Source organism: Pseudonocardia kongjuensis (assembly GCF_039526905.1).
Classification (GTDB): Bacteria; Actinomycetota; Actinomycetes; order Mycobacteriales; family Pseudonocardiaceae; genus Pseudonocardia; species Pseudonocardia kongjuensis.
The window spans coordinates 30432-84634 of the sequence record NZ_BAAAJK010000020.1; the positions used below are offsets into that span (position 1 = coordinate 30432).

53 protein-coding genes and 2 pseudogenes are annotated in these 54203 nt (G+C 73.2%); 31 read left to right on the plus strand and 24 right to left on the minus strand.

Going from position 1 to position 54203, the window contains the following annotated elements; genetic code table 11:
• Nucleotides 1-149: 149 nt before the first annotated feature.
• The 13 genes and pseudogenes from ABD160_RS19295 to ABD160_RS19355 all read left to right on the plus strand — a co-directional run bounded on the left by ABD160_RS19295 (nt 150) and on the right by ABD160_RS19355 (nt 13068).
• Nucleotides 150-812, plus strand: coding sequence for an L-threonylcarbamoyladenylate synthase (locus tag ABD160_RS19295; protein ID WP_344024411.1), 663 nt, complete (start codon nt 150-152; stop codon nt 810-812).
• A gap of 68 nt (nt 813-880) precedes the next feature.
• Nucleotides 881-2164, plus strand: coding sequence for a serine hydroxymethyltransferase (locus ABD160_RS19300; protein ID WP_344024413.1), 1284 nt, complete (start codon nt 881-883; stop codon nt 2162-2164).
• 37 nt (nt 2165-2201) lie between these two features.
• Nucleotides 2202-3368: pseudogene (locus tag ABD160_RS19305) on the plus strand (glycosyltransferase family 4 protein); the annotation flags it as partial.
• A 1335-nt stretch (nt 3369-4703) separates the two neighbouring features.
• Nucleotides 4704-5162, plus strand: coding sequence for a Cg1360 family ATP-synthase-associated protein (locus ABD160_RS19310; RefSeq protein ID WP_344024415.1), 459 nt, complete (start codon nt 4704-4706; stop codon nt 5160-5162).
• Between the two features lie 337 nt (nt 5163-5499).
• Nucleotides 5500-6273 carry a F0F1 ATP synthase subunit A gene (gene atpB / locus ABD160_RS19315; protein WP_344024417.1) on the plus strand — a complete coding sequence of 258 codons (774 nt, stop codon included), beginning with the start codon at nt 5500-5502 and terminating at the stop codon, nt 6271-6273.
• Nucleotides 6274-6379: 106 nt separating this feature from the next.
• A complete protein-coding gene (locus tag ABD160_RS19320) occupies nt 6380-6628 on the plus strand; it encodes an ATP synthase subunit c family protein (protein WP_085910746.1) in 249 nt (82 codons plus the stop codon).
• Between the two features lie 58 nt (nt 6629-6686).
• Nucleotides 6687-7235: a F0F1 ATP synthase subunit B gene (locus ABD160_RS19325; RefSeq protein ID WP_344024422.1), complete on the plus strand. Its 549-nt coding sequence runs from the start codon at nt 6687-6689 to the stop codon at nt 7233-7235.
• A complete protein-coding gene (locus tag ABD160_RS19330; protein WP_344024424.1) occupies nt 7235-8065 on the plus strand; it encodes a F0F1 ATP synthase subunit delta in 831 nt (276 codons plus the stop codon). Before ABD160_RS19325 ends, ABD160_RS19330 begins: the two co-directional genes overlap by 1 nt.
• A 74-nt stretch (nt 8066-8139) precedes the next feature.
• Nucleotides 8140-9777 carry a F0F1 ATP synthase subunit alpha gene (gene atpA / locus ABD160_RS19335; RefSeq protein ID WP_344024426.1) on the plus strand — a complete coding sequence of 546 codons (1638 nt, stop codon included), beginning with the start codon at nt 8140-8142 and terminating at the stop codon, nt 9775-9777.
• A gap of 12 nt (nt 9778-9789) precedes the next feature.
• Entirely contained in the window at nt 9790-10782 is a 993-nt protein-coding gene (locus tag ABD160_RS19340) for a F0F1 ATP synthase subunit gamma (RefSeq protein WP_344024428.1), read from the plus strand.
• Nucleotides 10782-12218 carry a F0F1 ATP synthase subunit beta gene (gene atpD, locus ABD160_RS19345; RefSeq protein ID WP_344024430.1) on the plus strand — a complete coding sequence of 479 codons (1437 nt, stop codon included), beginning with the start codon at nt 10782-10784 and terminating at the stop codon, nt 12216-12218. Before ABD160_RS19340 ends, atpD begins: the two co-directional genes overlap by 1 nt.
• A gap of 13 nt (nt 12219-12231) precedes the next feature.
• On the plus strand, nt 12232-12600 hold the full coding sequence (locus ABD160_RS19350) for a F0F1 ATP synthase subunit epsilon (protein WP_344024516.1): 369 nt from the start codon (nt 12232-12234) through the stop codon (nt 12598-12600).
• A gap of 21 nt (nt 12601-12621) precedes the next feature.
• A complete protein-coding gene (locus tag ABD160_RS19355) occupies nt 12622-13068 on the plus strand; it encodes a DUF2550 domain-containing protein (RefSeq protein WP_344024433.1) in 447 nt (148 codons plus the stop codon).
• Nucleotides 13069-13086: 18 nt separating this feature from the next.
• Here ABD160_RS19355 and ABD160_RS19360 read toward each other — a convergent pair whose 3' ends face one another.
• A complete protein-coding gene (locus ABD160_RS19360) occupies nt 13087-13674 on the minus strand; it encodes a cob(I)yrinic acid a,c-diamide adenosyltransferase (RefSeq protein WP_344024436.1) in 588 nt (195 codons plus the stop codon).
• A 157-nt stretch (nt 13675-13831) separates the two neighbouring features.
• On the opposite strand from ABD160_RS19360, the gene murA reads away from it, so the two are divergent.
• Nucleotides 13832-15100, plus strand: coding sequence for a UDP-N-acetylglucosamine 1-carboxyvinyltransferase (murA, locus tag ABD160_RS19365; RefSeq protein ID WP_344024438.1), 1269 nt, complete (start codon nt 13832-13834; stop codon nt 15098-15100).
• A gap of 3 nt (nt 15101-15103) precedes the next feature.
• Here murA and ABD160_RS19370 read toward each other — a convergent pair whose 3' ends face one another.
• The 3 genes from ABD160_RS19370 to ABD160_RS19380 form a co-directional block, all read right to left on the minus strand.
• The gene (locus tag ABD160_RS19370; RefSeq protein ID WP_344024440.1) at nt 15104-16120 is read right to left on the minus strand and encodes a hypothetical protein; all 1017 of its coding nucleotides are present in this window, start codon (nt 16118-16120) and stop codon (nt 15104-15106) included.
• Between the two features lie 73 nt (nt 16121-16193).
• Nucleotides 16194-16538 carry a hypothetical protein gene (locus tag ABD160_RS19375; RefSeq protein ID WP_344024442.1) on the minus strand — a complete coding sequence of 115 codons (345 nt, stop codon included), beginning with the start codon at nt 16536-16538 and terminating at the stop codon, nt 16194-16196.
• 72 nt (nt 16539-16610) lie between these two features.
• Nucleotides 16611-17132: a DUF3558 family protein gene (locus ABD160_RS19380; RefSeq protein WP_344024444.1), complete on the minus strand. Its 522-nt coding sequence runs from the start codon at nt 17130-17132 to the stop codon at nt 16611-16613.
• A 208-nt stretch (nt 17133-17340) separates the two neighbouring features.
• Between ABD160_RS19380 and ABD160_RS19385 the strand changes: the two genes are divergently transcribed.
• Nucleotides 17341-18180 (plus strand): DUF1206 domain-containing protein, encoded by an 840-nt coding sequence (locus ABD160_RS19385; protein WP_344024446.1) that lies wholly within the window; start codon nt 17341-17343, stop codon nt 18178-18180.
• Here ABD160_RS19385 and ABD160_RS19390 read toward each other — a convergent pair.
• From ABD160_RS19390 to ABD160_RS19405, 4 genes are all read right to left on the minus strand, one after another.
• Nucleotides 18173-18511 (minus strand): hypothetical protein, encoded by a 339-nt coding sequence (locus ABD160_RS19390; protein ID WP_344024448.1) that lies wholly within the window; start codon nt 18509-18511, stop codon nt 18173-18175. The two genes, ABD160_RS19385 and ABD160_RS19390, sit on opposite strands and share 8 nt — an antisense overlap.
• A gap of 70 nt (nt 18512-18581) precedes the next feature.
• On the minus strand, nt 18582-19124 hold the full coding sequence (locus tag ABD160_RS19395; RefSeq protein ID WP_344024450.1) for a DUF3558 family protein: 543 nt from the start codon (nt 19122-19124) through the stop codon (nt 18582-18584).
• A gap of 151 nt (nt 19125-19275) precedes the next feature.
• The gene (locus ABD160_RS19400; protein ID WP_344024452.1) at nt 19276-19614 is read right to left on the minus strand and encodes a hypothetical protein; all 339 of its coding nucleotides are present in this window, start codon (nt 19612-19614) and stop codon (nt 19276-19278) included.
• A 79-nt stretch (nt 19615-19693) separates the two neighbouring features.
• On the minus strand, nt 19694-20239 hold the full coding sequence (locus ABD160_RS19405; protein ID WP_344024454.1) for a DUF3558 family protein: 546 nt from the start codon (nt 20237-20239) through the stop codon (nt 19694-19696).
• A 167-nt stretch (nt 20240-20406) separates the two neighbouring features.
• Between ABD160_RS19405 and ABD160_RS19410 the strand changes: the two genes are divergently transcribed.
• The 3 genes from ABD160_RS19410 to ABD160_RS19420 are packed head-to-tail and all read left to right on the plus strand — an operon-like array spanning nt 20407 to nt 24351.
• On the plus strand, nt 20407-21639 hold the full coding sequence (locus ABD160_RS19410) for an acyl-CoA dehydrogenase family protein (RefSeq protein WP_344024456.1): 1233 nt from the start codon (nt 20407-20409) through the stop codon (nt 21637-21639).
• Entirely contained in the window at nt 21636-22745 is a 1110-nt protein-coding gene (locus ABD160_RS19415) for an acyl-CoA dehydrogenase family protein (RefSeq protein WP_344024458.1), read from the plus strand. Before ABD160_RS19410 ends, ABD160_RS19415 begins: the two co-directional genes overlap by 4 nt.
• A 43-nt stretch (nt 22746-22788) precedes the next feature.
• Nucleotides 22789-24351 carry a long-chain-fatty-acid--CoA ligase gene (locus tag ABD160_RS19420; protein ID WP_344024460.1) on the plus strand — a complete coding sequence of 521 codons (1563 nt, stop codon included), beginning with the start codon at nt 22789-22791 and terminating at the stop codon, nt 24349-24351.
• Here the strand turns inward: ABD160_RS19420 and ABD160_RS19425 are convergent.
• On the minus strand, nt 24348-24680 hold the full coding sequence (locus tag ABD160_RS19425; RefSeq protein WP_344024462.1) for a hypothetical protein: 333 nt from the start codon (nt 24678-24680) through the stop codon (nt 24348-24350). The genes ABD160_RS19420 and ABD160_RS19425 overlap by 4 nt on opposite strands.
• A 206-nt stretch (nt 24681-24886) precedes the next feature.
• Here ABD160_RS19425 and ABD160_RS19430 point away from each other — a divergent pair, with 206 nt between their 5' ends.
• On the plus strand, nt 24887-26911 hold the full coding sequence (locus ABD160_RS19430; protein WP_344024464.1) for a protein meaA: 2025 nt from the start codon (nt 24887-24889) through the stop codon (nt 26909-26911).
• 13 nt (nt 26912-26924) lie between these two features.
• On the opposite strand, the gene ABD160_RS19435 is transcribed toward ABD160_RS19430, so the two are convergent.
• From ABD160_RS19435 to ABD160_RS19445, 3 genes are read right to left on the minus strand one after another with little or no spacing between them, the layout of a single operon-like run.
• Nucleotides 26925-28037 (minus strand): methyl-accepting chemotaxis protein, encoded by a 1113-nt coding sequence (locus ABD160_RS19435; RefSeq protein ID WP_344024466.1) that lies wholly within the window; start codon nt 28035-28037, stop codon nt 26925-26927.
• A 36-nt stretch (nt 28038-28073) separates the two neighbouring features.
• Nucleotides 28074-28967 carry a transporter substrate-binding domain-containing protein gene (locus tag ABD160_RS19440; RefSeq protein ID WP_344024468.1) on the minus strand — a complete coding sequence of 298 codons (894 nt, stop codon included), beginning with the start codon at nt 28965-28967 and terminating at the stop codon, nt 28074-28076.
• A 57-nt stretch (nt 28968-29024) separates the two neighbouring features.
• Nucleotides 29025-29798: an enoyl-CoA hydratase-related protein gene (locus ABD160_RS19445; protein ID WP_344024470.1), complete on the minus strand. Its 774-nt coding sequence runs from the start codon at nt 29796-29798 to the stop codon at nt 29025-29027.
• A gap of 125 nt (nt 29799-29923) precedes the next feature.
• Here ABD160_RS19445 and ABD160_RS19450 point away from each other — a divergent pair, with 125 nt between their 5' ends.
• The 3 genes from ABD160_RS19450 to ABD160_RS19460 all read left to right on the plus strand — a co-directional run bounded on the left by ABD160_RS19450 (nt 29924) and on the right by ABD160_RS19460 (nt 33056).
• On the plus strand, nt 29924-30646 hold the full coding sequence (locus ABD160_RS19450; protein WP_344024472.1) for a TetR/AcrR family transcriptional regulator: 723 nt from the start codon (nt 29924-29926) through the stop codon (nt 30644-30646).
• A 38-nt stretch (nt 30647-30684) separates the two neighbouring features.
• Complete coding sequence (locus tag ABD160_RS19455; RefSeq protein ID WP_344024474.1) at nt 30685-31929, plus strand: cytochrome P450 family protein; 1245 nt, start codon at nt 30685-30687, stop codon at nt 31927-31929.
• Between the two features lie 116 nt (nt 31930-32045).
• On the plus strand, nt 32046-33056 hold the full coding sequence (locus tag ABD160_RS19460; RefSeq protein WP_344024476.1) for a class I fructose-bisphosphate aldolase: 1011 nt from the start codon (nt 32046-32048) through the stop codon (nt 33054-33056).
• 89 nt (nt 33057-33145) lie between these two features.
• On the opposite strand, the gene ABD160_RS19465 is transcribed toward ABD160_RS19460, so the two are convergent.
• Nucleotides 33146-34030 carry a LysR family transcriptional regulator gene (locus tag ABD160_RS19465; protein WP_344024478.1) on the minus strand — a complete coding sequence of 295 codons (885 nt, stop codon included), beginning with the start codon at nt 34028-34030 and terminating at the stop codon, nt 33146-33148.
• 256 nt (nt 34031-34286) lie between these two features.
• Here ABD160_RS19465 and ABD160_RS19470 point away from each other — a divergent pair, with 256 nt between their 5' ends.
• Nucleotides 34287-35108, plus strand: coding sequence for a hypothetical protein (locus ABD160_RS19470; RefSeq protein WP_344024480.1), 822 nt, complete (start codon nt 34287-34289; stop codon nt 35106-35108).
• Nucleotides 35109-35177: 69 nt separating this feature from the next.
• Here ABD160_RS19470 and ABD160_RS19475 read toward each other — a convergent pair whose 3' ends face one another.
• Genes ABD160_RS19475 through ABD160_RS19495 form a run of 5 tightly spaced genes read right to left on the minus strand, consistent with a single transcriptional unit; the run spans nt 35178 to nt 40131 of the window.
• A complete protein-coding gene (locus ABD160_RS19475; protein WP_344024482.1) occupies nt 35178-36341 on the minus strand; it encodes an AAA family ATPase in 1164 nt (387 codons plus the stop codon).
• A complete protein-coding gene (locus tag ABD160_RS19480; protein ID WP_344024484.1) occupies nt 36328-36774 on the minus strand; it encodes a ribulose bisphosphate carboxylase small subunit in 447 nt (148 codons plus the stop codon). The genes ABD160_RS19475 and ABD160_RS19480 overlap by 14 nt, the downstream gene beginning before the upstream one ends.
• A gap of 13 nt (nt 36775-36787) precedes the next feature.
• The gene (locus ABD160_RS19485) at nt 36788-38218 is read right to left on the minus strand and encodes a form I ribulose bisphosphate carboxylase large subunit (protein ID WP_344024486.1); all 1431 of its coding nucleotides are present in this window, start codon (nt 38216-38218) and stop codon (nt 36788-36790) included.
• Nucleotides 38219-38242: 24 nt separating this feature from the next.
• Nucleotides 38243-39472 (minus strand): GAF domain-containing sensor histidine kinase, encoded by a 1230-nt coding sequence (locus ABD160_RS19490; protein ID WP_344024488.1) that lies wholly within the window; start codon nt 39470-39472, stop codon nt 38243-38245.
• The gene (locus ABD160_RS19495) at nt 39469-40131 is read right to left on the minus strand and encodes a response regulator (RefSeq protein WP_344024490.1); all 663 of its coding nucleotides are present in this window, start codon (nt 40129-40131) and stop codon (nt 39469-39471) included. Before ABD160_RS19495 ends, ABD160_RS19490 begins: the two co-directional genes overlap by 4 nt.
• A gap of 109 nt (nt 40132-40240) precedes the next feature.
• Between ABD160_RS19495 and ABD160_RS19500 the strand changes: the two genes are divergently transcribed.
• Both ABD160_RS19500 and ABD160_RS19505 read left to right on the plus strand, forming a co-directional pair.
• Nucleotides 40241-41185 carry a phosphoribulokinase gene (locus ABD160_RS19500; RefSeq protein WP_344024492.1) on the plus strand — a complete coding sequence of 315 codons (945 nt, stop codon included), beginning with the start codon at nt 40241-40243 and terminating at the stop codon, nt 41183-41185.
• Nucleotides 41182-41940, plus strand: a complete 759-nt coding sequence (locus tag ABD160_RS19505) for an HAD-IA family hydrolase (protein ID WP_344024494.1) — start codon at nt 41182-41184, stop codon at nt 41938-41940. The genes ABD160_RS19500 and ABD160_RS19505 overlap by 4 nt, the downstream gene beginning before the upstream one ends.
• Here the strand turns inward: ABD160_RS19505 and ABD160_RS19510 are convergent.
• Nucleotides 41898-42398: an NUDIX domain-containing protein gene (locus ABD160_RS19510; RefSeq protein ID WP_425563636.1), complete on the minus strand. Its 501-nt coding sequence runs from the start codon at nt 42396-42398 to the stop codon at nt 41898-41900. The genes ABD160_RS19505 and ABD160_RS19510 overlap by 43 nt on opposite strands.
• Nucleotides 42399-42485: 87 nt before the next feature.
• On the opposite strand from ABD160_RS19510, the gene nucS reads away from it, so the two are divergent.
• On the plus strand, nt 42486-43145 hold the full coding sequence (gene nucS / locus ABD160_RS19515) for an endonuclease NucS (protein ID WP_344024496.1): 660 nt from the start codon (nt 42486-42488) through the stop codon (nt 43143-43145).
• Nucleotides 43146-43164: 19 nt separating this feature from the next.
• Here nucS and ABD160_RS19520 read toward each other — a convergent pair whose 3' ends face one another.
• A complete protein-coding gene (locus tag ABD160_RS19520; RefSeq protein ID WP_344024498.1) occupies nt 43165-43962 on the minus strand; it encodes a helix-turn-helix domain-containing protein in 798 nt (265 codons plus the stop codon).
• Nucleotides 43914-44330 (minus strand): annotated as a pseudogene (locus tag ABD160_RS19525) (DUF6879 family protein); the annotation flags it as partial. The gene ABD160_RS19520 and the pseudogene ABD160_RS19525, both read right to left, overlap by 49 nt.
• 255 nt (nt 44331-44585) lie before the next feature.
• On the opposite strand from ABD160_RS19525, the gene ABD160_RS19530 reads away from it, so the two are divergent.
• From ABD160_RS19530 to ABD160_RS19540, 3 genes are all read left to right on the plus strand, one after another.
• Nucleotides 44586-46118 (plus strand): aldehyde dehydrogenase family protein, encoded by a 1533-nt coding sequence (locus ABD160_RS19530; protein WP_344024500.1) that lies wholly within the window; start codon nt 44586-44588, stop codon nt 46116-46118.
• A 135-nt stretch (nt 46119-46253) separates the two neighbouring features.
• Nucleotides 46254-48038 (plus strand): 3-hydroxyacyl-CoA dehydrogenase family protein, encoded by a 1785-nt coding sequence (locus ABD160_RS19535; RefSeq protein WP_344024502.1) that lies wholly within the window; start codon nt 46254-46256, stop codon nt 48036-48038.
• Between the two features lie 84 nt (nt 48039-48122).
• Nucleotides 48123-48359 carry a hypothetical protein gene (locus tag ABD160_RS19540; protein ID WP_344024504.1) on the plus strand — a complete coding sequence of 79 codons (237 nt, stop codon included), beginning with the start codon at nt 48123-48125 and terminating at the stop codon, nt 48357-48359.
• Nucleotides 48360-48636: 277 nt separating this feature from the next.
• Here ABD160_RS19540 and ABD160_RS19545 read toward each other — a convergent pair whose 3' ends face one another.
• The 3 genes from ABD160_RS19545 to mce form a co-directional block, all read right to left on the minus strand.
• Nucleotides 48637-49839, minus strand: coding sequence for a coiled-coil domain-containing protein (locus tag ABD160_RS19545; RefSeq protein ID WP_344024506.1), 1203 nt, complete (start codon nt 49837-49839; stop codon nt 48637-48639).
• A 61-nt stretch (nt 49840-49900) separates the two neighbouring features.
• Nucleotides 49901-51232 carry a crotonyl-CoA carboxylase/reductase gene (gene ccrA, locus ABD160_RS19550; RefSeq protein ID WP_344024507.1) on the minus strand — a complete coding sequence of 444 codons (1332 nt, stop codon included), beginning with the start codon at nt 51230-51232 and terminating at the stop codon, nt 49901-49903.
• A 211-nt stretch (nt 51233-51443) separates the two neighbouring features.
• A complete protein-coding gene (mce, locus tag ABD160_RS19555; protein ID WP_344024508.1) occupies nt 51444-51902 on the minus strand; it encodes a methylmalonyl-CoA epimerase in 459 nt (152 codons plus the stop codon).
• Between the two features lie 143 nt (nt 51903-52045).
• On the opposite strand from mce, the gene ABD160_RS19560 reads away from it, so the two are divergent.
• Together ABD160_RS19560 and meaB are read left to right on the plus strand one after the other, a co-directional pair.
• Entirely contained in the window at nt 52046-53233 is a 1188-nt protein-coding gene (locus tag ABD160_RS19560) for an acetyl-CoA C-acetyltransferase (protein WP_344024509.1), read from the plus strand.
• A gap of 70 nt (nt 53234-53303) precedes the next feature.
• The coding region (gene meaB, locus ABD160_RS19565) for a methylmalonyl Co-A mutase-associated GTPase MeaB (protein WP_425563635.1) at nt 53304-54203 on the plus strand (900 nt) is incomplete at its 3' end.

Below are 54203 nucleotides of genomic sequence, written 5' to 3' on the forward strand. Positions count from 1 at the left end.
CGCAAGTCCCGCCCAGCCCAGCCCCACACCCGCCGAGATGCAGACCAGCGGGAATTGTCGATCTCCCCAGCCCCCTGAGCTGCATCTCGACGCACCGCGAGCGAGCCCGGCCCCGCCCCGCAACGGGGACGGTCGTATTGTCGCGAACCGTGAGCGCACCCCAGACCCAGCCGCTGTTCGACTGCAGCGACCCGAGCGAGCGCCGCCGTGGATTGGCCGCTGCCGCCCGGGCCGTCCGTGCCGGGGAGCTGGTCGTGATGCCGACCGACACGGTGTACGGCATCGGGTGTGACGCGTTCAACGGCACCGGTGTGCGGAGCCTGCTGGCCGCGAAGCGGCGCGGCCCGGACATGCCGGTCGGCGTGCTCGTCGGGTCCTGGACGACGATCGACGGCCTGGTCACCAGTGTTCCGCAGGCCGCGCGGGCGCTGATCGAGGCGTTCTGGCCGGGCGAGGTGTCGCTGGTGCTGGAGCACGCGCCGTCGCTGGCCTGGGATCTCGGCAGCACCCGCGGCACCGTCATGCTGCGGATGCCGTTGCACCCGGTCGCGCTGGAGCTGCTGCGCGAGGTCGGCCCGATGGCGGTGTCGAGCGCGAACACCTCGGGCAACCCGCCGGCGTCGAACGTGACGGAGGCGATCACCCAGCTCGCCGGGAACGTCCAGGTGTACCTGGACGGCGGTCCGTCCGGTGATCCGGTCGCCTCGACGATCGTCGACCTGACCGGCGCCCGCCCGCGGATGCTGCGCGAGGGCGGGGTCTCGGCCGACCAGGTCGAGGAGGTCGTCGGCCAGGAGATCGACCGGACCTGAGCCGCGCAGGTGTGATCGCCCCGTCAGGGGCGCAGCCAGGGACGACGGGTACCGGTAGCGTGCCCGGGGTGAGTGAGCAGACCTTCTGGGGCCCGGACTTCACCGCACTGCAGCAGCAGGATCCCGAGATCGCCGGGGTCGTGCTGGACGAGCTGGACCGCCTACGCGGCGGACTCCAGCTCATCGCGAGCGAGAACCTGACCAGCCCTGCGGTGCTGGCCGCACTCGGGTCGACGTTGTCCAACAAGTACGCCGAGGGTTACCCCGGCCGCCGTTACTACGGCGGCTGCGGTGTGGTGGACCAGGCGGAGAACATCGGCAACGCGCGCGCCAAGGAGCTGTTCGGCGCCGAGCACGCCAACCTGCAGCCGCACTCCGGCGCGAGCGCGAACCTCGCCGCCTACGCCGCGTTCGCCAAGCCCGGTGACACCGTGCTGGCGATGGACCTCAAGCAGGGCGGCCACCTGACGCACGGCAGCAAGGTCAACTTCTCCGGCCTCTGGTTCAACGCGGTGTCCTACCTGGTCCGTGAGGACACCGAGATCATCGACTACGACCAGGTCCGCGACCTGGCGAAGCAGCACCAGCCGAAGATCATCATCGCCGGTGCCACGGCGTACCCGCGGCTGATCGACTTCAAGATCTTCCGGGAGATCGCCGACGAGGTCGGCGCCAAGCTCATGGTCGACGCCGCGCACTTCATCGGCCTCGTCGCCGGGCAGGCGATCCCGTCCCCGGTGCCCTACGCCGACGTCGTCACCGCCACCACGCACAAGGTGCTGCGCGGCCCGCGCGGCGGCATGGTGCTCTGCCGCGAGGAGCACGCCAAGGCGATCGACAAGGCGGTGTTCCCGTTCTCCCAGGGCGGGCCGCTGATGCACGCCGTCGCCGCGAAGGCCGTCGCGATGAAGGAGGCCGCGCAGCCGGAGTACCAGGCGTACGCGCGGCAGGTCATCGCCAACGCCCAGGCGCTCGCCAAGAGCCTGGAGGCCGAGGGCATGCGGGCCGTCTCCGGCGGCACCGACAACCACCTCGCGCTGCTCGACCTGAGGCCGATCGGCATCACCGGCGGGGAAGCCGAGACCCGCTGCGACCGGGCCGGGATCACCCTGAACAAGAACGCGATCCCGTACGACCCGGCGCCGCCGATGAAGCCCTCGGGCATCCGGGTGGGCTCGCCGAGCGTCACCACCCAGGGCATGACCGAGGCCGACATGGCCGAGGTCGGCAGCCTGCTGGCGCGTGCGGTGAAGGCCGAGCACGACACCCCGGCCGGCGACGCCGAGCTGCGCGACGTCGCCGAGGCGGTCACCGCGCTCGTCTCCCGGGCACCGGCCTACCCTCGGGGGTGACCCGAGCCCCGAGGCGGACCGGAGAGGCGTACCCGACGTGCCGGTGGACCAGCTGAGCTACGGACTCCCGATCCGCGAGTTCCTGCTCGTCGGCCTGGTCTCCGCCGTCGTCACGCTGCTGCTGACCGGCCCGGTCCGGATGCTGGCCCTCAAGGCCGGCGCGGTCGCCTGGCCGCGGGGACGGGACGTGCACGTCACCCCGACCCCGCGGTGGGGCGGCCTCGCGATGTTCGGCGGGGTGCTCGCCGGGCTGCTGCTGGCGCTCTCCCTGCCCGCGTTGCGGCTCGCCTACTTCGAGGGCAGCTCCGAGGTGATGGGCGTCGTCGTCGCGACCGGGCTGCTGGTCGGGGTCGGGCTGCTGGACGACCGCTTCGATCTCGACGCGATCACCAAGTTCGCCGCCCAGGTGACCGCGGGCGGGCTGCTGGTGCTCTACGGCGTGCAGTGGACGACGCTGTGGATCCCGCTCGGCGGCGGCGGCACCGGGATCTCCGGCTCGACGCTGATCCTCGGCCAGGGGCAGTCGGTGCTGCTGACGGTGCTGCTCACCGTCGCGCTGGTGAACGCGATGAACTTCGTCGACGGCCTGGACGGGCTCGCCGGCGGGATCGGGCTGATCACCACGCTGGCCACCGCGGTGTTCTGCGTCGGGCTGATCAGCGAGAACGGCAACGCGCCTGCGGCGTTCGGGCCCGCGCTGATCGCCGTCGTGCTGGCCGGGGCCTGCCTGGGCTTCCTGCCGCACAACTTCCATCCGGCCCGGATCTTCATGGGCGACACCGGCTCGATGATGGTCGGGGTGATGCTGTCCGCGGCGATCACCGCCGCCTCCGGCCGGGTCATCCCGGACGAGGAGACCTCGGCGAGCGACTTCCTCGCGCTGGTCGCCCCGCTGATCGTGCTCGTCGGGATCGTCTTCATCCCGGTGCTCGACCTGCTGATGGCGGTGATCCGCCGGACCCGTGCCGGGACCAGCCCGTTCAGCCCGGACAAGATGCACCTGCACCACCGGCTGCTGCAGCTCGGGCACAGCCACCGACGCGCCGTGCTGCTGGTCTACCTGTGGGCGGCGGTGCTCGCCTTCGGTGCGGTCGCGCTCGCCCTGGTCGACGAGACCGGCGTGGTGCTGGCGGCGATCGGGATCGCGCTGGTCGTCGCGTTCGTGGCGTCCGCGGTGCCGCACCTGGCCCGCACCCGCAGCGCGGCGACCGCCGGGCCGGCCGCATCGGCTTCTGCCGGGCCGGCCGCGACCTCCGCCGGGGCGCCGGCGTCGGCCGACGACGTCGCCGACCGGCGGGATCCGCCGGCCGTCGGCGACGATGCCCGGCCGCGGACGTCCGACGGGCCGGGCCCGGTGCCGCCGCCGGCCCCCGGGCAGCCGGGCGGCAGGCAGCCGGGTGAGGGCGCGCCGCCGGGCCGGACGGCTGCGCGGCCCGTCGGCCCCGGGACGGGCACCCACCGGCCGGGCGGGCCGCCGCCGGTGCACCGGAGCGGTGAGACCCCGTCGCCGCCGCTGCACCGGAGCGGTGAGACCCCGTCGCCGCCGCTGCACCGGAGCGACGAGCCCCCCGCGCACCTGCCCGGCAAGGCCCCGGCGCACCGGCCCGGTGAGGCCCCGGCGCACCGGCCCGGCGATGCCCCGGCGCACCGGCCCGGTGAGGCCCCGGCGCACCGGACCGGCGAGACCCCTGCGCACCGGTCGGGCGAGACCCCGGTGCGCCGGACCGGCGAGACCCCGGTGTACCGGTCGGGCGAGACCCCGGTGCGCCGGACCGGCGAGACCCCGGTGTACCGGCCGGGCGGCGGCCCGGCGCCGCACCGGACCGGCGAGCCCCCTGCGCGGTGGCCCGGTGCGCGCCCCGCCCCCCCGGTGCCGGGGGAGACCCCGCCGCACCGCACCCCGGCGCCGCCGTCGGCATGGCGTGGCCCGCCCACCCGTACCGGGCAGCGGCCGGCCGAGCCCCTGCACCGGCCGGACGCGGTCCCGCCGCGGCGCACCGGGGAGCAGCAGCGGAACGGCCACCCACAGCAACCCGCCCCCGACGACGGCGTCCCGGCCCCCGACGGCGGACACCCCCGGCGAGCGCCCGGCCCGTCCCGCACCGACCAGCCGACCGTGCCCAACCCGGTCCGGCGGGACCCACCGGGCGAGGCCGACCAGCGCTAGCCGGCCGGGGCGGCGGCGACCGGCCGTCACCCCCCAGCCGGCCGACCGACCGTCACCCCCCAGCCGGCCGACCGGCCGTCACCACCCAGCCGGCCGGTCGACCGTCACCCCCCCAGCCGGCCGACCGACCGTCAGCGCGCAACCGGCCGGCCCCTCACCCCCGCGCCCGCCCGGCCCGCACCCGCACGGACGCCGGCCGACCCGCGCCCCGCCGGCGACCGCCGCACAGCACCCCGCCCTCGACCAGCGGCCAGGTCGGTCCGGGGTGTCGGTGGTCACCCCGACGGCCCCCGCCCGCCGGTGGTGCGGCCGTCGTTACCGTGGTGGGGCGCCCGGCGGGCGGCGCACCCACCCACGAGGAGATGACGGGCCATGTGGCGATCGAGGCGACCGGAGCTCGTGGTCGGCCACGAGCAGGCGATGCGCCGGATGTCCGCGTCCATGGCGCGCAACGCGACCCTGCTCGCCGTCCTGGTGGGGGTCGGCTGCGTGATCGCCTTCACGCTGCTGGCCGGGCGGCCCGGCCTCAACGGTGCCGCGATCGGCGCCCTCACGTCCACAGTGTTCGGGCTCGTCACCTCGTTCCTGGTCAGGGGTACCGCCGAGATCCCGCCCCGGTTTGTGATGCTGGCCTCAGTCACCGGCTGGCTCACCAAGTCGCTGATCCTCTTCGGGGTGCTGTTCACCCTCGGTGGGGTGCCCTGGCTGGACCGGAACGCACTCGTCGTGACCGTGCTGCTCGGCATGATCGCGACGGCGGCGGGGGAGGCCTGGGCGGTGTACCGGCTGCGGATCCTGGTGGGCGAGGTTCCGGCAGGTCCAGCCGCCTGACCTGGGGCTATTCGTCCGGTTTGTCGGCCTGCCCCCGGTGGTCGACGGATGGACGGCCGGTGCGCCGGAGATGTCGAGTCGGTGGTGTTAACCGTTGATTACACGACGACCCGGCGGCTCGCGGACCAAGATCGTTTCTCCGCGCGAAGGCCCTGGTGAGGTGCACGTCGGCCCCCGACGCTGTGTAGAAGTACGGCTGATAACATCCCGCGTCGTAGGCGATGTGGGTGATTTTCGGTGATGTGTTCCGAGCGCCCTGGTGCATCGCCCCAGAGGCACCTTGCAGGCGATCCCCGTCCGTGTGAGTCGTGGGACGGGAGCACCGGAAGGACCCCCATTGGGCGAGCTCGTACTGGCGGCTGAGGAGTTCACCCCGCCCGGTCCCAGTGTCTTCAACTACCCGCCGATCTTCGCGGGCGTCACCAAGCCGATGGTGTTGATCGTGATGTCCGCGGTCATCATCGCGGTGTACTTCGCGGTGGCGACCCGGCGGATGGCGATCGTGCCGGGGAAGGGGCAGTTCGCGCTCGAGTCGTTCTACAACGTCGCGCGCAACGGCATGGCCCGTGACCAGATCGGCAAGGACGACTTCAAGCCGTTCATCCCGCTGATCCTGGGTCTGTTCAGCTTCGTGCTGGTCAACAACTACTTCGGGATCATCCCGTTCTTCCAGATCCCGACCATGTCGAAGATCAGCTTCCCGATCGCGCTGGCGCTGGTGGTCTACGTGGCCTACCACTACGCGGGATTCCGGAAGCACGGCTTCGTCGGGTACTTCAAGCACGCCACCCTCCCCAAGGGTGTGCCGATGGCGATCGCACCACTGATCATCGTCATCGAGCTGCTGCAGAAGTTCCTGGTCCAGCCCGCCTCGCTGGCGCTGCGTCTGTTCGCGGCGATGTTCGCCGGCCACCTGATGCTGGTCCTGGTGGCCGTCGGCGCCGAGTTCATGCTGTTCGCCGGTGGTTTCCTGGTGATCCCGGCCGGGCTGGTGGTCATCGCCGGTATCGCCTTCACCTTCCTGGAGGCGCTGGTGATGACGATCCAGGCCTACATCTTCGCGCTGCTGGCGTCGGTGTTCATCGGCGCGGCGGTGGCCGAGGAGCACTAGGAGTACCCACCCCGGCGCCCCGGCGCCGACCTGAACCCGCCGGTTCGTCCGGCCCATCCCCGAACGACCCCCGCCCGAGGGCGGACCCGACGGAAGGAACCCCGAAGTGAGCGCAACGCAGCAGATCCTCGCCCAGGCCGCCGACAACAACGCCGGCTACGCGGCCATCGGCTACGGCCTGAGCGCCATCGGCGCCGGCATCGGCGTCGGCCTGATCTGGTCGGCCGTCGTCAACGGCACCGCCCGCCAGCCGGAGGCCCGCGGCCAGCTGATGGGTATCGGCTGGGCGACCTTCGTGCTCGCCGAGCTGGTGGCGCTGATCGGTCTGGTCGTCTTCTTCATCGCCTCGGCCTGATCGTCGTCCCTGATCCCGGCCCGCTGCCGGCGGCGTGGGACACGTCACGGAAGGACATATGGTGGAACGACTGATCCTCGCCGCCGAGGAACCCTCACCGATCGCCGTCTACCCGGCAGAGCTCGTGCTCGGCCTGGTCTCCTTCGCCATCCTGTTTTTCGTCCTCTGGAAGTTCGCGGTGCCGCGCTTCGAGAAGCTCTACGAGGAGCGGACCGACGCCATCGAGGGCGGCCTGAAGCGCGCCCAGGAGGCGCAGGAGCAGGCTGACCGGCTGAAGAAGGAGTACGAGGACCAGCTGGCCGGCCTGCGGGCCGAGGCCGCGCGCATCCGCGACGACGCGCGCGCCGAGGGCCAGCAGATCAAGGCCGAGCTGCGGGAGGAGGCCGAGCAGGAGGCCGCGCGCATCAAGGCCCGTGGCGACGAGCAGATCGCCGCCGCCCGCGCCGCCGCCGAGCGGTCGCTGCGCGGAGAGGTCGGCGGGCTGTCGGTGCAGCTGGCCGAGCGCCTGCTGCGCGAGCAGCTGGCCGACGACTCGCGGCGCTCCGCGACCATCGACTCGTTCCTCGCCGACCTCGGTGAGACGGGCCAGCGGAGCGGGGCGAGCTGATGGCCCAGGTCCTGCAGGCCGCCACCCGGGAGGCGCTGGCCGGTCTCATCGAGCGGCTGGACGCCTACACCGACGGCGCCCCCGCCCGCGAGCTGACCACGACCGCCGACGAGCTGTTCTCGGTGGCCCGCTTCCTCGACGGCGAGCGGCAGGTGCGCAGGCTGCTGGCCGACGCGAGCTCGCCCGAGCAGGCGCGGGTCGACCTGGTGCAGCGACTGCTCGGCGGGAAGCTCTCGCAGCCGGTCCTGGACCTGGTCGCCGAACTGGTCCGCAAGCGCTGGTCGAAGCCGCGCGACATCGTCCTCGCGGCCGAGACGCTGGCCCGCCGGGCCACCCTGTCGACGGCCGCCCGCAACGGCTCCCTCGACGAGGTCGAGGACCAGCTGTTCCGGTTCGGCCGCATCCTCGCCCGCGAGCCGGAGCTGAACGCGCTGCTCGCCGACACCACCAAGCCCGTCGACGGGCGGCTCCAGCTGCTCGACGGCGTACTCGGTGACCGGGCCTACCCGACCACCGCCACCCTGCTCCGCCAGACCGTGCGGCTGCCGCGCGGCAGGCACCTCGACGTCCTCGCCGAGGAGCTCGCCGATCTCGCCGCCGCGCTGCGGGAGCGCTCGGTGGCGAAGGTGCGGACCTCCGTCGCGCTGACCCCGGAGCAGGAGTCGGCGCTCGCCGACACCCTCGGCCGCATCTACGGCCGCACGATCTCCCTGCAGGTTGAGCTCGACCGGGACCTCCTCGGAGGTCTGGTCGTGCAGGTCGGCGGCGAGGTCATCGACGGTAGCGTGGCGGGCAGACTCGCCGCCGCACGCCGTTCCCTGCCCAGCTGACCTGCCCGAGGGCGCACCGCCGGCCCCCGGCGGCACGATCTCAGGTCCCGTTCGAGAGAAGGAACGACGCAGCCATGACAGAGCTGACGATCTCCTCCGAGGAGATCCGGAGTGCGATCTCCAGCTACGTCTCGTCGCTGGAGAACGACACCGACCGCCGTGAGGTCGGGACCGTGTCCGACACCGGCGACGGCATCGCCCACATCGAGGGCCTGCCCTCGGCCATGACGAACGAGCTGCTCGAGTTCGACGGCGGCGTCCGCGGCGTCGCGCTGAACCTGGAGCCGAACGAGATCGGCGCGGTCGTCCTCGGCGACTACACCGGCATCGAGGAGGGCCAGCAGGTCACCCGCACCGGCGAGGTGCTGTCGGTGCCGGTCGGCGAGGGCTACCTGGGCCGGGTCGTCGACCCGCTGGGCAACCCGATCGACGGCCTCGGCGACATCGAGACCGACTCCCGCCGCGTGCTGGAGCTGCAGGCCGCGTCGGTGATGGAGCGCCAGTCGGTGCACGAGCCGCTGCAGACCGGCATCAAGGCGATCGACGCGATGACGCCGATCGGCCGCGGCCAGCGGCAGCTGGTGATCGGCGACCGCAAGACCGGCAAGACCGCGGTCTGCGTCGACACGATCATCAACCAGAAGGAGAACTGGGCGTCCGGCGACCCGAAGAAGCAGGTCCGCTGCATCTACGTCGCCATCGGCCAGAAGGGCTCCACGATCGCCGGTGTCCGGCAGTCCCTCGAGGACGCCGGCGCGCTGGAGTACACGACGATCGTCGCGTCCCCGGCGTCCGACCCGGCCGGCTACAAGTGGCTCGCCCCCTACACCGGCTCGGCCATCGGCCAGCACTGGATGTACCAGGGCAAGCACGTCCTGATCGTGTTCGACGACCTGTCCAAGCAGGCCGAGGCCTACCGCGCGATCTCGCTGCTGCTGCGCCGCCCGCCGGGCCGCGAGGCGTACCCGGGTGACGTCTTCTACCTGCACTCGCGGCTGCTCGAGCGCTGCGCGAAGCTCTCCGACGAGCTCGGCGCCGGCTCGATGACCGGTCTGCCGATCATCGAGACCAAGGCGAACGACGTGTCGGCCTACATCCCGACCAACGTCATCTCGATCACCGACGGCCAGGTCTTCCTGGAGTCCGACCTGTTCAACCAGGGCGTCCGGCCGGCGATCAACGTCGGTATCTCGGTCTCCCGGGTCGGCGGTGACGCCCAGGTCAAGGCGATGAAGACGGTGTCCGGCTCGCTGCGTCTGGACCTGTCGCAGTACCGCGAGCTGGAGGCGTTCGCCGCCTTCGGCTCCGACCTCGACGCCGCCTCGGCCGCCGCGCTGGGCCGTGGCGAGCGGCTGGTGGAGCTGCTCAAGCAGGCGCAGTACGCGCCGGTCGCGGTGCAGGACCAGGTCGTCTCGATCTGGCTGGGCACCAGCGGCAAGCTGGACTCGGTGCCGGTCGCCGACGTGCAGCGCTTCGAGGCGGAGTTCCGCGAGTACAGCCGCCGGCACGCCTCGGGTCCGCTGAACGAGATCGTCGACACCGGGAAGCTCTCGGACGACGCGATCGAGACCCTGACCAAGGCCGTGGACGAGTTCAAGCGCAACGAGTTCACCGCCTCCGACGGCTCGTCCGTCGTCCCGAACGAGAAGCCCGCCGAGGCCCTCGACGAGGACGACGTCGACCAGGAGACCGTCACGGTCAAGAAGAACTGAGGCTGATACCAGATGGCGGCACAGATCCGGGTGCTGCGCCGGCGTATCCGGTCGACGCAGTCCATCAAGAAGATCACCCGATCCCAGGAGCTGATCGCGACCTCACGGATCGCGAAGGCCAGGGCGCGGGTGAACGAGGCGCGCCCCTACGCGGAGCTGATGACGAGCACGCTGTCGGAGCTGGCGTCGAACTCGGCGCTGGACCACCCGCTGCTGGTCGAGCGGGAGACCCCGAAGCGGGCCGCGGTGCTGGTCGTGACCAGCGACCGCGGCCAGTGCGGCGGCTACAACGCCAACGTGCTCAAGGAGGCCGAGCAGCTGCAGTCCCTGCTCCGTGAGCAGGGCAAGGAGCCGGTGCTCTACGTGATCGGCCGCAAGGGCGTCTCGTACTACCGGTTCCGCAACCGGCCGATCGAGCAGTCCTGGACCGGCTTCTCCGAGCAGCCCGGCTACGAGCACGCGGCCGAGGCGGCGAAGACGCTGGTGGACGCGTTCATGGCCGGGGTCGACGACCCCGAGGGCGAGGCGGCCGAGGACGGCGTGCACGGCGTGGACGAGCTCCACCTCGTGTACACCAGCTTCAAGAACATGATCACCCAGGTGCCGCAGGCCCGGCGGATGGCACCGCTCGAGGTCCAGTACTCCGGCGGGGTCTCCGCGGAGGCGGGCCCGGCCGACGAGGACGCGCAGGACGAGTTCCCGACCGGCGGCCCGGACTCGGGCCCCCAGTCGCTGTACGAGTTCGAGCCGGACGCGGACACGCTGTTCGACGCGCTGCTGCCGAAGTACATCGGGGCCCGCCTCTACGCGGCCCTGCTGGAGTCGGCGGCGTCGGAGTCGGCGAACCGCCAGCGGGCCATGAAGGCCGCCACGGACAACGCGAACGAATTGATCCGTAGTCTGACACTGGAGGCCAACCAGGCACGTCAGGCTCAGATCACCCAGGAGATCAGCGAGATCGTCGGTGGTGTCGACGCTCTCGCCAGCGCAGGAAGTGAGAGCTGATGACCACGACCACTGCCGAAACGTCGGCCGGTCCGATCACCGGGCGCGTCGTCCAGGTGACCGGTCCGGTCGTCGACGTCGAGTTCCCGCGCAACCAGGTCCCGGACCTGTACAACGCGCTGACGCTCGACGTCGACCTCTCCGGTGACAAGCGCAAGCTGACCCTGGAGATCGCCCAGCACCTGGGCGACAACCTCGTCCGGGCCATCTCCATGCAGCCGACCGACGGCGTCGTGCGCGGCCAGGAGGTCACCGACCTCGGCCGGCCGATCTCGGTGCCGGTGGGCGACCAGGTCAAGGGGCACGTGTTCAACGCGCTCGGCGACTGCCTGGACGACCCGAACATCCAGTTCACCGGCGACCTGCGGTCGATCCACCAGAAGGCGCCGCGGTTCGACCAGCTCGAGGGCAAGACCGAGATGCTGGAGACCGGCATCAAGGTCCTCGACCTGATGACGCCGTACGTGGTCGGCGGGAAGATCGGCCTGTTCGGCGGCGCGGGCGTCGGCAAGACCGTGCTGATCCAGGAGATGATCCAGCGTGTCGCGCTGAACTTCGGTGGCACCTCGGTGTTCGCCGGCGTCGGCGAGCGCACCCGTGAGGGCAACGACCTCATCACGGAGATGACCGAGTCGGGCGTCATGAAGAACACCGCCCTGGTGTTCGGCCAGATGGACGAGCCGCCGGGCACCCGTATGCGGGTCGCGCTGTCCGCGCTGACCATGGCGGAGTACTTCCGGGACGCGCAGGACCAGGACGTCCTGCTGTTCATCGACAACATCTTCCGGTTCACCCAGGCCGGCCAGGAGGTGTCCACCCTGCTGGGCCGGATGCCGTCCGCGGTGGGCTACCAGCCCACCCTGGCCGACGAGATGGGCGAGCTGCAGGAGCGGATCACCTCGACCCGGGGCCGGTCGATCACCTCGATGCAGGCGATCTACGTCCCCGCGGACGACTACACCGACCCGGCGCCGGCGACCACGTTCGCCCACCTGGACGCCACCACCGAGCTCTCCCGGCCGATCTCCCAGAAGGGGATCTACCCGGCGGTGGACCCGCTGACCTCGACGTCGCGGATCCTGGACCCGCAGTACGTCGGCGACGAGCACTTCCGGGTCGCCAACGAGGTGAAGCGGATCCTGCAGAAGTACAACGACCTGCAGGACATCATCGCCATCCTCGGCATCGACGAGCTGTCCGAGGAGGACAAGCAGCTGGTCGGCCGGGCCCGCCGGATCGAGCGGTTCCTGTCCCAGAACCTGCTGGTCGCCGAGCAGTTCACCGGCCAGCCGGGCTCGACGGTCCCGCTGAAGGAGACCATCGAGGCGTTCGACAAGATCGCCAAGGGCGAGTTCGACGACGTGCCCGAGCAGGCGTTCTTCCTCTGCGGTGGTCTCGAGGACCTGGAGAAGAACCGCAAGAAGCTGGAAGGGTGACATGCCGGCTGAGATGACCGTGGAGCTGGTCTCGGTCGAGCGCAGGCTGTGGTCGGGCGACGCGCGCTTCGTGCTCGCCCGGACCACCGTCGGCGAGGTCGGCATCCTGCCCGGCCACCAGCCGATGCTGGCCCAGCTGGAGGAGGCCGGCGTCGTCCGGATCGACGCGACCGACGGCACGAAGCGCACCATCGCGGTGCACGGCGGGTTCCTGTCGGTCTCCGCGGAGCGGGTGTCGATCCTGGCCGAGTTCGCCGAGCAGTCCGACGAGATCGACGTCGACCGCGCCCGGCGGGCGCTGGAGCGGGCCGACGACTCCGACGAGGGTGCGGCCGCGAAGGCCCGCGCGGAGGCCCGCCTCCGCGCGGCCGAGGCCAACTAGGGGCGGGGGAGACACACGGCGGTGGAGCTGATCGCGGCGATAGTCGGAGTTCTGCTGCTGTGTCTGGTCGTCCCACTGGTCTGGCTCGCCGTACGGCGGGTGCGACTGATGCGTAACGGCGGCGTGGACCTGTGTCTGCGCCGCCGTTTCGCTGTCACGGACTGGCACTTCGGGGTGGGCCGCTACGAGGGCGAGCGGTTCGCCTGGTACCGGCTCACCAGCTTCCGGATCGGCCCGACGGTCGTCGTCGAGCGGGGTGAGCTGGAGATCGTCGACCGGCGCCCGCCGCACCGCTCCGAGGAGTTCGCGATCCCGATGGCGGTCGAGGTGCTGCGCTGCCGCGGCCGGGACGCCGGCGGCCGCGAGATCGACGTCGAGCTCGCGATGTCGTCCGACGTGCGGACCGGCTTCATGGCGTGGCTGGAGTCGACGCCGCCGGGCCACAACCACTACCGCGAGGCGTCGTAGCGGCGGACCCGGCCCGCGTCAGGACCGGGGAGCGCCGTGCGGTCCGCCGGGCTGCCACAGCACGTCGCCGTCCGGGTTCGCGACCCGGCCCAGGATGAACAGCAGGTCCGACAGCCGGTTCAGGTACTGCGCGGTCAGCGGGTTGGTGCGCTCCGCGTCGTCCTCCAGCAGCGCCCACACCGACCGCTCGGCGCGCCGGGTGACGGTCCGGGCGACGTGCAGGTACGCCGCGCCGGGGGTGCCGCCGGGCAGGATGAACGAGCTGAGCTTCGGCAGCTCCGGGTTGAACTCGTCGCACCAGCCCTCGAGCCGGGTCACGTAGCCCTCGGTGACCCGCAGCGGCGGGTACTCGGGGTTCTCGACGATCGGCGCGCACAGGTCCGCGCCGACGTCGAACAGGTCGTTCTGGATCTGCCGCAGCGGATCGGCGACCCGCTCGGCGAGCCCGCCGAGGGTGACCGCGACCCCGATCGCGGCGTTCGCCTCGTCGGTGTCGGCGTAGGCGGCCAGCCGCGGGTCCGTCTTGCGGACCCGGCTGAAGTCGCCGAGGGCCGTCGTGCCGTCGTCGCCGGTCTTCGTGTAGATCCGAGTCAGGTGTACCGCCACGTCGACAGGCTATGCGGCGCGGCGACACGCGGGCCAGACCGGACCGGCCGTCCGCGCCACGACAACCGTTCGGTGTGTTGCGCCGGACGGTCCAACCTCACCCCGACACGTCGGGGTGTGCCCGGGCGCCGGTGGCCGTCCCGTTACCGTTCCAGGCGTGGTGGAGCATTTCGCGGTCCGTGGCGGGGCCCGGCTGAGCGGGTCCGTCGACGTCGTCGGGGCGAAGAACAGCGTGCTCAAGCTGATGGCGGCGGCGCTGCTCGCCGAGGGCCGGACGACGCTGGAGAACTGCCCGGAGATCCTGGACGTGCCGCTGATGGCCGACGTCCTGCGCAGCCTGGGCTGCACGGTGACGATCGAGGGCCCGACGGTGCACATCGACGTCCCGGCCGATCCCGGCGCCGAGGCCGACTACCGGTCGGTGTCGAAGCTGCGGGCGTCGGTCTGCGTGCTCGGGCCGCTGGTGGCGCGCTGCCGGCGGGCGGTCGTCCCGCTGCCCGGGGGCGACGCGATCGGCTCCCGCCCGCTGGACATGCACCAGAACGGGCTGCGCAAGCTCGGGGCGACGACCGACATCGTGCACGGCAGCGTCACCGCCTCCGCCGGGGACCTGCACGGCGCGCAGATCTGGCTGGACTTCCCCAGCGTCGGCGCCACCGAGAACATCCTGATGGCCGCCGTGCTCGCCGAGGGCACCACGGTCATCGACAACGCCGCCCGCGAGCCGGAGATCGTCGATCTCTGCGTGATGCTGCAGCAGATGGGCGCGAAGCTGGAGGGCGTCGGCTCGTCCACCCTGACCGTGCACGGCGTGACCGGGCTGCAGCCGACCACGCACCGGGTGATCGGGGACCGGATCGTCGGTGCGACCTGGGCGTTCGCCGCCGCGATGACGCGCGGCGAGGTGACCGTGCGCGGTGTCGACCCGCACCACATCGACCTGGTGCTGGACAAGCTGCGCAGCGCGGGCGCCGAGATCACCGTCGGCGACCACCAGTTCACCGTCGCCCAGGCGGAGCGCCCGCAGGCGGTGGACTTCGTGACGCTGCCCTACCCGGGCTTCGCGACCGACCTGCAGCCGATGGCGATCGCCCTGTCCGCGGTCGCCGACGGCACCTCGATGATCACCGAGAACGTGTTCGAGGCCCGGTTCCGGTTCGTCGACGAGATGGTGCGGCTCGGCGCCGACGCCCGCACCGACGGCCATCACGCCGTCGTCCGCGGGCGGCCGGAGCTGTCCAGCGCGCCGGTGTGGGCCAGCGACATCCGGGCCGGCGCCGGGCTGGTGCTGGCCGGGCTCTGCGCGCGCGGCTCCACCGAGGTGTGGGACGTCGCGCACATCGACCGCGGCTACCCCCGGTTCGTGGAGAACCTCAGCGCGCTCGGTGCGGACATCGCCCGGGTCGCCGGCGAGCCGGAGCGCTAGGAGCTAACCGGCGGGCGTCCGGAGGGCGGGCTCGTAGGGGGCGCCGAACCGGGACCCGTCGAACACCCGGCGGACGACCGGATCGCCGCCGTCGCGGCCGATGTCGACGGCCGCGATCCGGGTGGTTCCCCGCTGCGTGGCGTCCGGCGGGGTGAACGACAGGTAGGCGCGCAGCCGGTGCACCGAGCCCGGCAGGTAGACCGCCGAGCGCAGTGACGGGCCGCGCTCCAGGGCGGTCCCGGTCCCGGCCACGACGTGGTCGCGCACGGCCCGGTCGAGCACCGGCTCCAGCGTGGCCAGCAGGTCGTCGGTCAGCGCCGGCCCGAAGTCCCGGCCGGCGGGCTGCTCGATCCCGTCGCCGCCCGCGAGCACCCGGGTGGCGTGCCGGACCTCGGCGTCCAGGGCCAGGCCCTGCTCGGCGGACCGGAGCACCGCCGGGAGCCCGGGATCGACGGCACCGGCCGGCCGGGCCCGCTCCGGGGCGACCGAGACCCGCAGGTCGACGCCGTGCCGGTCGGTCACCAGCGCGGCCGCGCAGCGGTCCAGCAGCGGGAGCAGCCCGGCACCGGCGTCGCGGTCGACGTCGGCGAGCACGGTCAGCACGATCCGCAGGTGCGACGCGGCGTCCGGTGCGGCCGGCCGGCCGCGGTCCGACCAGGAGATCTCGGTGACGCCGCCGAGGGCTGCCCCGCACGGTCCCGCTGTCAGCGCGCGCAGCGTCGCGGCGGCGGACCGCGCCTCGTCGGCCCGCTCGGCGACCCGGCGCAGGCAGTCCGGGCCGCAGTCCGGATCGATCCCGAAGCGCAGGACGGCGTCCGGGTCGTCGACCAGGCCGGCCAGCGCGACCGGCGGGCCGTCCCCGTCCGGGGCGTCGACCTGCAGGATCCGCAGTCCGCCCGGCACCGCGTCGTCGGCGATCCGCTGGGCCACCCGCTCGGGACGGTCGGTGACCCCGACGACCACCGCGGCGACGGCGAGGATCCCGACGAGCCCGACGACCACGAGTACTCCCCGGCGCATGCCCGGACGGTAGCCGGGTGGGCCGGGCGGGTCCTCCGTAGCACCACCGTGGCCCGTGGAGCGTTGTGCCGGGCTACCGGTGACGGAACGACGTCGCGTTCCGCTCCTCGACGAGGCCGTACTCCTGGGCGGCCAGGTCCAGGCGCTCGCATGCCTCGCGGAGTTCCTCCACCCACGCCTTGTGCGTGTCGAGGATGTGGTTGATCTGGGCCTGGAACATCCGCTGCGCGTCGATCGAGACGGGGTCGTCGCCGCACCGGGGGATGGCCCGGAGATCGCTCGCGTCCCGCAGGGCCTGTTGGACGGAGTCGATCTCGCGCAGCAACACGGCCCGCACCTGACGCACGTTGGTGACGTCGATCTGGGTCATCAGGGAGTCGGATGCGGTGCCCCGGGGCGCGTGTGCGTCGGTGTCCATCGGGCGGACCGTAGGGGTGGACCGCCGCCGGGGATGGTGATCGTGGGCTCCGGTTCGCCGTCGCGAACGGACTCAGCCCGCCGGCCGGAGGTTGCGCAGCGCCTGCGAGGTCAGGAGCGTCGTCTTCCCACAGACCTCGTCGAAGTCCTTGATCGAGCCGTCCTCGTTCGACGCGGTCGCCATCACCTGGACACGGATCCCGTGCGGGTCGGAGGCGTCGATGTAGTGCGAGCACAGGGGGAACGAGTCGCCGAAGGCGGTGCTCTGCACGACGCCGTAGCCGTCCACGACGTGCACAGTGGAGTCGGGGGTGCCGACGACGACCGCCGCGGGCAGCGGGAGGGTCTGGACGGAGTAGTTGTAGCCGTCGTCGAAGTTGCTCCAGCCGCAGATCCGGGTCGGGCCGTCGCCCAGGTCGCCGGTGCCGGGCTCCCCGGGGCCGACTCCGCGGTCGGCCTGTTCGGCGGGGGTGAGGGCGGCGCAGGGATCGATGCCGGTGACGTCGATGTCGGCCGGCCGGGGTGGGAACGGGGAGTCCGGGGCCGCCTCGGCACACCCGGTGAGCAGCGTGATCGCGGCGAGGGCGATGAGCACGGAGCGGATGCGGCATGCCGCCGGTCGGGCCACGGACGTCCTCCGGACGGGTGAGGGGGCGCTCAGGCTAGCGGTCGGTGCCCGCCGCCCGGGCGGAACCGGCGACCCCACGGAGGGCTCGGCCGTGCCGGTGGGGTGGCCGCCCCCGCGCGCTGCGGCCGTGACCCGATCGTGGCAGTCTTCCCGTCACACTGACGAGGAGGTCGCCATGGTGCGCACGCCCGACACCGCCGACGTGGCCAGGGCCGGCCGCGGAGCGCGGGACGTGGCCCACTCCGCCCCGGTCCGGATCGCGGCCCGGGTCGGGATCGCCGCCAACGGCGTCCTGCACCTGCTGATCGGCTGGCTGGCCGTGCAGGTCGCGCTCGGCTCCGGAGGGCAGGCCGACCAGAACGGCGCGCTCGGCGCCATCGCCGCGGAGCCGCTCGGCCGGGCGTTCCTGTGGGTGCTCGTCGTCGGGTTCGCGGCCGTCGTGCTGTGGCGCTCGGTGTCGGCGGTGTGGGGGTTCGGCTACCTCGGTGACCGGAAGAAGCAGCTCGCGAAGCGGCTGGTCTCCGCCGGGCTGGCGGTGGTCTACCTGGTGCTGGCGATCGCGGCGGCGACCACCGCGATCCGCGGCCGGGCGTCGTCGGGCAGCGGCGGCCAGGCCACCGCCGGGCTGCTCGGGCTGCCGGGCGGGCAGATCATCACCGCGCTCGTCGGCCTCGGCGTCGTCATCGGCGGTGGCGTCATGATCTGGAACGGCTGGACGAAGCGGTTCATGGAGGACCAGGACCTCGCCGGCGCTGACACCCGGGCCCGGCGGCTCAACGCGCGCACCGGCCAGGTCGGGTTCATCGCCAAGGGCATCGCGTTCGGGGTGCTCGGGATTCTGCTCGGCGTCGCCGCGCTGACCTTCGACCCGCAGCGGGCGAACGGCCTGGACTCGGCGCTGAAGACGCTGCGCGAGCAGCCCTACGGGGTGTTCCTGCTGATCGCGGTGGGGTTGGGGATCGCCTGCTACGGGGTCTTCTGCTTCCTCGACGCCCGGTACCACCGGGTCACCTGAACGACCCGGCGGTCTCGTCCTCGACGAGGCCGTACTGGACGGCGGCCTCCTTGAGGCGTGTGCAGGCTTCGTTCAGCTCGGCCAGGTAGGCCTCGTGGGTTGTGAGGATCTGATCGATCTTCCTCTGGAACATGGACTGCGCGTCGACGGATACAGGATCGTCGCCACAACGGGGGATGTCGCTCAGCCAGGCTGAATCCTTGAGTGCCTTCTGGATGGACAGGGCTCTTTGCTCGAGTACTGCATGAACCTTCATCACGTTGGTGATGTCGATCTGGGTCATCAGGGAGTCGGAGGCGGTTCCGCGGGGAAGTCGTGCGTCGATGTCCACGGGCAGGGACGGTAGGGACACGATCGCGCGACCGGTGCGTACCGGAACTTCCTCGTCGCAGCCGTGAACGTCACCGACCGCGCAAGTTCTCCAGCACCTGCGCCGTGACCGTCTCTGCTCGGTCACAGACCTGGTCGAGCGATCTGCGTGAGCCGTCGTCGTTGCGCCGGCTGGCCTGGACCTGGATGCGCAGGGCCTGCTCGTCGGAGGCATCGACGTAGAATTCGCACAGCGGGAACGACTCCGCGTGCGACGTCGACTCGACCACGCCGTAGCCGCCGACGACGCCGACTGTTGTACCCGGCGCCTCGGTCGCGACCGCAGCCGGCTCCGGAAGGGTCTGGACGGTGTAGTTGTGGCCGTCGTCGAAGTTGCTCCACAGGCATGCCCGGGTCGATCCGATGACGATCCGGCCGACTCTCGGTTCGCCGGGTCCGACGCCCAGCTCGTTCTGCTGTTCAGCGGTGAGGGCTGTGCAGAGGTCGACGGTGGTGGTGTCGATGTCGGCGGGCCGGGGTGGGAAGGGTCCGGTGGGCTCGCTGGTCCCGCAGCCGGCGAGCAGGGCTGTGATCGTGAGCAGGACGGCGGTGCGGCGCAGTGCCGGTCGTGCCACGGGTCCTCCGAGCGCCTGGGGAGGGTCAGGTTAGCGGGAGCTGGTCACTGTCCGGTGTGGAACGGCCCCGGTGACGGCGGCATGATCGCCAATCGGGAACCGAGACGTTCACCCAGCGGGCGTTCTGGTTCCCGATCGGTGATCGTGCGGGTCACCTGAAGGACTCGGCGGTCTCGTCCTCGATGAGGCCGTACTGGACGGCGGCATCCTTGAGGCGGGTGCACGCCTCGTGCAGTTCGGCCAGGTACACGTCGTGGGTATCGAGGATGTGGTCGATCTTTGCCTGGAACATCTTCTGTGCGTCCCTGGAGACGAGGTCGTCGCCGCAGCGCGGGATGTTCCGGAGCGGCGCGGCCTTGATTATCGCTGTCTGAATGGAGTGGATCTGGTGTTCCAGCGCGGCGTGTACCTCCAGGACGTTGGAGATGTTGATCTGTGTCATGAGTGAGTCCGATGCGGTTCCCCGGGGAACCCGAGCGTCGATGTCCACGGCCGGAAAGGTAGGAGTCGTTCCCGTCCGCGGTGGCGGCTCGCGAGCTGCGGTTCGCACTCGCGAAGTCGGTCGAACATCATGCGGGCGCGTCCCGAAGATTCTGCAGGACCTGTGACGAGACCGTCGTCGCCCGGCTGCACACCTGCTCGGAGCTGACGTGGCGGCCGTTCTCGTCCCGCGCCGTTGCCTGGACCTGAACGCGGAGCGCGGCGCTGTCGGAGATGTCGAGGTAGAGCTCGCAGAGCGGCAGTGATTCCTCGTGATCCGTGACCCGAACGGATCCGTAACCCTCGACCGGCTGAACCGTCGAGCCGGGGGCGCCCACGGCGGCCGCCGCCGGGGTGGGGAGCGTCTGGACGGTGTAGTTGTAGCCGTCGTCGAAGTTGCTCCACCCGCAGATCCGGGTCGGACCGTCGCTGTGCTGCTCGGCCCAGCTCTCGCCCGGATCGACGCCCAACTCGTCCTGCTGCTCGGCGGTGAGGGCTGTACAGAGATCGACGGTGGCGGTGTCGATGTCGGCCGGCCGGGGCGGGAACGGACCGGCGGGCTCCCCGGGCCCGCACCCGGCGAGAAGCACCACCAGCGCCGTGAGGAGAGCCCGGCCGACGGTCCGACATGCCATGGCGCCTCCAGGGGGAGCGGGGGATCCCAGGTTAGCGCCGGTGATCACTGTCCGGTGTGGATCCGGACAGCAACATCACCGACCCGTCGCCGAGGGTCCCGCCCGTTGCGTTCTTAACGATTGATCAGTAGGTTGCCGACACCGCCTCGACGTGGAGGGAGCCGCGCATGACCGTGGTCGACGAGACCCAGGGCACGACGTCGGAGTACCGCAGGGCGGTGCGCTCCTGGCTCGCCGCCAACGCCCCCGGCTCACTCGCCCACCTGCCGCCCGACGAGCATCTGCGGCGCTCCCGGGAGTTCCAGGCCGCCCTCTACGACGCCGGGTACGCGGGCATCACCTGGCCGGAGAGCGTCGGCGGGCAGGGCCTCGGGCAGGCCGAGCAGCAGGCGTTCTCCGACGAGGCCGCCGAGCACGAGCTGCCGCTGTACCCGTTCATGATCGGGATGGGGATGTGCGGGCCGACGGTCGTCGACCTGGGCACCGACGCCCAGCGGGACCGCTACCTGCGCCCGCTGCTGCGCGGCGAGGAGATCTGGTGCCAGCTGTTCTCCGAGCCGGGCGCCGGATCCGACGTCGCGAGCCTGCAGTCGCGGGCCGTGCCCGACGGCGACCGCTGGATCCTCAACGGCCAGAAGGTGTGGACGACGAACGCCCAGTTCGCCGACTTCGGCGCGGTCCTCGCCCGCACCGACCCGGACCGGCCGAAGCACGCCGGGCTGACGATGTTCGTCGTCGACATGCACGCGCCGGGCGTCACCGTCCGGCCGCTGAAGGACATGACCGGCCGGACGCCGTTCAACGAGGTCTACTTCGACGACGTCGGGATCCCGGCGGAGAACGTGCTCGGCGAGATCGGCGGCGGCTGGCACGCCGCGGTGACGATGCTCGGCCACGAGCGGGTGTCGATCGGCTCCGCCCGCCGCCCGCGCCGGAGCCCGCTGGAGTTCGCCTCGCTCGCCGAACGGGCCCGGGCGGCCGGCGTCGCCGACGATCCGGTGGTGCGCGACCGGCTCGCCGAGCTCTACGCGCACGAGCGCGCGCTCGCGCTGCTCAACTCCCGGATCCGGCAGGAGACCGCGGCCGGCCGCCCGCCGGGCGCCCGCGGCTCGGTGCTGAAGCTCGCCGGGGCGCTCCAGCTCCGGCGCGCGATCGAGGTCGCCGGTCTCGTGTCCGGCGCCGACGCCGTCGCCTGGGACCCGGCCGACCCGGCCGGCGACGAGCTGGCGCTGGCGATCAACGCCGCGCCGTCGTCGAGCATCGCGGGCGGCACGAACGAGGTGCAGCGCAACATCATCGGCGAGCGGATCCTCGGGCTGCCGAAGGAGCCGCAGGTCGATCGGGACGTCCCGTTCCGCGAGCTCGCGGTCGGGACCCAGCGGCGGGAGGGGACCCGGTGACGCTCGTCCTGGACAGCGAGGCCGAGGAGCTGCGCGCCGCGGTGCGCCGCTTCCTCGCCGACAAGGCGCCCTCGGAGCGGGTGCGCGCGGTGATGGACGGCGATCCCGGGCACGATCCGGCGGTCTGGTCCGGGCTCGCCGCCCAGGGCGTGCTCGGGCTCGTCGTGCCCGAGGAGCTGGGCGGCAGCGGGGCCGGGCACGTGGAGCGCGCCGTCGTCGCGGAGGAGCTGGGCCGCGCGCTCACGCCGGTGCCGTTCCTGGCGTCGGCGGTGCTCGCCGTCGACACCCTGCTGGCGCTCGACGACGACGCCGCACGCGCCGAGTACCTGCCGCGGCTGGCCGCCGGGGAGCTGATCGGCACCGTGGCGGTCGCCGAGCGGGGCGGGGAGTGGGACCGCACCGGCGGGCGGACCACCGCCACCGAGCGGGACGGCCGGTGGGAGCTGACCGGGGTCAGGACCCCGGTGCTCGCCGGGGACACCGCCGACCTGGTGCTGGTCCTGGCCCGGACCGCGGACGGGCCGGGCTGGTTCGCGGTGGACGGCGACGCCCCCGGCCTGACCCGCGACCGGCTGGGCGCGCTGGACCCGACACGGCGGCTCGCCGGGCTGACGTTCGACGCGACCCCGGCCCGGCCGCTCGCCTCCGCCGACCCGGCGGCGGCGCTCGGCACGGTCGCCGATCTCGCCGCGGTGGCGCTCGCCGCCGAGCAGACCGGGCTGATGCAGCGGGCGCTGGAGCTGACCGCCGAGTACGCGACGCTGCGCGTGCAGTTCGGCCGCCCGATCGGCTCGTACCAGGCGGTGAAGCACGGCTGCGCGGACGTGTACAGCGCCTGGGAGCACGCGGTCTCGGTGGTGCGGCACGCCGCCTGGGCCGCCGACCACGACCGTGCCGAGCTGCCGGTGGCGGCGGCGCTCGCGCAGACCTACACCGGGCCCGCGGCGTTCACCGCGGCGACCGCGATGGTGCAGTACCACGGTGGTGTCGGCTACACCTGGGAGCACGACGCGCACCTGTTCTACAAGCGGGCCAAGAGCGCCGAGCAGCTCCTGGGGTCCCCGGCGGGGCACCGGGCCCGGCTCGCCGAGCGGCTCGGGCTGTAGCGGCAGGGCCGGACCGAGCACCGTGACGGAAGTGAGGACGACGATGTCCGCGACGCCATCCGCGCACGCCCCGACGACGCTCCCCGGCCGGGGGATGACGATGAGCGATCTCGTCGCCCGGCACGCCCGCATCGCACCGGACGCGGTGGCGCTGGCCGATCCGGTGCACCGGCGGACCTACCGCGAGCTCGACGCCCGGGTCGACCGGCTCGCCGCCGCGCTCGCCGGTCGCGGGACCGGCCCGGGCGACCGGGTCGCCGTGCTCGGGACGAACAGCGTCGGGGTGGTCGAGTCCTGGCTCGCGATCCTGCGGCTCGGCGCGATCGCGGTGCCGGTGAACTTCCGGCTGGCGCCCGACGAGATCCGCTACGTCCTCGACGACAGCGGCTCGAGCCTGGTCCTCGTCGATCCGGCGCTGGCCCCCGGCGTCGCGAAGGCCCGCGCGGGGGCGCCGTCGGTCCGGTCGGTGATCACGTTCGGCGAGGAGTACGAGGCGCTGCTCGCCGATCCCGGAGCGTCCGCCGGGTACCCGGAATCCCCGGTGCCGGACGAGGCACCGGCGTTCATCATGTACACCTCCGGGACGACCGGCTTCCCGAAGGGCGCGGTGCTCACCCATCGCAACCTGTACCTGCACGCCTTCTGCTCGATGGCGACCCTGGGCATCACCGGCGACGACCGGGTGTGGATGTCGGCGGCGCCGCTGTTCCACATCGCCGGGCTGTCCGGGATGCTGCCGGTGCTGATCACCGGTGGGAAGGTCGTGATCCCGCCGTCGGGCGGCTTCGACCCGGTGCAGACCGTGCGCACTCTCGCCGACGAGGGCGTCACCTCGTGCTTCATGGTCCCGGCCCAGTGGCAGGCGGTCTGCGCCGTCGATCTCGCCGCCCACGACCTGTCCCGGCTGCGCCGGATCTCCTGGGGCGCGGCGCCGGCGTCGACCACCCTGCTCCGCACCATGATCGACGCCTTCCCGCAGGCCGAGGTGTGCACCGCGTTCGGGCAGACCGAGTGCAGCCCGGTCACCACGAACCTGCGCGGCGAGGACTCGATCCGCAAGATCGGGTCGATCGGCACGCCGATGGTCGGTGTCGAGGCCCGGATCGTCGACGACGACATGAACGACGTCCCGCCCGGGGACGTCGGCGAGATCGTCTACCGCAGCCCGATGGTGATGACCGGCTACTGGAACAAGCCGGAGGAGACCGCCGAGGCGTTCCGCGGCGGCTGGTTCCACTCCGGCGACCTGGTCCGCGCGGACCCGGACGGCTACCTCTACGTCGTCGACCGCAAGAAGGACATGATCATCTCCGGTGGCGAGAACATCTACTGCGCCGAGGTGGAGAACGTCCTCGCCGGGCATCCGAAGATCGCCGACGTGGCCCTGATCGGCGTCCCGGACCCGAAGTGGGGGGAGACGCCGCTGGCCGTCGTCGTGCCGCGGGACCCGGCCGATCCGCCGACCGACGCCGACATCGAGGGCTACGCCCGGGAGCGGCTGGCCGCCTACAAGCGGCCCCGGCACCTGCGGCTGGTCGACGCGCTGCCGCGCAACCCGAGCGGGAAGGTGCTCAAGACGGTGCTGCGCGCGGACCACGGCGGCTAGAACGACCCGCGGGACAGCACCACCTTGGCGTCCTTGACGTCGTGCGGGAAGACGAGCAGCGCGTAGCCGGCGCCGCCGTCGTCGCGGGAGATCGTGGACCGGATCCCGGCGGCGCGCAGCCGGTCGCGCAGCACCCGGGCCGCGTCCGGGCCCGGGACCCGGGAGACCTCGGTCAGCAACCCGGTCGCGACCGGGTCGTCCGGGTCGTCGGTGGGCAGTTTCACGTTCCGCTGGTGGCCGAACGTCCAGCGCAGCAGCAGCCCGATCAGGACCAGCGTCGTGACCAGGCCGATCACCGTGCCCAGCCGGGGGACGAGGTCCAGGTTCATCGGTCGATCGTCGCACCCGCGGGCGCCGGGCGCCTCGCCGAGCGGACGGGGTGAACCGATCCAGCGCTCGGTTTCCCGCGCGGATCGCGTAGTTTGCCGCGCACAGGGGTGTGACGAGTGCCGACTCGGCGACGCCCAGCGGCTACTCGCCAGTAGTATCCGTGCAGGCTGTGCCGACTGTGCCGATGACGACGCGGAGGTGTCCGGTGCCCTACCCGACCGATCGTGAGCGCGACCGCCCGTGGGTGATCCGCACGTACGCCGGGCACTCGTCGGCGGCGAAGACCAACGAGCTGTACCGGCGGAACCTGGCGAAGGGGCAGACCGGGCTCTCGGTCGCCTTCGACCTGCCCACCCAGACCGGATACGACCCGGACGACGAGCTCGCCAAGGGCGAGGTCGGCAAGGTCGGCGTCCCGGTCAGCCACATCGGCGACATGCGCGCGCTGTTCGAGGGTATCCCGGTGGCCGAGGCGAACACCTCGATGACGATCAACGCTCCGGCGATGTGGCTGCTGGCGCTCTACGTCGCGGTCGCCGAGGAGCAGGCCGAGGAGCAGGGCCTCGACTACTCCGAGGTCCGCGGGAAGCTGGCCGGGACCACCCAGAACGACATCGTCAAGGAGTACCTGTCCCGCGGGACCTACGTGTTCCCGCCCGGGCCGAGCCTGCGCCTGATCACCGACATGGTCGCCTGGTCGGTCACCGAGATCCCCAAGTGGAACCCGATCAACATCTGCAGCTACCACCTGCAGGAGGCCGGCGCGACGCCGCAGCAGGAGCTGGCCTACGCGCTGTCCACCGCGATCGCGGTGCTCGACTCGGTGCGCGACTCGGGCCAGGTGCCGCCGGAGAAGTTCGGCGACGTCGTCGGCCGCATCTCGTTCTTCGTCAACGCCGGCATCCGGTTCGTCGAGGAGATGTGCAAGCTGCGCGCCCTCGGCCGGCTCTGGGACGAGATCACGAAGGAGCGCTACGGCGTCGAGAACCCCAAGCAGCGCCGGCTGCGCTACGGCGTCCAGGTCAACTCGCTGGGCCTGACCGAGGCGCAGCCGGAGAACAACGTCCAGCGGATCGTGCTGGAGATGCTCGCCGTCACGCTGTCCAAGGACGCCCGGGCCCGGGCCGTCCAGCTGCCGGCCTGGAACGAGGCGCTCGGCCTGCCCCGCCCGTGGGACCAGCAGTGGGCGCTGCGGATGCAGCAGGTGCTGGCCTACGAGACCGACCTGCTCGAGTACGAGGACATCTTCGACGGCTCGCGGGTCGTCGAGGCCAAGGTCGCCGAGCTCGTCGAGGGTGCCCGGGCGGAGATCGACCGGGTGCAGGAGATGGGTGGCGCGGTCGAGGCCGTCGAGAGCGGCTACATGAAGGGCGAGCTGGTCAGCTCGCTGGCCGAGCGGCGGCGCCGGCTCGAGTCCGGCGAGGAGGTCGTGGTCGGCGTCAACAAGTTCGAGACGACCGAGCCGAGCCCGCTGCAGGCCGAGGGCGCGGGGGCGATCTTCACCGTCGACCCGGCGACCGAGCAGGCCGCGGTCGAGGCGATCCGGGCCTGGCGTGCCGATCGTGACCAGGCCGCCGTCGAGGAGACGCTGCGCGCGCTGCGGGACGCGGCCAAGACCGAGCAGAACCTGATGCAGGTCTCGATCGACTGCGCCAAGGCCGGCGTGACCACCGGCGAGTGGGCGGGGGCGCTGCGCGAGGTGTTCGGCGAGTTCCGGGCGCCGACCGGGGTGTCCGGGGCGAGCGCGTCCGGCGAGGCCGCGACCGAGATCGCCGAGGTGCGCGAGCGGGTCCGGGCGACCGGCGACGAGCTGGGCCAGCGGCTGCGGATGCTGGTCGGCAAGCCCGGCCTGGACGGGCACTCCAACGGCGCCGAGCAGGTCGCCGTGCGCGCCCGCGACGTCGGCTTCGAGGTCGTCTACCAGGGCATCCGGCTGACCCCGTCGCAGATCGTGGCGGCCGCCGTGCAGGAGGGCGTGCACGCGGTCGGGCTGTCCGTGCTGTCCGGGTCGCACCTGGAGGTCGTCCCGTCGGTGGTGCGCGGGCTGCGCGAGGCCGGCGCCGGGGACATCCCGGTCGTGGTCGGCGGGATCATCCCGCCGGACGACGAGAAGCGGCTGCGCGAGGGCGGGATCGCCGCCGTCTTCACGCCGAAGAACTACCGGATGACCGAGATGATGGACGAGATCGTGACCCTGATCAGGCAGGCGCAGGGGCTCGACCAGGGGTGAGCGGGCGGTCCGGTCAGTCCCCGGTCTTCTCGCTGCCCCGGCGGCTGAGCAGCCGGAAGCCGGGGATCCCGACGATCGCCTGCCGGACCTCCTTCAGCACGTCCAGCAGCTCGTGCACGTCCGGGCCGACGCGGTCCAGGGTCGCCAGGATCGGCATGATGTCGTTCTCCATGTGCTCGGTGAACACCGGGAGCTGATCGACCAGCTTGATCGCGGCGTGGATCTCGTCCTCGGACAGCTCGTCGACGAACTTGCGGGCCAGCGGCGCCGCCTGCTGGGCGAGCGGGGCGTAGAGGTCGATCAGCTCGCGGGCCTGGCTGCTGGCGACCTGCGCCTCGTCGACGACCCCGTTCGCCCGCTCGGCGACCTGGCGGGCCGAGCCGATCACGCCGGTCGCGTCCGTGGTGACCTGCTCGACCTGCGAGATGAGGTTGCCGGCCCGGTCGCAGACGGTCGAGGTGGTGCGGATGAGGCCGCCCGCGTCGTCGGCGACGGCGTCCACCCGGGCGACCAGGCCCTCGGCGTTCCCGGCGACGACCGAGACCTGCTCGACGAGTCCCTCGGCCTTCTCCGAGACGGTGGTGACCCGGCGGACCAGCCCGCCCGCCTCCTCGGACACCGTGGTGACCTGCTCGACGAGGCCGTCGGCCCGCTCGGCGACCGTGGTGACCCGGGTGACCAGCGACTCGGCGTTCCCGGCGACGGTGGTGACGCGGGTGACGAGCTCGCCTGCGTCGTCGGCGACGCCGGTGACCCGGGTGACCAGCGACTCCGCGTCCACCGCGACGCCGGAGACGCGCTCGACGAGCTGCTCCGCGCGCTCGGCCACCGGCCGGATCCGCTCGACCACGCCGGTCGCCTCGCCGGCCACCGCGTCGACCCGGACGAGCAGCCCCTCGGCCCGGTCGACGACGCCGTCCACCCGGTCCAGCAGCGCCTCCGCCCGGCCCGCGATGGTGCCGATCCGGCCCACCAGCGACCCGATGTCGTCGATCAGCTCACCGGCACGGGCCGGGAGCGCGACCACCGTGCCGGCCAGCTCACCGGTCCGGTCGACGACGGCCGCCGCCCCGGAGAGCAGGTCGGACGGGCCGGGGACCGGGATCCCGGCGATGCGCAGCGCCATGTGCGGGATCCTCGCATCCCGGCGGCGTCCGGGGGGTCACGACTCGGGTGTGCGCGCGCAGAGGTCGTCGACGGTGAGATCGGGCGGTGGGAGGTTCTCCTCGGTGAACCCGAACGGACGCGCCAGCTCCAGCCAGCGGCCGGACTCCTGCAGCGCGGTCAGCCCGCGGTCGAACTCGGCGCGGAACGCGGAGTCGGCGGGCCGGAACGCGAACGCCCCGGCACCGACGACCGGGCGGCCGTTCACCTCGGGCGCGAAGCCGGGCGTGACCTGCAGCCCGATGCCGGCGTTGCGGCGCACCTCGTCCAGCAGCGAGATCCGGGTGAGCGCGCCGACCTGGGCCTCCCCGGCGGCGACGCCGCGGACCAGGGCGCCCTGCGAGTCGAACGGGACGATCCGCTCGCTCCCGATGCCGGCGGCGAGCGCGTACTCGAACTCGGCGGAGCCGCGCAGCACCCCGAGCGTGGCGCCGGACCGCCGGACGCCGCCGAGCGTCGCGACGCCCAGCGGGTTGCCGGTCGGGACCAGCAGCGCGGTCCGGGCGATGTAGTCGGGCCGGGAGAACGCGACCTGCTGGCAGCGCAGCGGGGTGACGGTGAGGCCGACCGCGATCAGGTCGAACCGCTCGTCCAGCAGGTCCTCGACCAGCCGCTCGAACGGGACCTGCACCGCGACCAGCCCGCCGCCGCCGAGACCGGCGACGACCGCCCGGGCCACCTCCGGGCTCTGCCCGGTCGGCCGTCCGACGCCGTCGGTGAAGCCGAACGGGCGCTCGCCGGAGAGCCCGACCACGACGTCGCCGCCGGCCTGCAACCGGGTCAGCGCGTCGGCCGACTCGCGGCCGCAGCCGGTCAGCCCGATCGCGGCCCCGCCGAGCACCGCCGCGGTGCCCAGCAGGCGGCGCCGGCTCAGACGGATGGGGTCGTTCATGGTCCGGACGAGCCTAGGTGATCGGTGCGGCCGGGGCCGCCCGGCCGCGGCGCGCCGCTAGTCCGACCACTCCGGCGGGCGCTTCTCCAGGAACGACGCCATCCCCTCGCGGGCCCCGCCGGACTGCGACATCGAGGCCATGACCTCGGACGCGATCCGGTAGGCGTCCGCCTCCGGACGGTCGAGCTGGGCGTAGAGGGTCTGCTTGCCGACGGCCTTGGACAGCCGGCTGCCGCGGGTGGCCCTGGCGAGCAGCTCGTCGACCCTGGCGTCCAGCTCGTCGTCGGGCACCGCGTAGTTGATCAGGCCCCATCCGGCGGCGGTCGCGGCGTCGATCGGGTCCCCGGTCAGGGCCAGCTCCATCAGCCGCTTGCGGCCGATGTTGCGGGCGACCGGGACCGCCGGGGTGTGGCAGAACCAGCCGCCCTTGCCTCCGGGCAGCGCGAACGTCGCCGACTCGGCGGCGACCGCGAGATCGCAGGACGCGACGAGCTGGCAGCCGGCCGCCCACGCCGTCGCGTGCACCCGGGCGACGACGACCTGCGGCACCTCCTGCACGGTGCGCATCACCGTCGTGCACAGCCGGAGCAGGTCGCGCACCCCGGCCAGGTCCCGGTCCGCGACGTCGCCGAAGTCGTGCCCGGAGGAGAAGGCCTTGCCCTCGCCGGCGAGCACGATCCCGGTCGCGTCGCTGCGCCCGGCGCTCTCGAACGCGTCCAGCAGTTCCCGGAGGTGCCCGGCGGTCAGCGAGTTCCGCCGCTGCGGCCGGTTCATCGTGATCCGGACCGTGTCGCCGTCCTGCTTGACCAGCAGGTGCTCGTAGTCGGCCATGGCCCGACGGTATCTCGACAGGGCGGTGCGGCGAAGCTATCGTGAACTTTGACCAGATTGACGATTCTGGTCATGAAGTCACGGTTTCACAGTCCCCACGGTCAAGCAGCGGAGGTGCCGTGTCGGTGGCGGAGCAGGTCCCGGGAGACGCCGAGCGGATCGAGCGGGTGCTCGACGCGGCCGCCGAGCTGCTCGTGCGCTGGGGCTACCGGCGGGTGACCGTCGAGGACGTCGCCCGCCGGGCCGGGGTCGGGAAGGGCACCGTCTACCTGCACGTCCGCACCAAGGAGGCGCTGTTCCTGACCGTGCTGCTGCGGGCGCAGCGGCGGCTGTTCGCCGATCTCGCCGATCGGATGGCCGCCGAGCCGGCGAACGCGCTGCCGTGGCGGATGTCCCGGCTGCTCTACGAGCGGATGCGCGGCGACGCCGTGGCCCGGGCGATCTACCTGGGCGACGCCGAGGTGCTCGGCCGGCTCGCGCACGAGGCGGCGGGGGCGCTCGGCGAGCTCGCGGCCATGCGCGAGGACGTCGTCCGGCGGTACTTCCGGCTGCTCCGCGGCGCCGGGCTGGTCGCCACCGACCTGCCCGCCGAGCAGCAGATGCACAACTGGGGATCGGTGATCTACGGCTTCTTCCTCACCGACAGCCTGCCGCAGGTCACGGCGCTGGTCGGCGAGGGCGGGCGCGGCGAGCTGCTCGAGTACGCGGTCCGCCGCCTGCTCGTCGCACCCGGCCTCGATCCCGAGCAGGAGGCGGCCGCCGCGGCGTCCGTCGCGACCGGGGCGGCCGAGCTCTACCGGCCGCTGATCGAGCACATCGACACCGAATGGCGCCGCCGGACCCGGTGATCCCGGGCCCGCCGGACCACCACCGAGGGGAGCACGACATGACCGCACCGACCGGAGCGCCGGACCTGCTGGCACCCGACTTCACCGACGACCCGTACGCCGGATACGCCCGGCTGCGCGAGCAGGCGGCCGCGGCGACCGTCTCCCTGATGGGCGGCCCGCCGATGATGCTGGTGACCCGCTACGACGAGGTCCGGACGGTGCTCACCGATCCGCGGTTCGTCACCGATCCCGAGCTCGCCGGTGCCGGGGTGAACGCCCGGGACGCGCTGCTGCGCCGGGCCGGTGTGCCCGACGACCTGGTCGGCTACCTGGTCCGCACGATCCTCACCGCCGACGGCGACGACCACACCCGGCTGCGCAAGCTGGTCTCCCGCGCCTTCACCGTGCGACGGGTGCAGGCGCTGCGGCCCCGGGTCGAGGAGATCGTCGCCGGCCTGCTCGACGACATCGCCGCGGCCGGTGCGGACGGCACCCCGGTCGATCTGGTCGAGGCGTTCGGCTATCCGCTGCCGATCACGGTGATCTGCGAGCTGGTCGGGGTCCCCGAGGCGGATCGCGCGCAGTGGCACCGGTGGGGCCGGGTGCTGACGTCGATGGATCCGGAGCGGATTCCCGGCGTGCTGCGCGCCGCCGTCGAACACGTGCACGAGCTGATCGCGGCGCGCCGCGCGGAACCGGCCGACGACCTGGTCAGCGCGCTGATCGCGGCCCAGGAGGACGACGGCGACCGGCTCTCCGACCAGGAGATGGTCACGATGGTCTTCGCGATCGTGATGGCCGGGCACGAGACCACCGCGCACCTGCTGTCGAACGGGGCGCTGGCCCTGCTGACCCGGCCCGACCAGCTCGCGCTGCTGCGGGCGGAGCCCGATCGGTGGCCGGCCGCGGTGAACGAGCTGATGCGGGCCCGCGGGCCGGTGCAGTTCACCCAGTTCCGGTACCCGGTCACCGATGTCGAGCTGGGCGGTGTGCCGATCCCGGCCGGAACCCCGGTGATCGCCGGTCTGCTGCCGGCGAACCACGATCCGCGGGCGTTCGACCGGCCGGACGAGATCGATCTCCGGCGGGACACCGGGCGCGGCGAGGGCCACCTCGGGTTCGGTCAGGGCGCGCACTACTGCCTGGGCGCCGCGCTCGCCCGGCAGGAGGGTGACGCCGGGCTGCGGATGCTGTTCGACCGCTTCCCGCGCCTGCGGCTCGCGGTCCCCGCGCAGGAGATCACCTGGGTGCCGCAGCCCGGGATGAGCCGGGTCGCGCAGCTGCCGGTGCTGGTCTCCTGAGGCCCGGTTTCCCCCGCCGGGTCCACCCGGCGGGGGAGGGCGGTGCGCCGCCGCGGACCTAGCGTCGGGCCGTGCCCGGCGGTACCCGCCGGACACCACTCACGGGAGGTGCACGGATGACGGACCGAGCGGGAGCGCCGCAGGCGGGCGGCCTGCGGGCCACCGCGCGCCGGCTGGTCGCGGGCGGACGCGGGATCCTGGCCGCCGACGAGAGCGTCGCGACGATGTCGAAACGGCTCGACGACGCCGGGGTGCCGGCGTCCGCGCAGCGGCGCCGCACCTACCGGGAGCTGCTGGTCACCGCCGACGGGCTGGCCGACGGCGTGAACGGGGTGATCCTCTGCGAGGAGACCCTGCGCCAGCGGTTCGCCGACGGCCGCACCTTCCCCGAGGGGATCGCCGGGCTCGGCATGCTGCCCGGGATCAAGGTCGACACCGGCACCGCGCCGCTGGCCGGGGCACCGGGCGAGACGGTCACCACCGGGCTGGACGGCCTGCCGGAGCGGGCCGCGGAGTTCGCCGCGCTCGGGGCCCGGTTCGCCAAGTGGCGCGCGGTCTTCCGGATCACCGGTGACCTGCCGTCGAACTGGGCGATCCGGGCGAACGCGCACGCGCTGGCCCGCTACGCCGCCGACTGCCTGCAGGCCGGGCTGGTGCCGATCGTCGAGCCGGAGGTGCTGGCGGCGGGCGACCATCCGCTGGACCGCACCGCGACCGTCACCGCGCGGGTGCTGGCGACGGTCACCGCCGCGCTCGCCGACGCGGGGATCGATCCCGCCGCGACCGTCCTCAAGCCGAACATGGTCACCGCGGGCGCCGACGCCGTGCCGGCGGATCCGGCCTCGGTCGGCCGGGCCACCCTGGACGTGCTCCGGGCGACCGTCCCGGACGATCTCGCCGGGGTCGCGTTCCTGTCGGGAGGCTGGGCCCCGGCCACGGCCGCGGCGAACCTCGCCGCGATCCGGGAGCTGCCGGCGCCGTGGCCGGTGACCTTCTCGTTCGGGCGGGCGCTGGTGAGCCCGGCGCTGCACGCCTGGCGCGGCGACCCGGACGCGGTGCCCGCCGCGCAGGAGGCGCTGCTCGCCGAGGTGCGGCGCAACACCGCTCCCGCGCCGGTGCCTGCCTGAGCCGGGATCAGCGGCCCGCCGCGCCGCCTCGCGCCGCCTCGCGCCGCCTCGCACCGGCGAGCGGCGGCGCGTTCCGCGGAACGCACCGGTCACGGCGCCCGCCACGGCGCGGTCCCGAGCACGTGCGCGAGCAGCAGCCCGGTGCTCGCCGTCGCGTCCGGATGGGTGACGACGTGCCACGGCCGGTCCAGCGGGGTCCCCGGCACGTCGAGCTCGACCAGCTCCCCGTCGGCGAGCAGCCTGCGCACCGCCTCCCGGGACACCAGGGTCACGCCGAGCCCGGCCCGGGCGGCGGCGACGGTCGCCCCGTGCGAGCCGAGGACCAGCCGCGGCGGGTCCACGCCGAGCGCGTCGAGCAGCGCGGACAGCGTCGTCCGGATCCCGGAACCGGCCTCGCGGAGCAGCCAGGTCGCCGTCGCCGGGGCGTGGTCGGCTCCGGGCGCACCCACGACGACCAGCACGTTGTCCCGGACCGCGCGCACCGCGGGCGGGCCGGACGCGCCCGGGTCCCGAGCCGTCGACGGCGGCCGCCCGGCGACGACCACGTCCACCTCGTGATGGGCGAGCATCGGCCAGATCCGGTCGCTGGGCGCCACGTCCACCTCCAGCGCCACGCCCGGGTGCCGGGCACGGAACCCGGCGAGCAGCCCGGGCAGCAGGTGCTCGCCCGCGGTCGTGACGGCGGCCAGCCGGACCCGGCCGTGCTCCGGATCGGCCTCGCCGCGGGCCGCGGCGGCGCCCTCCTCGAGGAGGCCGAGCACCCGCCGCGCGTAGCCGGCGTAGCGGCGCCCGGCGGCGGTCAGCCGGACCCCGCGGCCGTCCCGCTCGATCAGCGGGACGCCGACGTCCTCGGCCAGCGCCCGGACCGCTGCCGACACCGTCGACTCGGTGACGAACAGGCTCGCCGCGGCGCCGCGGACCGAGCCGTGCTCCGCCAGCGCGACGAACGCGCGCATCCGGGCCGTGGTCGTCACCCGCTGAGCGTACGAGCCGGCTCGGCTGCCGCACATGCTCTGTGGTTACCGCACACGTCTCGGCTCGTGCGGTGGTGCTGAGCCGTATGCGGTCGCCGTCGGCAGGTGTGCGATCGCGATCGGCCGGCCGTGGCCGCGATGACGGAGGTGTTCGCTGGACGGTGTGGACGAAGCGGGGCGGATCATCCGGCTGCGACGTGAGTTGCGCGCGGCGGGATGGAGCGACGACGAGCTGCGCCGGGCGAGGCGAACCGGCGTGTTGCGGCAACTCCGCCGCGGCGCCTATCTCGACGGAGCGCTCCCCGCCGATGCGGTCGAGCGGCACCACGCCACGACACGTGCCGTGCTGGCCCAGCTCGGTGAGGCCGCAGTGGCCAGCCACGTGTCTGCGGCGGTGCTGCACGGGCTCGCGGTGTGGAACCTGCCGCTGGACCGGGTGCACGTCACCAGGGACCGCTCGTACGGCGGTCGCCGGACCCGGGACCTGCACCTGCACCCGTCCCCGCTGGGTGCCTCCGACCGCACCGTCGTCGGAGGGCTGGCGGTGACCACGTGCGCCCGGACGGTCGTCGACATCGCCCGGACGGCCGGCTTCGAGATCGCGGTCGCGCTCGCCGATTCCGCGCTGGCACGACGGGAGCGGGGAGTGCCGCCGCCGCTGCTGCGGCATGAGCTCGACATGGCGGTCGCGGCCGCGGCGGGGCGCCGCGGTGCCGGAGCGGTTCGCCGGGTGGCGGCGTTCGCGGACGGGCGCTCCGGAAGCGTGGGGGAGTCGCGGGCACGGGTCGCGCTCGCGGTGGCCGGGCTCCCGGAGCCTGAGCTGCAGTTCCCGATCGTCGTCGCCGGCCACCGTTATCTCGCCGACTTCGCGTGGCCGCGGCAGCGCGTCATCGGGGAGTTCGACGGGCGGGTCAAGTACGGCCGTCGCGGAAAACCGGACACCGACGCGCTCTACTCCGAGAAGCTGCGCGAGGACCGGACCCGCTCCGCCGGATTCGCCGTGCACCGCTGGACCTGGCAGGACCTGGCCGACTTCCGCGGCCCCGCCGCCCGCCTGCGCGCCGCGCTGGTGCCCTGACCGCACAGGTTCCGCGACGACCGCACTGGACGGAACCAGTGCGGTCGTCGCGGAACCTGTGCGGCGGCGTCAGCGAGCGTGGCCGCCGTCGAAGACGCGGCTGGCGCGCAGGTCGGCGGCGGCCAGGGTGCGGAGGTCGTCGCGGGTGACGATCGCACCGGGAGCGTTCGCCAGGCGCAGCGCCTGGCGCATCCGGGCCCGGTCGAGGGCGTTGCGGACGCTGCGCGCACCGGCGAAGAAGGGTTGCTCCGAGCGCAGCTCCAGGTAGTCGTGGAGGGCGGTCAGGGCGTCGTCGGAGAGCGCGAGGCCGAGCTCGTCGGTCATCCGGCTCCCGATCTCGGCCAGCTCGTCGACCGAGAAGTCCGGGAAGTCGACGTGATGGGCGACCCGGGACTGCATCCCCGGGTTGGCGGTGAAGAAGGTGCCCATCCGGTCGGCGTAGCCGGCCAGGATCACTGCCAGGTCGCCCCGGTGGTCCTCCATCGCCTGCAGCAGGATCTCGATGGCCTCCCCGCCGTAGTCCCGTTCGTTGCCGGGGCGGTGCAGGTAGTAGGCCTCGTCGATGAACAGCACCCCGCCGAGCGCCCGCCGGACGGTCTCCTTGGTCTTCGGTGCGGTGTGTCCGACGTACTCGCCGACGAGGTCGTCCCGGGTGGCGGACACCAGGTGCCCGGTGCGCAGGTAGCCCAGGCCGTGCAGCAGGCCGGCCATCCGGCGGGCCAGGGTCGTCTTGCCGGTGCCGGGATTGCCGGTGAAGCACATGTGCAGGGTCGGGGTCAGCGTGGTCAGCCCGAAGCGGGCCCGCACCCGGTCGACGACGAGCAGCGCGGCCAGCTCGCGCAGCCGCTGCTTCACCGGTGCCAGCCCGACGAGCTCGCGGTCCAGGGCGTCGAGCTCCCGGTCGACGCCGGCCTCGCGGCGGACCTCGTCCAGGTCGACGGTGTCCCCGGGGCCGAGCTCGGGCTCCGGCCCTGACCCGGCGGGGCCGGCGTGGTCCGGCGCCGACCGGTCGACCGGGGGCGCCGACGTGGTGGCCCCGGCCGGGCGCGTCGAACCGGTGGACCCGGCCGGGCGCGTCGAACCGGTGGGCCCGGCCGGGCTCGCCCGCTCGGCCGACCCGGGCGGGGCCGCCGAGCCGAACGCGATCCGGGTCGGCGCCGCGGCGGCAGGCCCGGCGGCGCCGGAGGTCCGCGCCGGGCCGGCCCCCGGCCCGCCGTTCTCAGTGCGGCGCACGGCCGTTCCCGGACGCCCCGTAGCGCGAGCCCGCCGGACGCTCGGTGGCGTAGGGGTGCACGGTGTACCCGATCCGCCGGTCCGCGCCCTCGGTCCGGTCCAGCCGGAATCCCGGCTCCGCCGCGGGCCGCTGCACCAGGAACGACAGGGCCACGGTCTGCCGGCCCAGCGAGGCGTCGTAGGCGTTGACCCGGACGTAGTGCTCCGGATGGGCCTGCCGGCAGGCGTTGATCTCGGCCAGCACCCCGGCCGGGTCGGCCAGGTCGAACATCGGCATGCCCCACATGTCCCAGTAGGTGTTGCGGGGGTGCGGGTCGTCGGTGAACTCGACGGCGCACGGCCAGTCGTGGTCGAGCGCCCAGCGGATCTGGGCGGTGATCTCGTCGTCGGTGAGATCGGGCAGGAAGGAGAAGGTGCCCTGGGTGACGCGCATCGGTGCCTCCGTCTCAGGCCGGGGTGGGGGTGGTCGTGACGTCCGGGGTGTCGGTGGAGGCGTAGTCGAACGTGATGTCGCCCCAGGTCGACAGCGCCGTCTCCAGCGGCCGGTTGCGCTTCGCGGCGGCGCGCAGGATCTCCGGGCCCTGGGCCAGGTAGTCGGCGCCCTCGTTCCGGGCCTTGATCATCGCTTCGACCGCGACCCGGTTCGCCTCGGCGCCGGCGGCGATGCCCATCGGGTGCCCGATCGTCCCGCCGCCGAACTGCAGCACGACGTCCTCGCCGAGATGGTGCAGCAGCTGGTGCATCTGCCCGGCGTGGATCCCGCCGGAGGCGACCGGCATGGTCGCCGGCATCGACACCCAGTCCTGGTCGAAGTAGAGCCCCTTGACCGGGTCGGCCTCGCTGCGCCCGGAGCGCAGCACGTCGTAGAAGCCGGCGACCGCGTTCGGGTCGCCCTCCAGCTTCCCGACGACGGTGCCCGCGTGGATGTGGTCGACCCCGGCCAGGCGCATCCACTTGGCGATCACCCGGAAGCTGACGCCGTGGTTCTTCTGCCGGGTGTAGGTGCCGTGCCCGGCCCGGTGCAGGTGCAGGATGACGCCGTTGCGCCGGGCCCACGTCGACAGGCTCTGGATGGCGGTGTAGCCGACGGTCAGGTCGACCATCACGATCACGCTGCCCAGCTCGCGGGCGAACTCGGCGCGCTCGTAGATGTCCTCCATCGTGGCCGCGGTGACGTTGAGGTAGTGGCCCTTCACCTCGCCGGTCTCGGCCTGCGCCCGGTTCACCGCCTCCATGCAGGACAGGTAGCGGTCCCGCCAGCGCATGAACGGCTGGGAGTTGATGTTCTCGTCGTCCTTGGTGAAGTCCAGCCCGCCGCGCAGCGCCTCGTAGACGACCCGGCCGTAGTTCCGCGCGGACAGCCCGAGCTTGGGTTTGGTGGTCGCGCCCAGCAGCGGGCGGCCGAACTTGTTCAGGTACTCGCGCTCGGTGACGATCCCGTGCGGCGGCCCGGCGAAGGTCTTGACGTAGTGCGGCGGGATCCGCATGTCCTCCAGCCGCAGCGCGGCGAGCGGCTTGAACCCGAAGACGTTGCCGATGATCGAGCTGGTCAGGTTCGCGATCGAGCCCTCCTCGAACAGGTCGAGGTCGTAGGCGATGTAGGCGATCCACTGGCCGGGCGTGTTCGGGACCGGCTCCACCCGGTAGCACTTGGCCTGGTAGTGCTCGTAGGCGGTCAGCCGGTCGGTCCAGACGACCGTCCAGGTCGCGGTGCTGGACTCACCGGCGACGGCGGCCCCGGCCTCCTCGGGCGGCACCCCGTCCTGCGGTGTGACCCGGAAGGCGCACAGCAGGTCGGTGTCCTTCGGCTGGTAGTCGGGCTGCCAGTACCCCATCTCGGCGTAGGGGATGACGCCTGCGCTCCATCGATCGCTCATGGGCTCCAGCGTGCGGCCGGACCGTCAGTCGGACAATCGAGTGTTCCGGTCGGACTCTTCGCCAGATGGCTCAGAGTGGGGTGCTGTGACATGAGGAGCGGTGACGACGACGGTCGTACCGGCACCGGGGCGCGACCGCAGCCGGGCGATCCCGCCGATCAGCTCGGCGCGCTCGCGCATCGAGGCCGTCCCGTAGCCCTCGCGGACGCCGGCCAGGCCGGTCCCGTCGTCGGCGACCTCCAGCCGGACACCGTCGTCGTCGACCGCCAGCCGCAGCACGACGCGGGACGCCCCGGCGTGCTTGAGCACGTTCTGCAGGGCCTCCTGCGCGATCCGGTACAGCGCGACCTCCACGTGGTCGGGCAGCCGTCGCTCGTCGAGCTCGAGCCGGACCTCCGGCACCGGCAGGTCGCGGGCCAGCGCGGCGAGCGCCCCGGCCAGGCCGAGATCGTCGAGCACCGGCGGGCGCAGCGCCCCGATCGCCGAACGGGCCTCGTCCAGCGTCGTCCCGACCAGGTCGGAGGCCCTGGCCAGCTCGGCCCGGGCGTCGGCGATCTCGCCGTGGGAGAGCAGCGTCCCGGCGGCGTCCAGGTGGAACGACAGGGTGACCAGCCGCTGCGAGATGCCGTCGTGGATGTCGCGGGCGAGCCGGCGGCGCTCGGTCTCCTGGGCGGCGACGGTCTGCTCGGCGAACCGTTCGTGCGCCCGCTCCCGGGCCCGCAGCCTGCGGTGCATCCGGGCCTGGTGCAGCGCCGCGGCGAGCAGCCTGCCGATCGCCAGCAGCAGCCGGACGTCGCGGTCGCCGAACTCGCGACGGTCGACGGTGTGCACGTTGAGCACGCCGGCCAGCCCGTAGGGCTCGGACAGCATCGGCACCGACACCATCGAGGTGTAGTCCTGGCCGCGCAGCTCCGGGATCGGCAGGTAGCGCGGATCGGCGCCCTTGTCGTCGGTGATCACGGCGGGGGTGCGGTGCGCGGCGACCCAGCCGCTCACCCCGCGCCCGAGCGGCAGGTGCACGGTCCCCACCCGGGCGTCGAACGGCGGGGTGGCACCGGCCAGCGTCAGCGCGCGGTCGGAGTCGTCGAGCACGTGCACGAAGCAGACGTCGGTCGCGGTCGCCTCGGTGATCACCCGGGCGACGGCGGCCGCCAGCGGCTCCACCCCGGGGCCGCTCGCGGTGGCCTCGATGATGCCGAGCAGGACGGCGTTCTCCCGCTCCGGGTCGCCGAGGCCCAGCCCGCGCGGGCTCACCGGAACACCCCCTCCCGCAGCGCGGCGGCGACCGCGGCCGTCCGGTCCGGCACGTCGAGCTTGCGCAGCACCGCCCGCACGTGCGACTTCACCGTCTCCTCGCCGATCACCAGCTCGGCGGCGATCGACCGGTTCGAGTGCCCGGCGACCAGCAGCGCCAGCACCTCGCTCTCCCGGTGGGTGAGCCCGAGCCGGGCGCCGGGCCAGAACTCGTTGCGCTCCAGGCGGGCCGCCGACGCCGCGGCCCGGCCGGCCATCGTCGCGTCCACCACGGTCGTCCCGGTCGCGGCCAGCTCCAGCTGGCGGACCAGCTCCTCGCCGCCGATCCGCTTCAGCAGGTACCCGGCGGCCCCGGCGCGCAGCGCCTGGAACAGGTACTGCTCGTCGTCGTAGACGCTCAGCAGCACGACCTTCTGGTCGGGCAGCCGCTCGCGCAGCCTGCGGCACAGGTCCAGCCCGGACTCGCCGGCCATCCGGACGTCGCACAGCACGATGTCGGGCTCCAGCGAGACCGCGGCCGCCAGCGCCGCCGCCGCGTCGTGCGCGGTGCCGACCACCCGGACCCGGCCGCGGAACGGCCCCAGCATGGCCTTGAGGCCCTGGACGACCATCTCGTGGTCGTCGACCACGACCAGCCGCAGCGGTGTGGCGCCCGTCATGCGCCCACCATAGGGCGGGTTCTCCCCCCGCGGCTCCCCCGAGCCGGGGGAGCCCGCGGCCCCGTCCGCTCCCTAGCGTCGGCCACCCGACGGGGAGAGGAGGACCGCCGTGCCGGACAAGTCACTGCGGATCCGGCGGGCCGGGCCCGACGAGGCGCGCCGCCGACCGATCATGCTGGCGATCGCGGGGGACAGCGCCGCGGGCAAGACCACGCTGACCCGCGGGCTGGTGGAGGCACTCGGCCCGGAGCGCTGCGTGTCGCTGTGCACCGACGACTACCACCGCTACGACCGGACCGAACGCCGCGGGCTGCCGTTCACGGCGCTGCACCCGGACTGCAACCACATCGGGATCATGGAGCAGCACCTGCAGCTGCTCGCGACCGGCGAGCCGGTGCTCAAACCGGTCTACGACCACTCGACCGGCGAGCTGGTCCGGCCCGAGCTGGTCGAACCGGCGCCGGTGGTGATCGTCGAGGGCCTGCTGCCGCTGTACTCGAAGCTGGCCAGAGCGTGCTTCGACGTCACCGTGTACCTGGACCCGCCGGAGGAGATCCGCCGGGACTGGAAGGTGCAGCGCGACTGCGCGAAGCGCGGCTACGACCCGGAGCAGGTGATCGCCGAGCTGGAGCGGCGCGAGCCCGAGTCGGCCGAGCACATCCGCCCGCAGCGCAGGCACGCCGACCTGGTGGTCCGGTTCGCGCCGATCGAGAGCCGTAACGACCCGGCGGGCACGCCGCTGTCGGCGACGGTGATGCTGCGCCCGACGATCCCGCACCCGGACCTGACCGGGGTGCTGCAGCCGGGGCTGAGCCGGGCGATGCACCTCAAGCTGGAGCGCGACCCGGACGGACGCCCGGTGGAGTCGCTGCACGTGCACGGCTACGTGCCCCGGGAGGAGTCGGTCGCGGTGGAGAAGGCGATCTGGACGGAGCTGGACGCGCCCGGCCGGGACGCCCCGGCGGGCCTGGGCCGGATCGGCGACGACCGCAGCGAGCCGCTGGCGATCGCCCAGCTGCTGATCCTGTTCCACCTGATGGAGCTGGACCGGTGAGCGCCGGGGACGTGCCGTCGGCGGTGCTGTTCGACGTGGACGGGACGCTGGCCGAGACCGAGCGGGACGGGCACCGCCCGGCGTTCAACCGGGCGTTCGCCGAGCACGGCGTCGGTGTGCACTGGGACGCCGACCACTACGCCCGGCTGCTCGCCGTCACCGGGGGCAGGCAGCGGATCGCCGCCGACCTGCGGGCCCGCGGCCACGCCGCCGACGCCGCCGAGCGGATCGCGGAACGGGTGCACCGCACCAAGACGACGCTGTTCGCCGAGCACGCCCGGTCCGGGTCGATCCCGGCCCGGCCTGGCGTCCGGACCCTGGTCGCCGACCTGCGCCGGCACGGCGTCCGGATCGGGGTGGTGACGACCGGTCGCCGGGAGTGGGCGGAACCGCTGGTCGGGCACCTGATCGGCGACGTCGCGCAGGAGATCGACGTGGCGGTCTACGGCGACGACGTGACCGCGCTGAAACCGGATCCGCGCTGCTACCGGCTGGCGCTGCGCAGGCTGGGGATGCCGGCGTCGTGCGTGGTGGCGGTGGAGGACTCGGCGGCCGGCCTGCGGGCCGCGCTCGGGGCGGGCCTGGTGACGGTGGTGGTGCGGTCCGGGCCCACCGCCGGGCACGACGTCGGCGGTGCGGCGCTGGTCCGCGAGTCGTTCGACGGTGATCCGGCGCTGGACGCCGAGCTGCTCGGCGGCCTGCTCGCGGACGGTCAGCGGGTCCGGCGGGAGTCGTGCAGGCGCAGCAGCGCGTAGGCGGCGAGGGTCTGCGCGTCGGTGATCCCGCCGCGCAGGGTGAGCTCCTCGAAGGCGTCCGGGGTGAACCAGGCGGAGCGCATGTCCTGCTCCTGGTGCTCGCGCTGCGGCGGGCCCGCGGTGAGACCGGTGGCGAGATAGACGTGGCCGCGCTGGCTGGACATGCCGGGCGCGACGTCGAGCATCCCGAGGAAGGTCATCGCCGTCGCGGCGAGGCCGGTCTCCTCGACCAGCTCGCGGACGGCCAGCTCGGCCGGATCGGCCTCGGCCCGGTCCGGCGCGGTGCCCGCCGGGAACTCCCAGCGGCGCTCGCCGACCGGGTAGCGGAACTGCTCGACCAGGTGCAGCCGGCCGTCGTCGTCGCGGGGGATCACCAGGGCGTAGGTGGGCTTGTCGACGACGCCGTAGATCCCCTCGGTGCCGTCGGCGCGCCGGATGCCGTCCTCGCGGACGGTCATCCAGCTGTTCGCGTACACCCGGCGGGTCGAGATCTGCTCGATCACCCGCCCAGCTTCGCCGATCACGGTCGGCTTACAGTGAGCCGGGTGCGCCTCGTCATCGCCCGCTGCCAGGTGGACTACGCAGGACGGCTGACCGCCCACCTGCCGATGGCCCCGCGGTTGTTGCTCGTGAAGCAGGACGGCTCGGTGAGCATCCACGCCGACGACCGCGCCTACAAGCCGCTGAACTGGATGTCCCCGCCCTGCTGGCTCACCGAGGAGCCCGGCGTGTGGACGGTGCGGAACAAGGCCGACGAGTCGCTGGTGATCACCATCGACGAGGTGCTGCACGACTCGACGCACGAACTCGGCGTCGATCCCGGCCTGGTCAAGGACGGTGTGGAGGCGCACCTGCAGGAGCTGCTGGCGGCGCACCCGGAGACCCTCGGCGAGGGCTGGACGCTGGTCCGCCGCGAGTACATGACCGCCGTCGGGCCGGTCGACCTGCTGTGCCGCGACGCCGACGGCCGGCACGTCGCGGTGGAGATCAAGCGGCGCGGTGAGATCGACGGCGTCGAGCAGCTGACCCGGTACCTGGAGCTGATGAACCGGGACCCGCTGCTGGCTCCGGTGCAGGGGGTGTTCGCGGCCCAGCAGATCAAGCCGCAGGCGCGGACCCTGGCGACCGACCGCGGGATCCGCTGCGCGACCGTCGACTACGACGAGCTGCGCGGGATGACGTCGAAGGAGATGCGGCTGTTCTGAGCGGTCGCGTCCGCCGGGTTCAGCGGATGGAGCCGATGAGATCGCGGGCCGCGTCGCCGTGCAGCGCGGCGGCGTCGAGCCGGTCCCACGCCGCCCGGTAGGCGTCGAGATCGGCGCGTTCGTCCAGGAAGTTCGTTCCGGCGATGGTCTCGGAGACGGCCATCCGGTCGGCGTAGAGGTGGAACCCGGGCGGGGGCGGCGGCAGGGGCGGACCGAACGGGAGGACGCCGAGGCGGATGTTGGGGCGCCGGGACAGGGCGATCAGATGCTCCCGCTGGGCACGCATGATCGCGTCGGACCCGATGACGTAGCGCAGCACGCTCTCGGCGACGAGCTGGAGGAACCGGCGGTCGGCGTCGTCGAGCAGGGCCAGCCGGGCGCGGCGTTCACGCTCCCACTTGGGGGTGGTCGGCCGCTCGATCACGGCGAGGGTGTAGTCCCAGGACTGCATGAGCCCGGGCACGATCTCGGGCTGCCAGGACCGGATCACGTCGGACTGCGACTCCAGCAGCCGGATCCGGCGCTGGATCTCGGGCCCCCGGCGCACGATGCGGTTCTGGCTGGTGATGAGCTCGGCCTGGGCCGCCCGGCACAGTTCGACCAGCTCCCTGCGGAGCGCCGCGGGGGCGCCCAGCGCGCGTGCGTAGGACTCGGCGGCCGCGGGCTGCGGGGTGGACCGGCCGGTCTCGGCCTTCGAGATCGAGGGCTGGCTCAGGCCGCTCCGCGCGGCGGCCTCGGTCTGGCGCAGGTCACCGCGGACGAGCACCATCAGCTGGGCGATGCGGTCCCGGCCGGTGACGCGCTGGTCTGGTGGCACTGGAGCGCTGAGCCTTCTCGTCGGTGGAACTCGGGATGACGCGCCCACCATTCTGCCCACGGCTCGGCGGCCGCCCACGCTCGGGCGAGGTCGTCGGTGAACCGGGCGCGTTCGGCCGGCCGCAGGATCCCGGCGCCGACGAAGCCGCCCGGCCCGTCGTAGAGCATCGGAACCACGACGTCTCCGTTGACCAACCAGTAGTCGGTCTCGAGCAGCCCGTCCGGGACCGGGTGCTCGCCGTCGCGGAGCACCCGGATGTCCTCGTGGCCGTCGGCCGCGTTGCGCGCGTATCCCTGCTGACAGGAGAAGAGCTGGTAGTCGGTCAGCTGCGCGGGTAGCCGGCGGACCCGGAAATGCCGGATGCCCCGGGTGGTGGTCCTCGGCGAGCCGGGTCAGCCAAGCCTGCTTGCGCTCGGCGTCCGGCTCCTCGCCGCGGAGCCACGCCGCGAAGTCGTCGTCGCCCGGGGCGTAGCCGGGCAGGGTCTCCATCCGCCCCACCGAGCGGCGCCGCGGGCACCGTGCACCGGGTTCGGGTGGAGCTGGGTCGGCGGCGTCGCCGAGGCTGACCTTCCGGGGCCAGTACGGGCCCGGCCGGACCTTCCGCGGGCGTTTACGCTGATCACGTGAGTGCCACCGCCGCTGACTCCGCCGTGACCGCCGCCACCGATCCCGCCGGTAGTACCGACTTCGCGTCGCTGTCCCCGCGCACCGGCGCCGAGCTCGCCCGCTACCCGGTGCACGACGCCGAGCACGTGCGTGCCGCCGTCCGCGCTGCGGGCGAGGCCGCCGCCTGGTGGGACGGCCTCGGCTTCGCCGGCCGCCGCACCCGACTGGCCGCCTGGAAGAAGGTGCTGGTCCGCCAGCTCGACCGGGTCGCCCGGGTGGTGGCCGACGAGACCGGCAAGCCGTTCGACGACGCCCGGCTCGAGGTCGTCCTGACGATCGACCACCTGGACTGGGCGTCGGCGAACGCGGCGAAGGTGCTCGGGCGGAAGTCGGTGTCGCCGGGCCTGCTGATGGCGAACCAGGCCGCATCGGTGGCGTACCGGCCGCTCGGCGTGGTCGGCGTCATCGGGCCGTGGAACTACCCGATCTTCACGCCGATGGGGTCGATCGCCTACGCGCTCGCCGCGGGCAACACCGTGGTGTTCAAGCCGTCCGAGCTCACCCCGGGCGTCGCGCACGAGCTGGCGCGCACCCTCGCCGAGGCGGTGCCCGAGGTCGGCCGCTACCCGCTGCTGAGCGTCGTCACCGGGTTCGGGGCGACCGGCGCCGAGCTGTGCCGGGCGCCGGGCGTCGGCAAGATCGCGTTCACCGGGTCGGCCGCGACCGGCCGCCGGGTGATGGCCGCCTGCGCCGAGAACCTGGTCCCGGTGCTGATGGAGTGCGGCGGCAAGGACCCGCTGATCGTCGACGCCGACGCCGACCTGGACGCCGCCGCGGACGCCGCCGTCTGGGGCGGGATGTCCAACGCCGGGCAGACCTGCGTCGGCGTGGAACGGGTCTACGTCGTGGAGACCGTCGCCGGGCGCTTCCTGGAGAAGGTCCGCGCGGCCGCGTCGAAGCTGCGGGTCGGCACCGCGGCCAACGAGGGCGACCTGGGCCCGATGACGATGCCGTCGCAGACCGAGATCGTGCGCAGGCACGTCACCGAGGCGCTGTCGGCGGGCGGCCGGGCGATCGTCGGTGGCGCGGAGTCCGTGCACGACGACGGCACCATCTCCCCGGTGGTGATCGCCGACGTCCCGGAGGACTCGGTCGCCGTCACCGAGGAGACGTTCGGGCCGCTGGTGGTGGTGAACCGGGTGCCGGACGTCGACGAGGCGGTCCGCCGCGCCAACGCCACCGGCTACGGCCTCGGCGCCACCGTGTTCTCCGCGAAGCGCGGCGACGAGATCGCCGCCCGGCTGCGCTGCGGGATGGTCTCGATCAACGGCGTCATCTCGTTCGCCGGCATCCCGTCGCTGCCCTTCGGCGGGGTGGGGGAGTCCGGGTTCGGCCGGATCCACGGCGCCGACGGCCTGCGCGAGTTCACCCGGGCGCAGTCGGTGGCCCGGCAGCGGTTCGCGCTGCCGGTCGCGGTGACCTCGTTCCGGCGGACCGCGAAGACCATGCAGGCGCTGGTCGGGGTGGTGAAGGCCCGGCACGGTCGGTGACGGCCGCCGCGCCCGGCGGTACTGCCCGTCCGGTCAGCGCGGGCGGGTGGCCCTGGTCGCACCATACCCACCGGTAGCGACCCGGATGGCAGGATCGCGCGCGACGACAGAGACGTCCAACTGGGAGGTTGCAGCGTGGCACGCGAGATCCGGACGGTCGGAGTGGTCGGCCTCGGCACCATGGGCGCGGGGATCGTCGAGGTCTTCGCCCGCAACGGCCTCGAGGTGATCGCCGTCGAGGTCGACGCCGACGCCGGGGAGCGGGGCAAGACCCACCTGGCGGCGTCCACCGGACGGGCGGTGCAGCGCGGCAAGCTGACCCAGGAGCAGGCCGACGAGCTGCTCGGGCGGATCACGGTCACCACGTCGATGGCCGATCTCGCCCCGGCCCAGCTGGTCGTCGAGGCCATCCCGGAGAACCTGGAGGCGAAGGCAGAGATCTTCGCGACGGTGGACGGCGTCGTCGCCGAGGACACCATCCTCTGCTCCAACACCTCGTCGCTGTCGGTGACAGAGCTGGCGGTGCGGACCAAGCGGCCCGGCAAGGTCGTCGGGATGCACTTCTTCAACCCGGCGCCGGTGCAGAAGCTGGTCGAGGTGGTGCGCACGGTGGTCACCGAGCCGGAGGTGATCGACGACGTCAAGGCGTTCGCCGACTCGCTGGGCAAGGTCCCGGTCGTCATCGGCGACCGCGCCGGGTTCATCGCGAACGCGCTGCTGTTCGGCTACCTCAACCACGCGGCGAAGATGTACGCCGAGCGCTACGCCAGCCGCGAGGACCTCGACGCCGGCATGCGCTACGGCTGCGGCTACCCGATGGGGCCGCTGGCGCTGCTCGACCTGATCGGGCTCGACACCGCCTACGAGATCCTCGAGACGATGTACCGGGAGTCGCGCAACCTGCTGCACGCGCCGAACCCGGTGTTCAAGCAGATGATCACCGCCGGGCTGCTCGGCCGGAAGACCGGGCGCGGCTTCTACACCTACGAGGCGCCGCACAGCTCGACCGTGGTGCCGGACGACGAGACCCCGTCGTCGACGGTGCCCGAGGACGTGACCCTGCGCGACGTCAGCCGGGTCGGTGTGGTCGGGACCGGCACGATGGCGTCGGGCATCGTCGAGGTCTTCGCCAAGGCCGGGTACGACGTCGTCGTGCGCGGCCGTAGCGAGTCCAAGGTCGACGGCTCGCTCGCGCACGTGCGCAAGTCGCTGGACAAGGCGGTCGCCCGCGGGAAGCTGGAGGAGTCCGACCGGGACGCGATCGTCGGTCGGATCACCGGCACCACCTCGCTGGAGGACATGGCCGACGTCGACCTGGTCGTCGAGGCCGTCGCCGAGGAGCTCGACGTCAAGCGGGCGATGTTCGGTGCGCTCGACGACATCTGCAAGCCGGGCGCGATCCTGGCGACGACGACGTCGTCGCTGCCGGTCGTGGAGTGCGCCGCGGCCACCCGCCGGCCCGGTGACGTGATCGGGATGCACTTCTTCAACCCGGCGCCGGTGATGAAGCTGGTCGAGGTCGTCTCGACGATCGGGACCTCCCGCGAGGTCGCCGCCACCGTGCTCGCGGTCACCCAGAAGCTGAAGAAGGTGCCGGTCAGCTGCGGCGACCGGGCCGGGTTCATCGTCAACGCACTGCTGTTCCCGTACCTGAACGACGCGGTGAAGATGCTGGAGGCGCACTACGCCACCGCCGACGACATCGACGCCGCGATGAAGACCGGCTGTGCCCTCCCGATGGGCCCGTTCGAGCTGCTCGACGTGGTCGGCCTGGACGTGTCGCTGGCGATCGAGCGCTCGCTGTACTCGGAGTTCCGGCAGTCCGGTTTCGCGCCGGCGCCGCTGCTGGAGCACCTGGTCACCGCGGGCCGGCTGGGCCGCAAGACCGGGCACGGGTTCCGGGACTACACGCAGCGCTGAGGCATGGCGGGCCGGCGTGCGCGGCGGCCCCGCCCCTCGGAACGGGGGCGGGGCCGCCCCGTCGCGCCGCCGCTGGGCAGCGGCATGGTCACCTCCCGGGAGAGCGCCCGGGACGGCGAGTGGAACGTCCGCCGGGTGCCCGGCGGCAACGACGTGAAGACCTACCGCTGCCCGGGCTGCGACCAGCTGCTCCCCTCCGGGACGCCGCACGTCGTGGCCTGGCCGGCCGACGGCACCGGCGGGGTCGAGGACCGCAGGCACTGGCACCTGCCCTGCTGGAACGCCCGGGACCGGCGACGGCCGGGCTTCCGGCGGCACTGAGCGCGCCGGCACCGAGCCCGCCGGCACCGAGCCCGCCGGCACCGAGCCCGCCGGCACCGAGCCCGCCGGCACCGAGCCCGCCGGCACCGAGCCCGCCGGCACCGAGCCCGGCGGCACCGAGCCCGGCGGCACCGGGCCCGGCGGTGGTTCCGGGCCGGGCTGCCGCCGCCCGCCCCCGTCCGCACGGGTTCGTCGCGTTCGCACGGGATCCGATCCCGTGCGAACGCGACGAACCCGTGCGAACACGAGCCGCGGCGCTGCCGCCGCGGCGGAGGGCTCAGCGCACCCGGGCGGCGTGCTTCGTCCGGCCGTTCGGCTGTGTGCGCGGCGCCGGGGACGGGGCTCCGGCCGGGTCGTCGCCCGGCGTCCCGGACTGCTCCGGCGAGGCGCCTGCGGCGTCCGCCGGGTCGAGCCCCGGGCCCGCGTCCAGGTCCCCGGCCGCGTCGTCGATCAGCCCGCGGGCGGCCCGCAGCTGGTCGGCGACCCGGTCCCGCAGCTCGGTGAGCTGCCCGACCCGCCGGCGGGCCCGCGCGGTGATCTCCTCGGCGTCCCGCTGCGCCTCGGCCCGGATCCGCTCGCCCTCGGCCCGGGCCTCGTCCAGCGACCGGCGGATCTGCTCGTCGGCCTCGCGGTTGCGCCGGCCGATCTCCTCGGTCAGCGCGTCCCGCTCGGCGAACAGCGTGGTCAGCGCCTCGCTGCGGCGCTGGTCCATCGCGATCCGGAAGTCGTGCTCCACCTGCTCCCGGTTCTCCCGGGCCTCCGCGTCCGCGCGGGTGATCCGCTCGGTGACCGTGCGCTCCTGCTCGGCCAGGTCCTGCTCGGTGCGCGACCGCAGCTCGGCCAGCTCGGCCTCGGTACTGCTGCGGGCCTGCGCGAGCTCGGCCTCGGTGCTGCTGCGGGCCTGCGCGAGCTCGGCCTCGGTGCTGCTGCGGGCCTGCTCCAGCTCGGCCCGGGTGCGCTCCCGCAGGTCCGCCAGCTCCCGCTCGACGCGCGCCTGCTCCTCGGTGACGGCCCGCTCGCGCTCGTCGGACCGCCGGTCCAGCTCGGCCCGGCGTGCCTCGGCGTCGGCGACGATCTGCTCGGCGTGCGCACGTGCCTCGGCCACCACCACCCGGGCGTGCTCGTCGGCCTGGCGGCGCTGCTCGGCGACCTCCCGCTCGGCGCGGGCGTGCATCTCGGCGACCTCGTCCTCGGCGAGACGCAGCATCGAACGCAGCCGCTCGCTCATGCCCTGCACGCTCTGCGGCGGCCCGGCCAGCCGGCTGACCTGCTGCTGCAGCGCCTCGGCCCGGGTGCGGGCGTCGTCGAGCTCGCGGCTCAGCCGGGTGTTCTGGGCGACCGCGGCGTCCCGGTCGGCGGCGAGCATCCGCACCTCGGCGTCGAGCCGCCGCAGGTGGCTGTCGACCTGCGCCTGGTCGTAACCGCGGCGCGCGACCGAGAAACCGGTTCGTGGTACGGGTACATCGTGGTCACCGGCCATGGACTCACCGTACCGTCGGGCCGTGGCCTCGGCTGTGCCGAAAGGCACAGCCGAGACACACTCACACCCCGCGGAAGCGGTTGATGCCCTCGATGTGCTTCTCCCGGGTCTCCGGGTCCGTCACGCCCAGCCCCTCCTCGGGCGCCAGCGCGAGCACGCCGACCTTGCCCTGGTGGGTGTTGCGGTGCACGTCGTAGGCGGCCTGGCCGGTCTCGGCCAGCGGGTACACCCGGGACAGCGTCGGGTGGATCATGCCCTTGGCCACCAGCCGGTTCGCCTCGTACGCCTCGCGGTAGTTCGCGAAGTGCGAGCCGACGATCCGCTTGAGGTTCATCCACAGGTAGCGGTTGTCGAACTCGTGCATGTACCCCGACGTCGACGCGCAGGTGACGATCTGGCCGCCCTTGCGGGTCACGTAGACGCTGGCGCCGAAGGTCTCCCGGCCGGGGTGCTCGAACACGATGTCCGGGTCCTCGCCGCCGGTGAGCTCACGGATCTTCGCGCCGAACCGCTTCCACTCGCGCGGGTCCTGGGTCTGCGGGTCCTTCCAGAACTTGTAGCCCTCGGCGTTGCGGTCGATGACCAGCTCGGCGCCCATGTCCCGGCAGATCTGCGCCTTCTCCTCGGAGGAGACGACACAGACCGGCGTCGCGCCGCCGTTCAGCGCGAACTGGGTGGCGTAGGAGCCGAGGCCGCCGGAGGCGCCCCAGATCAGCACCACGTCGCCCTGCTTCATGTCGGCGCCGTTGCGGGACACCAGCTGCCGGTAGGCGGTGGAGTTCACCAGCCCGGGGGACGCGGCCTCCTCCCAGGTCAGGTGCGCGGGCTTGGGCATCAGCTGGTTGGACTTCACCAGGGCCAGCTCGGCGAGCCCGCCGAAGTTCGTCTCGAAGCCCCAGATCCGCTGCTCCGGGTCCATCATCGTGTCGGAGTGCCCGTCCGGGCTCTCCAGCTCGACCGACAGGCAGTGCGCGACGACCTGGTCGCCGGCCTTCCAGGCGTTGACCCCGGGCCCGGTCTGCACGACGACGCCGGCCAGGTCGGAGCCGACCACGTGGTACGGCAGGTCGTGCCGCTTGGTGAGCGGCGAGAGCTTGCCGTAGCGCTTGAGGAAGCTGAACGTCGAGACCGGCTCGAAGATCGACGTCCACACGGTGTTGTAGTTGATGGCGCTGGCCATGACGGCCACCAGCGCCTCACCGGGACCGAGCTCCGGGACCGGGACCTCCTCGACCCGCAGGCTCTTGCGGGGGTCCTTGTCCTTGGTGGTCAGACCCTCGAACATGTCGGCGTCCTCGGCCCGGACGGTGACGCCCTGGTAGCTCTCGGGCACCTCCAGGCCGCCGACGTCGGCGAACTGCCCGGCGAGGATGGCGTCGCGGATGTCCTTCACTGCTGGCCTCCGATGGCGACGTTGCTAGGGGAGTGATCAGGTGCATTCACCCGTACTTGCTTGGGATACCGCAAGTTACCGCGTAGTATGTTAACCGTTGTGCGACGCCCGGTGTGAGCCCCGGCGCGAGTTCGTGACCCAGACCACCGGACGTCCGTACTGACCTTCCGGGTGGGGGCCGTCCCGGACCGGTTCTCAAACAGGCACCGGATCAGTGCTGATCAGAGCCCGGCTCGACGAGCTCGACCAGCACCCCGCCCGCGTCCTTCGGGTGCACGAAGTTGACCTTCGAGTTCGACGTGCCCCGGCGCGGCTCGTCGTAGAGCAGCCGCAGTCCCTTCGCGCGCAGCGCGTCCGCGGCGGCCGCCACGTCGGTGACCCGGTAGGCGACCTGCTGCAGCCCGGGGCCGTTGCGGTCGATGAACTTGGCGATCGTCGAGTTCTCGTCCAGCGGGGCGAGCAGCTGCACCTTCGTGGCCCCGGCCGGCTCGCCCGGCGCACCGAGCATCGCCTCCCGCACGCCCTGCTCGGCGTTGGTCTCCTCGTGCACGGCGACCAGGCCCAGATTGTCGGCGTACCAGCGGATCGCCTCGTCCAGGTCGGGCACCGCGATCCCGACGTGGTCGACGGCCACGACCAGCGGCGACAGGACATCATCGGTTGTCGTCATGAGGGCAGAAGCTACCGTGACTACCGGCGAGTAGGCCCGTGTGCCACTGGTCACCCCCTCCCTCCGACGTGTCCCGCGACCGCGGAGCGCGTGGGTATGGTGACCGCCCGCCCACCTGTCAACGAAGCTTGCTGGAGGACCCCGTGTCCGGAACCGTGATCGTCGCCGGCGCCCGCACGCCGATGGGCCGTCTGCTCGGCTCGCTGAAGGGATTCACCGGCGCGCAGCTGGGTGGGATCGCCATCAAGGCGGCGCTGGAACGGGCCGGCGTCGCACCGGAGCAGGTCGAGTACACGATCATGGGCCAGGTGCTGACCGCGGGCGCCGGGCAGATCCCGGCCCGCCAGGCGGCGGTCGCCGCCGGCATCCCGATGGACGTCCCGGCACTGACCATCAACAAGGTGTGCCTCTCCGGCGTCGACGCGATCGCGCTCGCCGACCAGCTCATCCGGGCCGGCGAGTTCGACGTCGTGGTGGCCGGCGGCCAGGAGTCGATGACCCAGGCGCCGCACCTGCTCACCAAGTCCCGCGAGGGCACCAAGTTCGGCGACGCCACGCTCACCGACCACATGTCCTACGACGGCCTGTTCTGCGCCTTCGACCAGGTCGCAATGGGTGCCTCGACGGAGAAGTACAACGAGCGCTACGGCCTGACCCGCGAGGAGCAGGACGCCTTCTCCGCCCGCTCGCACCAGCTGGCCGCCCGGGCCGCCGGGGACGGCACGTTCGAGCAGGAGATCACCCCGGTCGAGATCCCGCAGCGCAAGGGCGACCCGGTCATCTTCGCCACCGACGAGGGCGTCCGCGGCGACACCACCGCCGAGAGCCTGGGCAGGCTGCGCCCCGCGTTCGCCTCCGACGGCACGATCACCGCGGGCTCGGCGTCGCAGATCTCCGACGGCGCGGCCGCCGTCGTGGTGATGAGCAAGGCCAAGGCGCAGGAGCTCGGGCTGGACTGGATCGCCGAGATCGGCGCGCACGGCGTCGTCGCCGGGCCGGACGCCAGCCTGCACGAGCAGCCCGCGAACGCGATCGCGAAGGCCTGCGAGAAGGAGGGCATCCAGCCCGCCGATCTCGACCTGGTCGAGATCAACGAGGCGTTCGCGGCGGTCGGCATCGTGTCCACCCGCAAGCTGGGCATCGACGAGGACAAGGTCAACGTCGACGGCGGTGCGATCGCGCTCGGTCACCCGATCGGGATGTCCGGGGCCCGGATCGCGCTGCACCTGGCGCTCGCGCTCAGGTCCCGCGGCGGCGGTGTCGGCGCGGCCGCGCTGTGCGGCGGCGGCGGCCAGGGTGACGCCCTGATCATCCGCGTGCCGAAGCCCTGATCCCTGTGTGACGATCGTCGGCCCCCGCCGTGGCGGGGGCCGACGCATGTCCCCGCTGGAGGAACCGATCGTGCCCGGACCGCCGGACCCCCACGAGCTCGTCGAGCGGGCGCGCGCCGGTCAGCAGCTCGCCGTCGCCCGGCTGATCTCGATGGTGGAGAACGCCGGGCCGCAGCTGCGTGCGGTGTCCGCCGCCCTGACCCCGCACACCGGCGGGGCCCACGTCGTCGGGCTGACCGGATCGCCCGGCGTCGGGAAGTCGACCAGCACCTCGGCGCTGGTCAGCGAGCTCCGGGCCCGGGACCGCCGGGTCGGCGTGCTCGCGGTGGACCCGTCGTCGCCGTTCAGCGGGGGCGCACTGCTCGGCGACCGGGTGCGGATGGGGGAGCACGCCGACGACGACGGCGTCTTCATCCGGTCGATGGCCACCCGCGGGCACCTCGGCGGGCTGTCCTGGGCGACGCCGCAGGCCCTGCGGGTGCTCGACGCCGCGGGCTGCGACGTGATCCTGATCGAGACCGTCGGGGTCGGGCAGTCCGAGGTGGAGATCGTCGGACTGGCCGACAGCACCGTGGTGCTGATGGCGCCGGGGATGGGTGACGGCATCCAGGCGGCGAAGGCCGGGATCCTGGAGATCGGTGACGTCTTCGTGGTCAACAAGGCCGACCGGGAGGGCGCCCGGCGGACCGTGCGCGAGCTCCGCAACATGCTGCACCTGCGCGACCACGGCGGCACCGACGCCTGGGAGGCACCGGTGCTGATGACCGTCGCCTCCCGCTCGGAGGGGATCGGCGCGCTCGCCGACGCCCTCGACGACCACCTGGCCTGGGCGCGCAAGTCCGGCGAGCGGGACCGGCGCCGGCACGAGCGGGTCCGGCGCGAGATCGAGGCGATCGGGATGGAGCAGGTGCGCGCGCGGATGGAACGGGTGCGCGGCGGGGACGCGCTGGAGGCGCTGACCGGGCGGGTG

What these genes read in the sequence shown, in the direction of transcription:
- ABD160_RS19340 (WP_344024428.1), top strand. Translation starts at nt 9,790, where the DNA reads ATGGCGGCACAGATCCGGGTGCTGCGCCGGCGTATCCGGTCGACGCAG.
- ABD160_RS19375 (WP_344024442.1), bottom strand. Translation starts at nt 16,538, where the DNA reads ATGGACACCGACGCACACGCGCCCCGGGGCACCGCATCCGACTCCCTG.
- mce (WP_344024508.1), bottom strand. Translation starts at nt 51,902, where the DNA reads ATGACGACAACCGATGATGTCCTGTCGCCGCTGGTCGTGGCCGTCGAC.
- ABD160_RS19445 (WP_344024470.1), bottom strand. Translation starts at nt 29,798, where the DNA reads ATGGCCGACTACGAGCACCTGCTGGTCAAGCAGGACGGCGACACGGTC.
- ABD160_RS19485 (WP_344024486.1), bottom strand. Translation starts at nt 38,218, where the DNA reads ATGAGCGATCGATGGAGCGCAGGCGTCATCCCCTACGCCGAGATGGGG.
- ABD160_RS19440 (WP_344024468.1), bottom strand. Translation starts at nt 28,967, where the DNA reads ATGAACGACCCCATCCGTCTGAGCCGGCGCCGCCTGCTGGGCACCGCG.
- ABD160_RS19510 (WP_425563636.1), bottom strand. Translation starts at nt 42,398, where the DNA reads ATGACCGTCCGCGAGGACGGCATCCGGCGCGCCGACGGCACCGAGGGG.
- ABD160_RS19350 (WP_344024516.1), top strand. Translation starts at nt 12,232, where the DNA reads ATGACCGTGGAGCTGGTCTCGGTCGAGCGCAGGCTGTGGTCGGGCGAC.
- ABD160_RS19310 (WP_344024415.1), top strand. Translation starts at nt 4,704, where the DNA reads ATGTGGCGATCGAGGCGACCGGAGCTCGTGGTCGGCCACGAGCAGGCG.
- ABD160_RS19405 (WP_344024454.1), bottom strand. Translation starts at nt 20,239, where the DNA reads ATGGCATGTCGGACCGTCGGCCGGGCTCTCCTCACGGCGCTGGTGGTG.
- ABD160_RS19420 (WP_344024460.1), top strand. Translation starts at nt 22,789, where the DNA reads ATGTCCGCGACGCCATCCGCGCACGCCCCGACGACGCTCCCCGGCCGG.
- ABD160_RS19460 (WP_344024476.1), top strand. Translation starts at nt 32,046, where the DNA reads ATGACGGACCGAGCGGGAGCGCCGCAGGCGGGCGGCCTGCGGGCCACC.
- ABD160_RS19495 (WP_344024490.1), bottom strand. Translation starts at nt 40,131, where the DNA reads ATGACGGGCGCCACACCGCTGCGGCTGGTCGTGGTCGACGACCACGAG.
- ABD160_RS19325 (WP_344024422.1), top strand. Translation starts at nt 6,687, where the DNA reads ATGGTGGAACGACTGATCCTCGCCGCCGAGGAACCCTCACCGATCGCC.
- ABD160_RS19425 (WP_344024462.1), bottom strand. Translation starts at nt 24,680, where the DNA reads ATGAACCTGGACCTCGTCCCCCGGCTGGGCACGGTGATCGGCCTGGTC.
- atpA (WP_344024426.1), top strand. Translation starts at nt 8,140, where the DNA reads ATGACAGAGCTGACGATCTCCTCCGAGGAGATCCGGAGTGCGATCTCC.
- ABD160_RS19330 (WP_344024424.1), top strand. Translation starts at nt 7,235, where the DNA reads ATGGCCCAGGTCCTGCAGGCCGCCACCCGGGAGGCGCTGGCCGGTCTC.
- atpD (WP_344024430.1), top strand. Translation starts at nt 10,782, where the DNA reads ATGACCACGACCACTGCCGAAACGTCGGCCGGTCCGATCACCGGGCGC.
- ABD160_RS19370 (WP_344024440.1), bottom strand. Translation starts at nt 16,120, where the DNA reads ATGCGCCGGGGAGTACTCGTGGTCGTCGGGCTCGTCGGGATCCTCGCC.
- ABD160_RS19545 (WP_344024506.1), bottom strand. Translation starts at nt 49,839, where the DNA reads ATGGCCGGTGACCACGATGTACCCGTACCACGAACCGGTTTCTCGGTC.
- ABD160_RS19540 (WP_344024504.1), top strand. Translation starts at nt 48,123, where the DNA reads ATGGTCACCTCCCGGGAGAGCGCCCGGGACGGCGAGTGGAACGTCCGC.
- ABD160_RS19455 (WP_344024474.1), top strand. Translation starts at nt 30,685, where the DNA reads ATGACCGCACCGACCGGAGCGCCGGACCTGCTGGCACCCGACTTCACC.
- ABD160_RS19480 (WP_344024484.1), bottom strand. Translation starts at nt 36,774, where the DNA reads ATGCGCGTCACCCAGGGCACCTTCTCCTTCCTGCCCGATCTCACCGAC.
- ABD160_RS19435 (WP_344024466.1), bottom strand. Translation starts at nt 28,037, where the DNA reads ATGGCGCTGCGCATCGCCGGGATCCCGGTCCCCGGCCCGTCCGACCTG.
- ABD160_RS19385 (WP_344024446.1), top strand. Translation starts at nt 17,341, where the DNA reads ATGGTGCGCACGCCCGACACCGCCGACGTGGCCAGGGCCGGCCGCGGA.
- ABD160_RS19410 (WP_344024456.1), top strand. Translation starts at nt 20,407, where the DNA reads ATGACCGTGGTCGACGAGACCCAGGGCACGACGTCGGAGTACCGCAGG.